This window comes from Paenibacillus konkukensis (genome assembly GCF_023523925.1).
GTDB lineage: Bacteria > Bacillota > Bacilli > Paenibacillales > NBRC-103111 > Paenibacillus_S > Paenibacillus_S doosanensis.
Map to the genome: position 1 here is coordinate 6,368,599 of NZ_CP027059.1, position 57,671 is coordinate 6,426,269.

General features: G+C 54.5%; 44 protein-coding genes and 4 pseudogenes (2 of these 48 only partly in view). 40 read left to right on the forward strand and 8 right to left on the reverse strand.

Going from position 1 to position 57,671, the window contains the following annotated elements; genetic code table 11:
• Positions 1-856, forward strand: the 3' portion of a protein-coding gene (locus SK3146_RS27720) for a diguanylate cyclase (RefSeq protein ID WP_249861806.1). 227 nt of this gene lie to the left of the window's left edge; 856 of the gene's 1,083 nt are visible here — the last part of the coding sequence; the start codon falls outside the window, past its left edge; the stop codon is at positions 854-856.
• Positions 857-1,019: 163 nt separating this feature from the next.
• On the opposite strand, the gene SK3146_RS27725 is transcribed toward SK3146_RS27720, so the two are convergent.
• The 7 genes from SK3146_RS27725 to SK3146_RS27755 all read right to left on the reverse strand — a co-directional run bounded on the left by SK3146_RS27725 (position 1,020) and on the right by SK3146_RS27755 (position 9,725).
• A complete protein-coding gene (locus SK3146_RS27725; RefSeq protein ID WP_249861807.1) occupies positions 1,020-1,238 on the reverse strand; it encodes a hypothetical protein in 219 nt (72 codons plus the stop codon).
• Positions 1,239-1,421: 183 nt separating this feature from the next.
• On the reverse strand, positions 1,422-3,122 hold the full coding sequence (locus tag SK3146_RS27730; RefSeq protein ID WP_249861808.1) for a phospho-sugar mutase: 1,701 nt from the start codon (positions 3,120-3,122) through the stop codon (positions 1,422-1,424).
• A 29-nt stretch (positions 3,123-3,151) separates the two neighbouring features.
• Entirely contained in the window at positions 3,152-5,155 is a 2,004-nt protein-coding gene (locus tag SK3146_RS27735) for a glycoside hydrolase family 15 protein (RefSeq protein WP_249861809.1), read from the reverse strand.
• A 28-nt stretch (positions 5,156-5,183) separates the two neighbouring features.
• Positions 5,184-6,302: a glucose-1-phosphate adenylyltransferase subunit GlgD gene (gene glgD, locus SK3146_RS27740; RefSeq protein ID WP_375295475.1), complete on the reverse strand. Its 1,119-nt coding sequence runs from the start codon at positions 6,300-6,302 to the stop codon at positions 5,184-5,186.
• Positions 6,290-7,459, reverse strand: coding sequence for a glucose-1-phosphate adenylyltransferase (locus SK3146_RS27745; RefSeq protein WP_249861810.1), 1,170 nt, complete (start codon positions 7,457-7,459; stop codon positions 6,290-6,292). The genes glgD and SK3146_RS27745 overlap by 13 nt, the downstream gene beginning before the upstream one ends.
• Before the next feature lie 416 nt (positions 7,460-7,875).
• Positions 7,876-8,682 carry a DUF6492 family protein gene (locus tag SK3146_RS27750; RefSeq protein WP_249861811.1) on the reverse strand — a complete coding sequence of 269 codons (807 nt, stop codon included), beginning with the start codon at positions 8,680-8,682 and terminating at the stop codon, positions 7,876-7,878.
• Between the two features lie 20 nt (positions 8,683-8,702).
• The gene (locus SK3146_RS27755; protein ID WP_249861812.1) at positions 8,703-9,725 is read right to left on the reverse strand and encodes a mannose-1-phosphate guanylyltransferase; all 1,023 of its coding nucleotides are present in this window, start codon (positions 9,723-9,725) and stop codon (positions 8,703-8,705) included.
• 73 nt (positions 9,726-9,798) lie between these two features.
• Here SK3146_RS27755 and SK3146_RS27760 point away from each other — a divergent pair, with 73 nt between their 5' ends.
• From SK3146_RS27760 to SK3146_RS27845, 20 genes and pseudogenes are all read left to right on the forward strand, one after another.
• Complete coding sequence (locus SK3146_RS27760; RefSeq protein WP_249861813.1) at positions 9,799-11,232, forward strand: helix-turn-helix domain-containing protein; 1,434 nt, start codon at positions 9,799-9,801, stop codon at positions 11,230-11,232.
• 101 nt (positions 11,233-11,333) lie between these two features.
• Positions 11,334-13,607 (forward strand): beta-glucosidase, encoded by a 2,274-nt coding sequence (locus SK3146_RS27765; RefSeq protein ID WP_249861814.1) that lies wholly within the window; start codon positions 11,334-11,336, stop codon positions 13,605-13,607.
• 198 nt (positions 13,608-13,805) lie between these two features.
• Positions 13,806-14,267: a hypothetical protein gene (locus tag SK3146_RS27770; protein WP_249861815.1), complete on the forward strand. Its 462-nt coding sequence runs from the start codon at positions 13,806-13,808 to the stop codon at positions 14,265-14,267.
• Positions 14,268-14,499: 232 nt separating this feature from the next.
• Entirely contained in the window at positions 14,500-16,440 is a 1,941-nt protein-coding gene (locus tag SK3146_RS27775; protein ID WP_249861816.1) for a heavy metal translocating P-type ATPase, read from the forward strand.
• Between the two features lie 365 nt (positions 16,441-16,805).
• On the forward strand, positions 16,806-16,973 hold the full coding sequence (locus SK3146_RS27780) for a hypothetical protein (RefSeq protein WP_249861817.1): 168 nt from the start codon (positions 16,806-16,808) through the stop codon (positions 16,971-16,973).
• Between the two features lie 161 nt (positions 16,974-17,134).
• Entirely contained in the window at positions 17,135-19,516 is a 2,382-nt protein-coding gene (locus SK3146_RS27785; RefSeq protein WP_249861818.1) for a helix-turn-helix domain-containing protein, read from the forward strand.
• A 2-nt stretch (positions 19,517-19,518) separates the two neighbouring features.
• The gene (locus SK3146_RS27790) at positions 19,519-21,063 is read left to right on the forward strand and encodes an extracellular solute-binding protein (protein ID WP_249861819.1); all 1,545 of its coding nucleotides are present in this window, start codon (positions 19,519-19,521) and stop codon (positions 21,061-21,063) included.
• A gap of 3,129 nt (positions 21,064-24,192) precedes the next feature.
• Positions 24,193-25,632, forward strand: a pseudogene (locus SK3146_RS35170) (pectinesterase family protein); the annotation flags it as partial.
• Positions 25,633-25,701: 69 nt separating this feature from the next.
• Positions 25,702-26,943 (forward strand): annotated as a pseudogene (locus tag SK3146_RS35175) (pectate lyase family protein); the annotation flags it as partial.
• 99 nt (positions 26,944-27,042) lie between these two features.
• Positions 27,043-28,953: pseudogene (locus SK3146_RS35350) on the forward strand (fibronectin type III domain-containing protein); the annotation flags it as partial.
• Positions 28,954-28,959: 6 nt separating this feature from the next.
• On the forward strand, positions 28,960-29,436 hold the full coding sequence (locus SK3146_RS35185) for an S-layer homology domain-containing protein (RefSeq protein ID WP_434006915.1): 477 nt from the start codon (positions 28,960-28,962) through the stop codon (positions 29,434-29,436).
• Between the two features lie 189 nt (positions 29,437-29,625).
• Positions 29,626-29,877: a hypothetical protein gene (locus tag SK3146_RS27810; protein WP_249861820.1), complete on the forward strand. Its 252-nt coding sequence runs from the start codon at positions 29,626-29,628 to the stop codon at positions 29,875-29,877.
• A 10-nt stretch (positions 29,878-29,887) separates the two neighbouring features.
• Positions 29,888-30,250, forward strand: a complete 363-nt coding sequence (locus SK3146_RS27815; RefSeq protein WP_249861821.1) for a phage holin family protein — start codon at positions 29,888-29,890, stop codon at positions 30,248-30,250.
• 384 nt (positions 30,251-30,634) lie between these two features.
• A complete protein-coding gene (locus SK3146_RS27820; protein ID WP_249861822.1) occupies positions 30,635-32,428 on the forward strand; it encodes a cache domain-containing sensor histidine kinase in 1,794 nt (597 codons plus the stop codon).
• Positions 32,429-32,443: 15 nt separating this feature from the next.
• A complete protein-coding gene (locus SK3146_RS27825) occupies positions 32,444-33,622 on the forward strand; it encodes a response regulator (RefSeq protein ID WP_249861823.1) in 1,179 nt (392 codons plus the stop codon).
• Positions 33,623-33,931: 309 nt separating this feature from the next.
• Positions 33,932-35,290, forward strand: a complete 1,359-nt coding sequence (locus SK3146_RS27830; protein ID WP_349655167.1) for a DUF5060 domain-containing protein — start codon at positions 33,932-33,934, stop codon at positions 35,288-35,290.
• Complete coding sequence (locus SK3146_RS35190) at positions 35,179-35,409, forward strand: DUF5605 domain-containing protein (RefSeq protein WP_349655168.1); 231 nt, start codon at positions 35,179-35,181, stop codon at positions 35,407-35,409. The genes SK3146_RS27830 and SK3146_RS35190 overlap by 112 nt, the downstream gene beginning before the upstream one ends.
• A gap of 31 nt (positions 35,410-35,440) precedes the next feature.
• Positions 35,441-36,742 carry an ABC transporter substrate-binding protein gene (locus SK3146_RS27835; RefSeq protein WP_249861824.1) on the forward strand — a complete coding sequence of 434 codons (1,302 nt, stop codon included), beginning with the start codon at positions 35,441-35,443 and terminating at the stop codon, positions 36,740-36,742.
• Between the two features lie 59 nt (positions 36,743-36,801).
• Positions 36,802-37,677 carry a carbohydrate ABC transporter permease gene (locus SK3146_RS27840; RefSeq protein WP_249861825.1) on the forward strand — a complete coding sequence of 292 codons (876 nt, stop codon included), beginning with the start codon at positions 36,802-36,804 and terminating at the stop codon, positions 37,675-37,677.
• Positions 37,678-37,705: 28 nt separating this feature from the next.
• Positions 37,706-38,581, forward strand: coding sequence for a carbohydrate ABC transporter permease (locus SK3146_RS27845; RefSeq protein WP_249861826.1), 876 nt, complete (start codon positions 37,706-37,708; stop codon positions 38,579-38,581).
• Positions 38,582-38,729: 148 nt separating this feature from the next.
• On the opposite strand, the pseudogene SK3146_RS35355 reads toward SK3146_RS27845, so the two are convergent.
• Positions 38,730-39,820 (reverse strand): annotated as a pseudogene (locus SK3146_RS35355) (urea transporter).
• A gap of 36 nt (positions 39,821-39,856) precedes the next feature.
• On the opposite strand from SK3146_RS35355, the gene SK3146_RS27855 reads away from it, so the two are divergent.
• The 19 genes from SK3146_RS27855 to SK3146_RS27940 all read left to right on the forward strand — a co-directional run.
• A complete protein-coding gene (locus SK3146_RS27855) occupies positions 39,857-40,072 on the forward strand; it encodes a DUF5342 family protein (protein WP_249861828.1) in 216 nt (71 codons plus the stop codon).
• Between the two features lie 71 nt (positions 40,073-40,143).
• A complete protein-coding gene (locus SK3146_RS27860; protein ID WP_249861829.1) occupies positions 40,144-40,446 on the forward strand; it encodes an urease subunit gamma in 303 nt (100 codons plus the stop codon).
• Between the two features lie 18 nt (positions 40,447-40,464).
• Positions 40,465-40,788, forward strand: a complete 324-nt coding sequence (locus tag SK3146_RS27865) for an urease subunit beta (protein ID WP_249861830.1) — start codon at positions 40,465-40,467, stop codon at positions 40,786-40,788.
• Positions 40,785-42,497, forward strand: a complete 1,713-nt coding sequence (ureC, locus tag SK3146_RS27870; protein WP_283942788.1) for an urease subunit alpha — start codon at positions 40,785-40,787, stop codon at positions 42,495-42,497. Before SK3146_RS27865 ends, ureC begins: the two co-directional genes overlap by 4 nt.
• Positions 42,498-42,508: 11 nt before the next feature.
• Positions 42,509-42,964 (forward strand): urease accessory protein UreE, encoded by a 456-nt coding sequence (gene ureE / locus SK3146_RS27875; RefSeq protein ID WP_249866465.1) that lies wholly within the window; start codon positions 42,509-42,511, stop codon positions 42,962-42,964.
• Positions 42,957-43,646, forward strand: coding sequence for an urease accessory protein UreF (locus tag SK3146_RS27880; RefSeq protein WP_249861831.1), 690 nt, complete (start codon positions 42,957-42,959; stop codon positions 43,644-43,646). Before ureE ends, SK3146_RS27880 begins: the two co-directional genes overlap by 8 nt.
• Before the next feature lie 28 nt (positions 43,647-43,674).
• Positions 43,675-44,286 (forward strand): urease accessory protein UreG, encoded by a 612-nt coding sequence (gene ureG, locus SK3146_RS27885; RefSeq protein ID WP_249861832.1) that lies wholly within the window; start codon positions 43,675-43,677, stop codon positions 44,284-44,286.
• Between the two features lies 1 nt (position 44,287).
• Positions 44,288-45,112: an urease accessory protein UreD gene (locus tag SK3146_RS27890; protein ID WP_249861833.1), complete on the forward strand. Its 825-nt coding sequence runs from the start codon at positions 44,288-44,290 to the stop codon at positions 45,110-45,112.
• Between the two features lie 228 nt (positions 45,113-45,340).
• Positions 45,341-46,660: an ABC transporter substrate-binding protein gene (locus SK3146_RS27895; protein ID WP_249861834.1), complete on the forward strand. Its 1,320-nt coding sequence runs from the start codon at positions 45,341-45,343 to the stop codon at positions 46,658-46,660.
• Positions 46,661-46,669: 9 nt separating this feature from the next.
• Entirely contained in the window at positions 46,670-48,376 is a 1,707-nt protein-coding gene (locus tag SK3146_RS27900; protein ID WP_249861835.1) for a sensor histidine kinase, read from the forward strand.
• A gap of 8 nt (positions 48,377-48,384) precedes the next feature.
• A complete protein-coding gene (locus SK3146_RS27905) occupies positions 48,385-50,025 on the forward strand; it encodes a response regulator (RefSeq protein WP_249861836.1) in 1,641 nt (546 codons plus the stop codon).
• 192 nt (positions 50,026-50,217) lie between these two features.
• Positions 50,218-51,552 carry an ABC transporter substrate-binding protein gene (locus SK3146_RS27910; protein ID WP_249861837.1) on the forward strand — a complete coding sequence of 445 codons (1,335 nt, stop codon included), beginning with the start codon at positions 50,218-50,220 and terminating at the stop codon, positions 51,550-51,552.
• 72 nt (positions 51,553-51,624) lie between these two features.
• Positions 51,625-52,494, forward strand: a complete 870-nt coding sequence (locus SK3146_RS27915) for a carbohydrate ABC transporter permease (protein ID WP_249861838.1) — start codon at positions 51,625-51,627, stop codon at positions 52,492-52,494.
• A gap of 12 nt (positions 52,495-52,506) precedes the next feature.
• Complete coding sequence (locus SK3146_RS27920) at positions 52,507-53,337, forward strand: carbohydrate ABC transporter permease (RefSeq protein ID WP_249861839.1); 831 nt, start codon at positions 52,507-52,509, stop codon at positions 53,335-53,337.
• On the forward strand, positions 53,337-54,308 hold the full coding sequence (locus SK3146_RS27925) for a phosphoglycerate dehydrogenase (RefSeq protein ID WP_249861840.1): 972 nt from the start codon (positions 53,337-53,339) through the stop codon (positions 54,306-54,308). Before SK3146_RS27920 ends, SK3146_RS27925 begins: the two co-directional genes overlap by 1 nt.
• Positions 54,309-54,326: 18 nt before the next feature.
• Complete coding sequence (locus tag SK3146_RS35070) at positions 54,327-54,449, forward strand: hypothetical protein (RefSeq protein WP_283942789.1); 123 nt, start codon at positions 54,327-54,329, stop codon at positions 54,447-54,449.
• Positions 54,450-54,513: 64 nt separating this feature from the next.
• Entirely contained in the window at positions 54,514-55,419 is a 906-nt protein-coding gene (locus SK3146_RS27930; RefSeq protein ID WP_249861841.1) for a dihydrodipicolinate synthase family protein, read from the forward strand.
• A 49-nt stretch (positions 55,420-55,468) separates the two neighbouring features.
• Positions 55,469-57,262: an L-fucose isomerase gene (locus SK3146_RS27935; protein WP_249861842.1), complete on the forward strand. Its 1,794-nt coding sequence runs from the start codon at positions 55,469-55,471 to the stop codon at positions 57,260-57,262.
• A 22-nt stretch (positions 57,263-57,284) separates the two neighbouring features.
• On the forward strand, positions 57,285-57,671 hold the start of the coding sequence (locus SK3146_RS27940; RefSeq protein ID WP_249861843.1) for a ribulokinase. The gene runs 1,311 nt beyond the window's last position; 387 of the gene's 1,698 nt are visible here — the first part of the coding sequence; the start codon lies at positions 57,285-57,287; its stop codon lies off the right edge, out of view.

Here is a 57,671-nt window from a genome sequence, read left to right on the forward strand (position 1 = left end):
ATCCTCGCTGATTACTGGAGTTATGATGTTTGCCGTAAAATTAGTTGCCTTCGGCTCCTTGATCGCACCATCCGAGCCTGCCGCCATAAATATTATTTTCATCGCTGCAGGCGTCGGAATGATTTGCGAAAAAGTTAAAGGCTATTGGCCCAAATGGATATACTCGCTGCTGCTCAGTGTTCTGCTGACAGGTTTTTTTTATAGCGGCAAGCTTGTCGGCAGCAGAAATGATCTTGCCCTTATTTATTTCCCGATGATGGTGTTCGGCGGGGCCGTTACCGCCTACTTCACGGAGCTGCAAATGAAAGTGAAAACGCATGTTCATCGATTGGAACTTGAGTCCAGTGTGGATTTCCTCACGGGGCTGCATAATCATCGTATGTTCGATTCGATCTATCATCAAAAACAAAGACAAGCTGTGGAAAAAGGGGCTAGTTTGTCGATAGCTATCATTGACGTCGACTATTTCAAGAAAGTCAACGATTCATATGGTCATGCGAACGGGGATGCAGTGCTGGTGCAGTTGGGCGCGATTTTGAAAGCATCCTCCCGTTCGGACGATACGATATCAAGGCTGGGCGGAGAAGAGTTTTCCGTATTGATGTACGACACGCCGAACAAGGACGCGCTGCGCATTGCGGAGAGAATAAGAGTTACCGTCAAAAATCATTTGTTTGTGTTAAACGATGGAGAGAAGATCCATATTACGGTTTCGATCGGCGTTGCAACCTATCCGGATACAAGCCATGAGAAGTTGGCCAAGGAAGCGGATAAAGCGCTCTATCGAGCCAAAGAACAGGGTAGAGATAGGGTTTGTTCGAACCTGTCGGAGAGCGGCGAAGTAAACCATGCATAAAATTACGCATAAGCTTAGGCTTAGGCAACAGAAGGCGGATAGTTGGGAGGAGCTGTCCAGGAGATGAAGCCTGTCAGCGGGGAAGATTCATTGCGGCGGCTGCTGCGGCATAGCGGATGACATTCGGTATATCGTCGCAAGGAATGGAATGGAAGCCGGGGTCTTACTGCTGCTTCGAACCGCTTACGGTTCCATTCGGCGTCATGACGACAATCGTCCCGTCGGCGACTTGAATGACTTCCCCGCCGATGTTTCCGGCAATTTGCATGGCAAGGAGATACTCCTGATAAACTTGATACACTATGACGAAGTCGACGCCCTCAACCATATGGACGCCCAGGGCGCAGGGGAGCTCAGCGGCTTTCGTGTAAACGGTTATCATACGCCACCTCCAATATTGACCTCATGTAGAAATAGAGTCATCCTTGAGCAGCGCGTAAACACATCCTACTTAAGTTATGTTCATCGGTGACACCGCAGAACGATCCCTCTGATTCTGATTCAGAGGGGGAACGAGCCTGGCGCGAATGGCCAGGCTCGTTGTTTTGAACGATTCGGAACGGGATTAATCGATTTGTTTCATCACGGCATGGGCAAGCCGGTCGACGGAAGCGGCGGACAATGCGTCCGTCTGACCGCGAACGGCGAAATAAACTTTCAGCTTCGGTTCCGTACCCGAGGGACGAAGGCAGAACCAAGAATCGTCCTCCAATGTATATTTCAGCACATTTTCTGCAGGCAATCCGTACAAGCCTTGCGCAAAATCTTCGATCTTATCGACGCGCAGCCCGTTCAGCCTTTGCGGCGGAGCGGAACGCCAGTCGGTCATGATTCGCCGGATTTGTTCCACTCCGTCTTTCCCCCTCAAAGTACGGGATTCGAGCTTTTCAAGGAAATATCCGTGACGTTCATAAAGCTCCTGCAGCACATCATGCAGCGTTTTGCCTTGATGCTTGTAATAAGCCGCCGCTTCGCATATGAGCATGGACGCGACAACGGCGTCCTTGTCCCGGGCATAGGTGCCGGCCAGGAACCCGTAGCTTTCCTCATACCCGAATAAAAAACGGTCGGTTCCCGAGCGTTCATATTGAGTCATTTTTTCGCCGATGTATTTGAACCCTGTCAGCGTATTGACGACCTTGATGCCGTAAGCTCCGGCGATAGCGGTGCCTAGTTCGCTCGTGACGATGGATTTGACGATAACGCCGTTGCGGGGAAGCTGCCCGCGTTCTTTTAAATTGGATAATAAATAATGGATCATGATGGCGCCGGTCTGGTTTCCGGTAAGGACGCAGTAATCGCCGTTTGCATGTTTCACTACGGCGCCCATACGATCGCAATCGGGATCGGTGCCGATGATGATATCGGCCTCTGCAGCTTCCGCTTTACGAATGGCAAGCGCAAAAGCCTCCTTTTCTTCGGGGTTCGGCGACTTGACCGTTGAGAAGTTGGCATCGGGATGTTCCTGCTCGGGAACGACCTGTACCTGCTCGAAGCCAACGGCGGAAAGGGTGGCCCGCACTAACCGATTTCCGGCGCCGTGCAGAGGGGTGTAAACAATGCGGAAATCTCTGCAGGCGCTTCGGATCAGCTCGGAATGAAGGCTCACGGAGGATACTTCTTGAATATAGGCGCGATCCAGTTCCTGACCGATCCACTCCAGCAGACCGCTTTCTTCCGCATCAAGGCGCGAGCATCTATGGATATCCGAGAACGATCGGACTCCGCGAATTTCTTCAATCACTTGATCCGCTTGATCGGGGACCAGTTGGCCGCCGTCTTGTCCATAGACCTTGTAGCCGTTATATTCCGGCGGATTATGGCTTGCGGTAATCACTACGCCCGCATCGGCATTCAAATGCCGGACGGCGTACGACAGCTCCGGCGTGGGACGAAGGGAATCGAACACATAGGCTTTGATCCCGTTGCCGGCCAAGACGGATGCCGTTTCCAATGCAAACTCGGGCGATTGGTTACGCGAGTCGTAGGCGATGACGGCCGATAGCGGGGGAGTTCCGGATTTCAATAGAAACCGGGCGAGCCCTTGCGTAACGCGCGCCACAGTATAGGCATTCATCCGGTTGGTCCCCGCTCCGACGATTCCGCGAATTCCTCCGGTACCGAACTCCAAATCGCAATAAAAACGATCTTCGATTTCGCCGGGCCGATCGGAAATAGATAGCAGCTCGGAGCGGGTTGCCGCATCCATAGCCGGATCGTTCAACCACAGCTCGAACCTTTCCCGAGCGTTTGTTGGACCGCTCATTCAAACCAGCTCCTTGTACATCGTTATTTTTATATGGCCGTTCCGCCTGAAGCGTATAATGTTTCCTGAACGTGCTGCAGCTGGCGATATTTTTCCGTATATTTGACCACGGTCATCACCAACGTGGAATGAGACCAAGTTAGGGGAGCTACCGAAAGAGGTTCTCCTGATAACGGGTGGATCTGTTCGGGGAGCACGCCGCTCTCCATCGCTTGTTGACAAACCCAAAGCAGCGTTGCTAACGGTTCCCTCAGATCGTGAAGCGACTGCGCCTTGGCGATGTTCCATTCCGCTATCCAAAGCGTGCTGATGAGCCACGGGTTGCCGGGAATTTGCTCAAGATCGTCGGAAATTTTAAAATAATAATCTCCTTCATAACGGGCATATCCGCCCACGTTTGTGCGTACACATAACTTTTGCTGAATCGCCTCCATCGTGCGGATAACTCTCGGGTCGTCGGCGGGAAGCACTCCGAAGGCGAAGAGCGAATACATGCTGCTTTCCACAGTGTAATCTTTTTCTATTTCACCGTTATTCCGTACGTATATTCCCCGCAAAAAGCGTCCGGACGCTTCGTCGTACAAATGGCGCAGCATCGCTTCCTTGATTTGATTGGCCGACGTATGATACCGCGTATAGCGCTTCTCATCTCCGAATAATTTGGCAAAATGGGCCGCCGCCTGCAACCCGGCGAATACGGCTGAACAAGTGAAGGTGAAGATGCCGCAGCGCTCTTCCCATAAATCATAGCTGGGCAAAGGCAGGTTAAGCTCGTGATGAACATATTTTTGCATGAAGCTTGCAGCCGGGCGGATCAAGGAGGCGTACAGCTCCTGGCAGTACTCGATTTGCCCGCTTTTCGTATAAAATTCCCATAACGAATATAAAACAAGGGCGGTTTCATCCTCCTGGATCGGCAGCTGCAGCTCCCCGCTGTAAATAAAAGGATGCCAGCTTGAACCCGTAGAGCCGTCCGGGTTATACTTGTGCAGCAAATACCCGTCTTTGGTTAATACGTCGCTGCAAAATTTGTAGAAGCTGGCTACGGTTCCGTCATAACCGGCCATCGACATGGCCAGAGCGACAAGAGCGCCGTCACGCGGCCACATGTAGCTGTAGTGATCGCGGTTGAACTGCAAAATATCGGTATCGTTGGCGGCGATAATGGCGCCTTGCCGGTCCATTTGCGTTTTGACGATCAGCAAGCTTTTTTTGTACAGGTCGATCACTTCCGATGGAAGATCGGCGAAATCTTGCCGCTCCTTGTTGACCCAGCCTTGCCAGTATACTTCAACCCGCTTCAATAATTGCTCCGCATCGTTCTCTACGACGTAATGGTTCAGCTTGCGTACCTCCGAATACTTCTCGCCCACGCACAGCCAGTAATACATCGTCTGCTCTTCGTCAGGCTGAAGCAGCAGCCGGAAGGAGATCGTGCTATCCACCGACCCTTGAGCAATGGCATTGCCGCCAAGCACTCCATCCTCGGCGTCTCTCCACGTTCCTTCGGCATGGTTGAACCGTTTGATGCCGATGCTGTATTGATAAATTCCTTGTTCGGGCGTTTTACCGTTCGCCAGAATGTATACGTTTCGCTTATAATGGTACACAGCGTTCAGTCTGGGATCGTACACGGCGGTGTCGCCGACTTCCGTTTCATTGATTGTAAAGTCATGATGGAAAAACAGACGGACCTCGCGAGCTTCCGAATGCCGGTTTCGGACGGACACTTTCTTTAAATAAATGTTGTCCCGCTGATGGATGCCGTCTTCGATCCGCACCTCCACCCGCAGCCTGTCGTTGTTGGCAAAAATATCGGTGACCAGAGACTCGGGGCGATAACGCAGCCGGCGCTGCCATACATCTTCGTCCAGCCAGTTAAACAACCCGCTTGCCCATACGCCCATTTTGCAAAAATGACCGCCTACATGATTGAGCTGCCCTACGAACGGGTAATAGAGGTCTCTTAAGCGCAGCTTGTCGTCAAAGTTGATCAAGATTTTTCCGTTGCCGATCACTAATGGTCTGGGCATTTCTCCACGTTCCTTTGCTATATCAAGTTTATATGATGCTCTTTTTTGAGAAAACCGTGGGCGACATCTCATCGCCTTCGAGCCGGTTCCCGCTTGTCACATGCACTTCTTTATCGAGAATGACGTGATCCAAATATGTATGAGGTTCGACGACGCATTTCTGCATCAGGATGCTGTTTTTGACAACCGCTCCTTTGGCGATTTTCACCCCCCGAAATAAAATGCTGTTTTCCACGGTTCCCTCAATGATGCATCCGTTCGCTATCAGCGAATTGGTTGCGGAAGCGTCTGCGGTATAGATGGCCGGCGGTTCGTCCTTGACTTTGGTGTAAATCAATCCCGGCTGGAGAAAAAGCGATTTCCATACTTCCGGTTTCAGCAGTTCCTTGCTGTACTTGTAATAATTTTGCACGGAATTGATAATGGCCAAATACCCTTTGTACTCGTAACCGTAAACTTTTAACGTGTCCAGATTGCGGATGATGACATGACGCACCAGATCGTAGTAATTATGGTGAACGCTTTGTTTGACCAAATCGACGAGAAGGTCTTTTTTGATCACGATCATTCGCATATATACTTTATTGCTTCGAGCCGCCGTTTGGTTCTCCGTCATGCGTTGGACCCGGCCGTCTTCGGCCAAATCCACCGTAATCAGGTTGGTGAAATCCTCGCTGCCCTCATTCATTTCCTTGTAAATGACGGTGATGTCCGCACCGGTCCTTTGATGGCTCTCCACCGCATCGGCATAGTTGATGTTGCAGAGCATATGGCTGCTCGAGACGACGACGAATTCCTCGCTGCTATAGGCAAAATAGTCGAGAGAGCTGTAAAAATTTTGCAAATCGCCGTTAAAACCGGGAAATTGATTGTTGGAAGGCAAAATGAAAAGTCCCCGGTGTCTGCGATCCAAATCCCATTCTTTTCCCGAGCCGAGATGGTCGTTGATAGACCGGTAACTATTGTGGGCGAGAACGGCCACATTGCTAATTCCCGAATTCACCAGGTTCGATAACACAAAATCAATCAGTCGGTATCGGCCTCCGAACGGGACGGTCGCCGTTGCGCGCGAGTAGGTAAGCTCATGCAAGAGAGGCTGATTGATGCTTAGATTGATGACTCCTAACACATTGTTCAATTGAAACACTCCTTCCCCTGGTCTTCATAAGAGGTAACGATCATGTTCTCTCCGATTAAAGTAATAGGGGTCGAATCATCCGGGTCTCCGACATGCGCGCCGTCTTCGATGACGGTGCCCGAGCCGATGATAGATCGATGGATCGTGACATTTTCCCCGATTCGTGTATGGGGCATGATGACCGAGTCTTTGATGCTGCTGCCTTTGCCGACATGAACGCCGTAAAACAGGACGGAATGATCGACATTCCCGTAAACCGTGCAACCTTCATTGACCAAAGTGCGGGTGACTTTGGCGGCGGATGCGATATATTGCGGAGGCTGGTGCGGGTTTTGGGCGTAAATCCGCCACTTGTGATCGTGAAGCGAAAACGGAGCATTTTCCGATAAGAGATCCATATGCGCTTCCCACAGGCTGTTGACGGTTCCGACGTCTTTCCAGTATCCGTTGAACCGGTAGGCGAAAATCCGCAAACCGTCGTCCAGCATCGAAGGGATGATGTCTTTGCCGAAATCGTTATGGGAAGCGGGATTTTGCTCGTCGGAGATTAAGTACTGCTTCAGAACATCCCAGGAAAAAATATATATTCCCATGGAAGCAAGATTGCTTTTCGGCTGTTGAGGCTTTTCCTCAAACTCGGTGATCAGGCCGTTTTCGTCCACTCTCGTGATGCCGAACCGGCTTGCCTCCTTCATCGGCACTTCCAATACCGCAATGGTGGCGTCCGCTTTCGTTTCCTTGTGACGCTGCAGCATCATGGCATAATTCATTTTATAGATGTGATCGCCGGATATGACCAGCACGTACTCGGGATTATATTGCTCGAGAAAATGAATGTTTTGGTAAATGGCATGGGCCGTTCCTTTATACCAGCTGCCGCCTTTTTGCTCCATGAACGGGGGGAGCACGGTGACGCCTCCGTTTTTGCGATCCAAATCCCAGCAGCTTCCGATGCCGATATACGCATTCAGTACTGTCGGCTGATACTGCGTCAGGACTCCAACCGTATCAATCCCTGAGTTGCTGCAATTGCTTAATGAAAAATCGATAATGCGGTACTTGCCGCCGAAGGGAACGGCAGGTTTCGCCAGATTTGTGGTCAGATGACCGAGTCTTTTTCCCTCGCCGCCCGCGAGCAGCATCGCTACGCACTCTTTCTTTGGCATAGGCTCACTCCCTTAAATTTGACATTGCCGATAAGAATTGTTTTATTTATCTGAATTTTCAGTTAATTTAATCGACACTCACCTCCTTTATTGCAGACCATAGGAAATAACCGCATTTGTCAACCAAGCCAGCCGCTGCATTTCCCCTATAACGGGGGCCAAAGGATTAGGTGAAACTTGTATTGAAAACGCATTCATGTCTGTGATGTAAAAACATAATACCTTGGTTAAGCAGCACTGTCAATATTTGTATCGATTTTCAAAACTTTCGAGCCTCCGGCCGTGCAAAGCGACCGGGTACGCTCGTAATGGACGACATGCCTGCGCGGTTGCCGGTATGTAAATAACGGATTTCAATCGTATGTAAGCGAAGCAAGGACCGCTCGGGAGGAAGCGGTCCTTGTCCTGTATGCCCGTTATGAACGCCGTTTCGGCAGCCGCAGCGAATATCCCTTTCGCTTGTGAAACGAAAGCGAGCGGTAGCGGGACGCAAGCCGACCGAGTTTGGCCTTGGAAAGGGCCGAAGGGGAAGAGGACAGGCTTTTGTTCAGCGCGGGCAGCATGCGTACGCGATTCGACTCGTTCGTATAGACGTAGTTGCCGTAGGTCTCGAATTCGGAAAAGCCAAACTGCTTGGTGCGGTCGACGGATTTTAAAATCGCTTTGTACCATGCGGTACCGTGCCTGCTCTGAATGGTATTTTTGAGCGATTGCAGCTTCACTTTATCGAACATCATATAGTGGGCTACGAACGAACGGGGGCGGGGGGCTTTCTTGCCGAGCAGCCTCCGGTAGGAAGCGAAATATTCAGGCTGGCTCCAGCCTCGGCAGTAAAATACGGACTTTCCGCCGACCCGGAACCGATGCGGCCGGATCATGACGGTATCGGCATCGATAACCAGATAGTAGCGCTGCTCCGTCACTGAACTGCTTCCGAGCTTAAGCAGCTGTTGATACAGCCAGCCGGATCTTTCCCAACGTTTGGACCGGTAGGCAATCTGATCTTTTCGCAGCGGCAGTACGCTGTTCTCATGCACGAAGCGGCAGTGTTTGCGCCGGCATACATCCTTGATTCGGGGACTGTCCGGCGAAACGACGAAGATGTTTCCGATGGGATGCTTCACATGCTTGCGGACGCTGTCGATCACATAGGGAAGCGTGGCCAGATCTTTAGGGATGGCGGGAATGACGATGTCTATTTTTATGTCACGGTTTGCGGACAAATAAATGCACTCCTTTGTGTTTATTTACGGGAGGACAACCAGCTCTTCAGCCGAGGCTCCTCGGATTTGGGACATATGAGCAACCCGCTGGAGGTAGAGGCCACGATCAGATCGTTGACCCCGATAATAAGGGCGGGCCCCCCCTCTACGTAGACGATATTGCCGGCCGAGCGGATGAGTTCGGCGTCGCCCCGGATCGCGTTACCGTCGTTGTCAAGCGCCGTATGGCGCGGCAGTGAGGTCCAGGAACCGACATCGTCCCAGCCGCATTCAACCGGAATGCAGTAGATCTTCTCCGCTCGTTCCATCACGGCGTGATCGATGGACAGCTTCGGCATGCCGGCATAAGCGGCAGCAGGATCATGCGGATGGCGGGTCAGACAGTCCCAGATTGCCGGTTCGTGCAGTTCGATGGAGCGCCTCAGCGTCGCAGGGCGAGCGACGATAATCCCGCTGTTCCAGTACACGTTCGGATCGGAGATCAATTCCCGGGCCCGTTCCGCGGAAGGTTTCTCCACAAACCGGGCGACTTGGCGCGTTTCAGCCGGAACTGCATCCGCCGCCGCTGCTGCAGAAGTGAGCAGATAGCCGTAGCTGGTATCGGGTCTGGTCGGCATGATGCCAAGAGTGACGATCGCGTCAAGCGTCAAGGCGGTTTTCTCCGCCGCCGTCAATGACGTTAGCAGCACCTCCTTGTCCCCTACATACTGGTCGGAAGGGATGAAGGCAACGGGTTCGTCGTCTCCGGCTTGTAGAAACCGGAAAGCGGCCAACGCAACGCAGGCGGCGGTATCCTTCTGCTCCGGCTCGACGATCAGCATATGCGGCGGGATGTCCGGAAGCTGCTGCCTGGCTATCGGCAAATAGCGCTGCGGCAGGGCGATAAACAGGCGGGATGAAGGCACAAAGCCGCGGAAACGATCTACGGTTTCTTGGATCAAAGACTGTTCCGACAGGAAAGGCAGAAATTGCTTGGGCAAATCATCCGCGCTGCGCGGCCAAATGCGCGTTCCTTTTCCGCCGGCCATAATGACAATTTTCAATTGAAGTGCACCCCCCGCTTACGTTTACTATCCGATACGGAAACATATGGAATCGAATTGATTTATTTATGCTATGTTATTCGCTAAGGAGAAGCGGGTGTGGACGTATCACCGGCATCATCGGCTCAATAGACATAAGCCTTTAACGAACCGCCAAGCCTCGGGCCGGGGCCGTGTACAGAACGGAGACGCTTATGTTAAAATGCGGGGGAAAGGCCATGACAACGACGGACCGAAGGTCGAGGTAAACCGAATGGAACCGCTATGGGATATGAACAAGCTTTCTAACGTTTGCAGCCTATTGAACGATAATTTCGAGTTTCCCGTTTATTATCTAAGTCCGAGCCCTCGAATCGAGCTCGTTTACGGGCAGGGACAGGCGAATCCGATGTTTCGCGGCAAGCATGAAGAGCTTCTCGGCAGCTTGACCGCCGGCGGAGGCTCGGCGGAAGCGCCTTTACTGCGGGAGACCGGGACGCTGGAGCATTATATCGAAGTCCGGTTGACGGACAAGGACGAATATGCGGGCAGCCTTATGGCCGGGCCGATTCTAACCGCTCCCGTGCCGGAGGATGTCATCAACGGATTGATGCAGGATTACGGCTGGCCGGATGCCGACTCCTTACGGCAGCATTATCGGCGGATTGCCGTGATGAGCAGAATGAAGCTGCTTCATGCGGGAGCGCTTATTTATTATTTCGTGTACGGCCGCAAGGTAGATACCGCCGACATCGTGCGGGTGAATCATGCGCTGCAAATGCGGGCGGCGCTGGCCGGGAACATCGATTTGCATGTGTCGCATCGTTTGTTCAACAGGACGTTTCATCACGACACGATTTTCGAAAAACGGATGCTGCAGTTGATTAAGGACGGCCGCACCGATGAGCTTATGGTTGAATTTTCCAGCATCTTGACCGAGGAAGGGCTCGGCATTTTGGCGAAAAAAAGCTACGTCCGAAACGAGAAAAATTTAAGCATAGCCGCGATTGCGCTTGCTACCCGGGCGGCGATGGAAGGAGGCCTTCAACCGGAGGTCGCCTATACGATGAGCGATTTGTACATTCAGCATATCGAGGAGCTGACGGGCGCCAGGGAAGTTCGGAACGCGCTGCAGGAGGCATTGCTCGATTTCGCCGCCAAAGTGAAGGAGAACCGGGAAGATCATGTCTCAAGCACGATAGCCCGATGCAAGCATTACATCTTTATGCACTTGTACGAGGGCATTTCGCTGCGGGAGCTGTCCCGGTGGGCGGATCGGAGTCCGGGTTATGTGTCGAAGCTGTTTAAACAAGAAACCGGACTGGCCGTGAGCGAATATATTCAAATGAAACGCATTGAGGAAGCCAAAAAGCTGCTGACGTTAACGGAATATTCCTTGTCCGATATTTGTGCGAGGCTCAATTTTAACGATCAGAGCTACTTTACGAAGGTGTTCAAAAAAGTGACAGGGGTTACGCCTCTGCAATTTAGAAAAGACCCGAAGGCCGCAAAAGAAGCTAAGCGATAAAAGTACCAAAAATAACGTTATTGTACAATAAAATCCCGAAACCGCTTTCTATAATGGAACTATGAAAGCGGTTATTTTTTTTGCGGGAGGAGAACGATTGTATGGAACGCGATTGGAAGGAACTTATCGCCCGGATGACGCTGGAGGAGAAAGCCGGCATGTGCTCGGGGCTTGATTTTTGGCACTTGAAGGGCGTGGAGCGCCTCGGCATCCCTTCGATTATGATTACGGACGGCCCGCACGGCCTGCGCAAGCAGCGTGAAGGGGCGGATCATCTCGGGCTGTTGGACAGCGTGCCCGCCACTTGCTTCCCGTCGGCCGCCGGTCTGGCCAGCTCCTGGGATCAAGATTTGGTTCGCCGCGTCGGCGTGGCGCTGGGCGAGGAATGTCAAGCGGAGCAGGTTGCGGTGCTGCTCGGACCCGGGGCCAATATTAAGCGTTCTCCGCTATGCGGCAGAAACTTCGAATATTTCTCCGAGGACCCGTATTTATCGTCGGAGATGGCGGCCGGCCATATTCGAGGCGTGCAGAGCCAAGGCGTCGGCACGTCGCTGAAGCATTTTGCCGTCAACAATCAGGAGCACCGGAGAATGACGACGAACGCGGTGGTCGACGAGCGGACGCTGCGCGAAATTTATTTGGCCAGCTTCGAAGGGGCCGTGAAGAAGGCGCAGCCTTGGACCGTGATGTGCTCGTACAATCAGGTGAACGGCACGTTCGCTTCGGAGAATGTCAAGCTGCTGACGGATATTTTGAAGGACGAGTGGGGGCATGAAGGCTTCGTCGTATCGGATTGGGGCGCGGTCAACCGGCGCGACGATGCGCTGGCTGCCGGTCTGGAGCTGGAAATGCCGGCCAGCAACGGCGTGGGAGAACGCAGGATCGTCGAGGCGGTCGCAAGCGGCAAGCTGTCCGAAGAAGCGCTGGATCGGGCCGTGGAGCGGCTGCTACGGATTATTTTCATGGCTGTCGATCAGCAGAAAGAGAATGCGGCTTACGATCAGGCGGCTCATCATGCCTTGGCCCGAGAAGTGGCGAGCGAGAGCATGGTGCTGCTGAAAAACGACGGGCCTCTGCTGCCGCTGTCCGCATCATCCAGTGTGGCCGTCATCGGGGCGTTCGCGCAGTCGCCGAGATATCAGGGCGGGGGAAGCTCTCACATCGTGCCGACGATGCTCGACAATCCGGTAGAGGAAATGAAGAAGCTCGCCGGTCATCCGTCGCATATATCGTATGCGCAGGGGTACCGTCTGGACAGCGATGCGCTCGACGAGGAGCTGATCGCCGAAGCGCAGCGGGCGGCAAGCGCAGCGCAGGCCGCGGTCGTGTTCGCCGGGCTGCCGGACCGGTATGAATCGGAAGCGTACGACCGCAGTCATCTGAATTTGCCGGAGAACCAGATCAGGCTGATTGAAGCCGTCGCGCAGGTGCAGAGCAATATCGTCGTCGTTCTCCTTAACGGGGCTCCCGTCGTCATGCCTTGGATCGATAAGGTTAAGGCGGTGCTGGAGGGTTATCTCGGCGGGCAAGCGGCCGGCGGCGCTATCGCGGACCTTATATACGGGGTGGCCAACCCTTCCGGCAAATTGGCCGAAACGTTCCCTGTCAAATTAAGCGACAATCCGTCTTATTTGAACTTCCCGGGCGAAGGCGACCGGGTCGAATACCGGGAAGGCATCTTCGTCGGCTACCGTTATTACGACAAAAAACAAATTCAGCCGTTATTCCCGTTCGGCTACGGGCTGAGCTACACTTCGTTCGAATACGGCGAGCTTACGCTCGGCAGCCGAGAGATGAAGGATACGGAGACGCTGGATGTCGCCGTCGCGGTTAGGAATACCGGGAGCCGCCCGGGGAAAGAAATTGTGCAGCTGTATGTCCGGGATGTCGAGAGCACGGTCATTCGCCCCGACAAAGAGCTGAAGGCTTTTGCCAAGATCGAGCTGCAGCCGGGAGAACAAGGAACCGTATCGTTCACGCTGGATAAACGCGCCTTTGCCTATTACAACGTCGAGCTCGGCGATTGGCATGTGGAAAGCGGGCAGTTCATGATATTGATCGGTACATCCTCGCAAAATATCGTTCTGGAAGAGCAGCTTACGGTTCACTCGACCGTGACGCTCAAGAAGACGTATACGCTCAATTCAACCGTAGGAGACCTTATGCAAGATCCGGCAAGCTCGCAGAAGATCGGCGCGCTTCTGCAGCAATTCGGCCAAGCGAGCGGCCTGATGAGCATGGCGCAGGATGAGAGCCATTCGGAAATGCTGATGGCGATGATGAGATATATGCCGCTGAGAAGCTTGCTGGCGTTCGGCGGCGGAGCCGTCGGCGAAGAACAGCTGGAGCGGCTGCTGGCGGACATTAACGGCTGAAGCGGCAGGTGAGCGGTCCAACGTCGAATACAAGCGGGAAAAGCCTGAGCAATCGGGCTTTTTCTTGTTGGCGGCCGAGGCGAAAGCGGATGAGCAAGAGCTCCTTGAGTAACTCAATCAAAGGATCATGCGCTTGCCGGCTCTGCTGTTATCGATTGTTTTCATGAGAAGCTTCATAAAGAAAACTCACATACGGCGATGATCGAACGTTATCCTCTTCCCAAGCAAGGAAGATTTTTGTACGATGTTGAAGGCTTTCATTTTAAAAATTATGAGGAATATGTAGCGTATAACGAGAAGCCCGAGGCGCTGCGTACGCAAATTCTTTGCTCTTTATACGATAAATTTGATTTTCCTATTACTATAGGATATGCGGGAATTAAAGACAGCCAGTTTAAACTGCTTCCTTTTTTTAATCATCTGTTAAATTTTAGTTTTACTGCGCACAGCACTTCTGAGGTTAAGCCTGTTACCGGCCTGATTAAGGGCGTCCCGAAGGAAAAAGCGAAAGATTTTCTTGTCGGTCATCGCGTACGGCAAGATGGAAAGGAACAATACGTTATTCTGACTCCCTTTTTTGGAAATGGGCAAATCAGCAATAATGACCTTAATGTCATAGCGACTTGGGTTGACTTTCTAAGTAAGAAGCTGCAACTGTAATGGAAGCGGTCTGCAGATGAACTGCCAGAACATGACAGGAGCCCATTTACTTTTTTCTCATTGTAGATTATAATAATTCTAAAGAAGAACTTTCCTTACGGCAACTTAATTGAATAAGGTCAAAACGAGAATCATTCTCGATTATACATGCTGCTCCCTAACAAGGAGCAGCATGTGGCATTTTAAGGGAAGTAATAATGGGATTCATTCTCAATGAGAAGGAGTGATAGCAATGATTTCATCCGTACAATCTGCAGAACACGCTAAAGAACAAAAGCTGCAATCACAGCAAGCCCGGCCGACCGGAGAATTAATCGCCTGGATTCAAAGATACGGGGAAGGCATGGCGGCGTTAGCCAGCGGGATTTTTATCGCGGCCGCATGGGGGATCTCGGGTACTTCACATACATGGGAGGTTATTCTTTATTTGACCGCCTTTATCGTCGGCGGCTTCGTCAAAGCGAAGGAAGGGCTGCAAACGCTGATCGAAGAGCGGGATCTCGACGTCAACCTGCTGATGATCGTAGCGGCGATCGGGGCCGCCAGCATCGGTTATTGGGCGGAGGGAGCGGTGCTTATCTTTATATTCTCCCTTAGCGGAGTGCTGGAAAGCTATACGATGGAACGGAGCCGCCGCGACATTTCATCGCTGATGGAGCTGAAGCCTGAGATGGCGGTGCTGTACCATGACGGAGAGGAACGGGCGGTTTCGATCGAGGAGCTGAAGCTCGGAGACATCGTCCTGGTCAAACCGGGGGAACGCATCCCGGCCGACGGCCTCATTACCGAAGGAGCCTCCGCCGTGAACCAAGCTGCAATTACCGGTGAATCGATTCCGGTGGATAAAGCGGCGGGAGACGAAGTGTTCGCCGGAACGCTGAACGGGGAAGGGGCGCTGTTCATTGAGGTGAGCCAGCCGAGCGAATCGACGCTGTTCGCCAAAATCATTCGCCTCGTGCAGGAAGCGCAAAGCGAAAAACCGGCCACGCAGCGGTTCATCGAACGGTTCGAGCGGATTTATGCGAGAGTGATTATTGTGCTGTCGTTTCTGCTGATCGTCGTTCCGCCGTTCCTGCTTGCCTGGACATGGCAGCAGTCGTTTTACAAAGCGATGGTGTTTCTGGTCGTCGCCTCGCCTTGCGCATTGGTCGCTTCGATCATGCCGGCTATGCTATCGGCCGTCTCGAACAGCGCCAGAAAAGGCGTATTGTTCAAAGGCGGCGCGCATTTGGAAAATCTCGCCCGCACCAAAGTCGTAGCCTTCGATAAAACCGGGACGTTGACGACCGGAACTCCGGTTGTAACGGATTTGATCCCGTTTCAAGGATATGATAAGAACGAGATGCTGCAGGCTGCCGCGTCGCTGGAAAGCTTGTCGGAGCATCCGCTGGCCAAAGCGATCGTGCTGCGCGCGCAGGAGGAAGGGCTGACGCTGCAGCGTCCGACGGAATTTACGACCCGCACCGGCTGGGGGGTTCAAGCGCAGTGGAAAGGGGATACTTGGAAGATAGGGAAACCCGCCTTCCTGGAGGAGCAGCTTGCTACGGAACAAGTAACGGAGACTATCGGACGGCTGGAACGCGAAGGCAAAACCGTCACCGTCATTCACAATTCGCGCGGCGCCGTCGGCGTCATCGCGCTGCGGGACCGGCTTCGCCCCGAGGCGGTGCTGACGATTGCCGCGCTGAAGAAGCAGGGCGTCAAGGTCGCCATGCTGACGGGCGATCAGCGGCAAACCGCCGAGACGATCGCCAAGGAAGCGGGAATCGATATCGTGTACGCCGAGCTGCTGCCCGAAGACAAGGTAGCCCGGGTCAAAGAACTTAGAGAAGCCTACGGCTTTGTCGCTATGGTCGGGGACGGAGTGAATGACGCTCCTGCATTGGCTACGGCTACTGTCGGAATCGCGATGGGAACGGCGGGTAGCGATGCGGCGCTCGAAACGGCGAATGTGGTGCTGTTGAGCGACGATATGGAGAAAATTCCGGAGGCGATTTTGCTCGGCAGACGGACGGCGTCCATCGTCAAACAAAATATGATTTTTGCGCTGTCGGTGATTCTGCTGCTGATTACGGCTAATTTTATTCAAGGGATTCCGCTTCCGCTGGGCGTGGTCGGACACGAGGGAAGCACGATTCTTGTTATTGTTAACGGATTGCGTCTATTGAGATAAATGACGAACCAGTGAACCCGGACCCTGCGCTTAAGCGACGGCGGGGTCTGATCATTGGTCCGATCGGTTCGTATAGGACATAGCCGGGCGGGCAAGAGGGCGCAAGGACATGTCTGCTGCTTTCGTCCTATTCCGGATTCTTCGATCATAGTCCATGGAGGTGAAAATGCAGAAGGCTCCGAGCCCTACGAGAAGCAAAGTGGTAACAGGAAGCAGTAAACTCATTGTCGCAACTCCTCGGTCATAATAATGAGAACAATTATCATTATTATAACCGATTTTGGCGAATGAGCAACTCTTTTTCGCAACAAACAAGGAAAGATACATATTCTACTAAAACCTAAAGAAAGCGGAGGTACGAACGTATGGATACGGTGAATCATATTTTGGAAGAGATCGATCGGAGGATCAAGGAGCTGCAAGAGATGGAGGACGAGCATCGAAGAAAGCATAATACGAACGAGCGGATTCACGCCAAGACGAGACGCGAGGAGCTGGAGAGGCTGAGGAGCGTTATTCTCGGCGAGGCATAGACTGCGGACGCCGGGCGGTTGACGCTCTCCGGCAGTCCGCTTTTTTTCGTGCCGTTTCGGTTCGGTGCCTTCCGATCGCCCGGTTTATGTTATAATGTGGGGTACGAAGCGGGAAGCCGCTTTCAAGGCTGCCTGAACAAAGGGTGAACGTAGAGAGCGCGATGAAAACACAACCGAACCGCTATTATGCCAGATGGGTATGGCTGATCTTTATTATGAGCGCGCTGCCGGTTATTTTGCTGGGCCTGTTTTCTTACGGCAAATCGTCCGGCGTCGTCCGGGAGCAGATGAACAAGGAAACGGCGTTAAGCTTGCAGCAAACGCAGATGAACGTAGAGCATTCTCTGAAGGTGGTCGATCAGGCGGCGACTCATTTTCTCGGGTCCAAAATTATTCAAACGGCGCTCAACGAGCCGCTGCGCCCGGATCAGTTCCAGATGTATGCGCAGGTGAAGACCGAGCTTAGCAGCTTGCAGCGTCTCGATACCGGGATTGACGATATTCAGGTATGGAGCAAATCGGGTAATTGGCTGATCAATAATGAAGGGCTGTACCGGCTCGACAGCTGGCTGGCCAGCCATGCGCCGGAGGAGCTGCCCGAGCCTGCCGCCCCTTCCGAATGGGATGCAGGCGCCGTGAAAGCTTCGTCAAGTCCCGCAACAGGCGAGGACCGGGCAATATGGGCCGAGCCTTCGAATGAAAGCGCTGCCTCCGGGACGGCCGACGATTTTTGCGGGATCGACGTTCGTTTGCTGAAACGGCTTCCGCTCACCGCATATCGAGGCTCCGGGGCGGCGCTGATCCGGATTCCGGCCTGCGGCTTAAGCAGGTTAATTTCCGTTAACGCCGACCATGAAGCCGTATTAATGTACGATCGGGAAGGGCGCATGCTGATCAAGAAAGGGGTGGCGCTGGACGATATGGAGCGGTCGCTGCGGCAGTCGGTATTGAAGCTTCCCCGGCAGTCGGGGCAGTACGACACGAGCATGGACCGCCGGTCGTTTACGGTTACCTACCGCCAGTCCGATTATAACGGCTGGACCTACGTATCCGTCGTTCCGCTGGATCAGCTAACGCGTTCCTCCCGCGAAATCGGCTGGTTTACTTTGTATATTTGCGCCGGATTGCTGCTGCTGTCCATTATGGCGTCTCTGCTCTGGTCGAGGCGGCTGTACCGCCCGATCGCCCAAATCTATAAAGAAGTGCTGTCGCAAATCGGCGTGGCGGCGCCCCGGAAGCCGCTGGATGAAATTCAGATGATCGGAGAGCAGGTGCATACGCTGTTCGATGCCAAGAAACGGCTGGAAAGCAGGCTGGAAGGGCAAACCGGGCTGCTGCGCACGTTTGTGATGGTCAAGCTGTTTCTCTTCGGGATGAAGGAGGGGGAGATCGCCGAACGGATGGAGAGCCTCGGGATGCGGCAAAATTTTTCCCGTTTTTGCGTGCTTGCGCTGCAGCTCGGCGCTCTGGACAACACCCGCTTCACCGGGAAGGACATCGACCTTCTGCTGTTTGCCGTAAACAACATGGCCGAGGAGCTTATTGCCGAGGAGCGCAGGCTGCAGCCGATTGTGCTCGGAAGAACGCAGGCTACGGTGCTGACCGGCAACGACGTCTCCGACGAGCGGCTGCTGTCCGACGCTTTCGCTGCGGCTCGGCTTATGCGGCAAACGGCGGCCGAGGTTCTCGGCCTGGAAGTGCATATCGGCATCAGCTTGTCGTATCGGCGACTGCCGGATGTTCCGCGCGCTTATGAAGAAGCGGTCGAGGCGGCCAAAAGACATGCCGTTTTCGGAGAGGAAGGCATCGGCTGCTTTGCGGACTTGGGGGAAAATTTGACGCTGCACTATGCGTATCCGTTCGCGCTGCAATCGGAGCTGTTCGACGCGGTAAAGCTGGCCGACCGGGAGCGGGCTCGCCCGCTTCTTGCCGAAATGCTCCGGCAAATCGAAGAAAGCAGCCCGAACGCCCACGACATGCAGTATCATGCGGTGCGGCTGCTCATGAATGTGCTCGGCCTTGCGAGCGGCGTCGCCAGGCAGGCGATTCCGATGCCGCGGCAGCAGGCGCTGCTTGACGAGCTGTTTCAGCTGAGCTTGCCCGAATCCGGGGAAGCCTGGTTTATGGAGCAGCTCATCGAGCCTGTGATCGCCGGGATCGAAGGGCAGACGGAGGTTCGGCACCGCGTTCTGGTCAAGCAGATGGTCGAGATGGTTCACGCCGAGTTCGATACCGATTTGACCATCGATACGTGCGCGGACCGCCTTCATTATAACGCCAGCTATTTGGGCACGCTGTTTCGCAAGAGCATGGACGTCGCCTTCAGCGTTTATTTGGCCCAGTACCGCCATCATATCGCGCTGGCATGGCTTAAGGAGACGGACATGCCGGTCAAAGAAATCGCCGAGCGGCTGCGCTACAACAACTCGCAAAACTTCATCCGCTCCTTCCGGAAAACGGAGGGCGTCAGCCCCGGGAAATTCCGCGAATCGGCGCGGGAGGCGGATGAACAGACCAGCAGAGAAGCGTCCATAGGGGGATAAACATGCGGAAGAACAGTCATATCGTCCGGGCGATTACGGGGCTTGGCATCGTCTGGCTGCTCGCGGCGGCGTCCGGCTGCGCGTTATCTCCGCCGGGTCAGGCGCAGAGCGGAGAGAGCGGCGAAGCGGAGCCGCCCGCGCCCGAGATCAGCATGATGCTCGTCCTGAATCAGGAGGAGCCCCCGCAGGATACGATCCTGCAACAGCTGCAAGCTATGACGAAGACGAAGCTGTCGATCGCATGGGTGCCGGACAATATTTATACCGACAAAATGGCGGCGGCCATCGCTGCGGGGACGCTGCCCAAGGCGATGCAGGTCAAGGCGGTCGACGTGAAGCATCCGTCCGTCATCAACGGAGTGCGCTCCGGCTTGTTTTGGGAAATCGGGCCGTATTTGAAGGAGTATCCGCTGATCAGCCGGTATATGAACCCGGTCATTGCCGACAATGCGGCGTATTACGGTAAAACGTACGGCATTTACTGGGAGCGCCCGCAATCGAGACAGGGCATTCAATACCGCAAGGACTGGCTGGATCGGCTCGGACTTGCGCCTCCGCGCAGCATCGACGATATATACGAGGTGCTGAAGGCGTTCACGCACCGCGATCCGGACGGCAACGGCCGGCAGGACACGTACGGCCTGATCGACCGCGGAGACCTTGTGTACGGCGCTTTTAAGAACATCGCCTCCTACTTCGGCGCTCCGAACAATTGGGGGCTGACGGACGGCGGCCTGGTCCCGGATTTCATGACGCCCGAATACGCGCAGGCGATGAAATTTATGAAGAAGCTGTACGAGGAAAAGCTGATCAACCCCGATTTTACCGTGACGAGCAAGACGCAGCAGGAAGAGCGCTTCGCTCAAGGAGAGGCAGGCATGATGATCAGCAATGTGGTAGCTTCCTCCATGCAGTACCGGATTCAGAAGCTTAATCCGGAAGCGGTCGTAGACATCGCCAACCGGATTCAAGGGCCGAAGGGCGAGCGGATTTGGGGCGGAGGCGGCTTCGGCGGGTTGTTTCTGTTCCCGAAAGCAAGCATTAAAACCGAGGCCGAGCTTCGCGGTGTGCTCGCATTTTTCAATAACCTGCTGGCCGAGGATGTCAATAATTTGCTCACCTACGGAATCGAAGGCCGCCATTATCAGCTGAACGGCGGCCGCGGAACGGTGAAAATTTTCCCGGATACCCAGACTTTGCGGGAGCGGGAGGTCGAGCCGTACGCCAATGCGCTGCGGACGTTCGATATCCGGTATTTGCAGCTTGAAGAAACCAGCGAGATGCAGAGCAAGATTCAGAGCATGATCCAGGACAACGCCGAGATCGCGGTTCAGGACCCGACGGCGGCTTTATTCTCCGAGACGCAGGCGGAGAAAGGCGCGGAGCTGCAGACGATCATATCGGACGCGACTTATATGTATATTTTAGGAAAAATCGACGAGCAGGGCTTCGCGAAGGAAGTCGAGGCTTGGCGGCGAGGCGGCGGCGACCGGATTATCGCCGAATTGAACGGCGAATATGCTCAATTGAAACAGACGAAGCGATAAAGTTAAATCGATACGATCCCCCCTGAAGGCGAAGCGCCTTAAGGGGGGATTTGTATTTTTCCGGACGGCATATCCGCGGTTGGCGGGAGACGGCGGGGGGAGCGCATCTCCGTCAGGTTGAAATCGGCATATGATCTGTAACGCACCGCGGCGTCGGATAATCATCCATGTTCCTGCGAGATGATTATAGCGGGGAAATGCGAGGGGCCGCATAATGGGAGGCGAAGCGGACAAGTCCGGCCTGTCCCCGTTCTTCTGCGAGGAAAGCGTCCGGAGCCGTTCACTTGCCCCAAATGTCATAAAAGGAGTGGGAATGCGCGAGAGGAAGTTGCTGCAGCAAAAATATCGTTATACTGAAGGAGGCACAAAGACAACATGATCAAAAGCAGAATCTTCAAATCGATGCGGGTGATGCTCTGTCTTTTACTGGCGGCATCGTATATTCCGTTATTGAACTTGCCGGAGGCGGAGGCGGCTTCTCTGCCGGTCGGCTGGAGCAGCTTAAGCTATAACGGGTCGTCGGGAACAGCCGTCTACGATAGCAAGGCGGGCGGCTTTACGGTTACGAGCACCGCGTCCGCCGGCATTACGAATCAGAATGCGGCGGCGGAGCAATTTCAATACGCCTATACTCCCGTCAGCGGAGATTTCACCCTGATCGCCAGGCTGATTTCTTTCCCTTATGTCAGCGGAGCCCAGGCGGGAATTCTCGTCCGCAGCTCGCTGGAGCAGGGCAGCTCGTTTGTGTACAACTACATGTACGGAACGGGCGGCCAGTTCCAGCCCTACGTTTCCGTAAAAGGGGCGTCGTCGTCCAATGCGGCCAGCAACTCGGGGTATAAAATCGACGGCGCCAATGCGACGTACGATACGCCTCCGAGCTACTTGCGGGTCAGCAAGCAATGGGGCGGCACGAAAGCGGACGTTTACTTCGATATCGGCACATCGGACGGAACGACCGTGACGTGGACGAGGGTCAACGGCAAGAGCATCACGGACGCGGCGGCGTCCCAACCGATGTATGTCGGCTTTGCCGTCGGGAAAGCGGCGTCCGCATCGTTCGATAGCGTCACGCTGCTGCCGTCTTATTCCAACGCCCCTACGACGGCAATAGCCGATCTGGCGGGGGCGCTTCCGGCGGGTCTTGACGCTCCTGAGCTCAGCGGCACGGCCGGAGACAATCAGGTTACGCTAAGCTGGAACGCCGTCACGGACGCGGTGTATTACAACGTAGGACGGAGCATGAACAGCGCCGGACCGTATACCCGTTTGAACGCCGCTCCGGTAACCGGACTCGGCTACACGGACTACGCGGTGGCGAAAGGTATGACGTACAATTATGTCGTAACGGCGGCCAATGCCGTTACCGAAAGCGTCTACTCGAACATGGTTTCCGTCACGTTGGCGGACCCGTCGGTGCTGGCCGCGCCGGCCGGTTTGACGGCGACCGCGGGGGACGGCAAAGTGGAGCTTGCCTGGAACGAAGTGACGGGAGCGGCGTCGTATAACGTCAAGCAAAGCGTCAAGGCGGGCGGACCGTATGCGACGATTGCTGCCGTGACCGGCGGTACCGGCTATACGAGCGCCGGCTTAACGAACGGCACGACTTATTATTACGTCGTCAGCGCCGTAGGCAGCGGCGGCGAAAGCGCCGATTCGAGCGAGGTTTCGGAGAAACCGGGCGTGTATTTGATCAACGATCATTTCGAAACGAGCCCGCTCGGAGACACTCCGGCAGGCTACGTCTCCATCGCCAATGCCGGAGATGAGGCGATTAACAACATCACGGTGATCAATAACAGCCATTTGACCAATAAATATTATTCTCCTACTGAAACGGCCCCGGCAAATAACAAGTCGGCCGCGGTTGCGGGGAATTCGACGAATGTGCTGTGGATTAACGATAATGCCAATGCGAGCCGCCGAGGAGGCTTCACGAATTCCTTCGCTCCGGTATCGGGCAAGGGCGGCTTGACGGCGGAGCTCCGCTTCATGCAGCCGAAGGTGATCGGCGATTCGTATCCGCTCGAATTGCTGGATAGTTCCGGCAAAACGGTATTGTCCTTCAGCGTATCGAATTTGAGCGTGCTGGAGACGATTAATCCTTCCGTATGGTACACCTTGAAATTTGTTGCCGATACGGGCGCAAACTCGGCGGACGTCTATGTTAACGGGGTTTATAAAGGCAATTATACATTCAGTCTGACCAATACCGACATCGCCAAAATTCAGGCGAGAACGGCGGGTTCCTCAACCGGCAGCATGTATGTCGACGATGTGCGGGTATACAGACAGAGCACGGTAACGCCGCAGCGGCTGACGGCGGCCGGGGCGAACGAAACGGTCGTCTTGAGCTGGAATGAAGCCAGCGGAGCCGACTCTTACAACGTCTACCGGAGCGCTGCCCCGGGCGGACCTTATACGCGCATTGCGAGCGAGGTAGCGCAAGCTTCCTATAAGGACACGGGCCTTATAAATAAAAAGGAATATTATTACGTGGTGACGGCGCAGAGCGAGAGCGGGGAGAGCGACGCATCCAACGAAGCGCGCGGTTATCCGAATAACGTCCCGGCTCCGGCGCAGGCTCCCGTATTCGGACAAACGGACATTCGGGACAGTCAAATCTCGCTGAACTGGAGCCCGATATCCGTAGTGGATGATACTGGCGTCAAGGTGGATTCTGCGTATACGCTGCTTCGCAGCACGCATCCGGACGGTCCGTTCGTGACGGTAGCCGAGAAGCTGGAGGATACCTCCTATTTGGACAAAAATTTGACGAACGGCACCGACTATTACTATCGTGTCACCGCCTGGAATATGGGAGGCGCGGGCCCGGATTCCGAGCTGCTCAAGGTAGCTCCGGCCGCGCCGCTGGAGGCGCCCGTGCTCATCGGCGCGGCGGCGGGCGACAACAAGGTGGATTTGAGCTGGACTTCCGTGCCGGGAGCGACCCGGTATAGCGTCAAGAGAAGCGCGGCAAACGGGGGGCCGTACACAACGGTGAAGGACGTCGACGGAGTCAGCTTCACCGATACCGGCGCAGCGAACGGCGATGCCTATTATTATGTCGTTACGGCAAGCCGGGACGCCGGAGCGGGCTTGATGCAGGAGAGCCGGATTTCCAATCAGATGAAGGCTGTTCCTTATGCCGCCGAAGCCGGAGCGCCCGCAGTGCCGGCAGGCTTGCAGGCCGTTGCCGGGGAAGGCAGCGTCAGCCTGACATGGGATGCGGCCGGCGGAGCGGAGTCTTATAAGGTGAAGCGGGCGGCGGCCAGCGGCGGTCCGTATACGGAGCTGGGTTCGACCGGCGAAGCCTCGTACCAGGATACGAGCGTGGCGAACGGCACGATCTACTATTACGTCGTATCTGCCGTGAACGCCAACGGAGCGAGTCCGGACACCGATGAAATCGCCGTTCTTCCGGCCAAGGTGCTGACCGTGGACAAGAATGCCGCCGCAGGCGGCGAGGGCTTCGGCATCACATTATTTAACACGATTCAAGACGCCGTCAATGCGGTTCCGGCGAACAATACGGAAAGAATCGTCATCTACATTCAACCCGGCACGTACACCGAGAAGCTTCTCGTGGATCGGCCGTATGTAAGCCTTGTCGGCGCCGGAATGGACGAGACGACCATCGTCTACGGCGATTATGCCGGAACTTCGGCGACGGCCGGCCAGCCCGGCCATACGGGCAACACCTTCTTGAGTCAAACGGTGAAGGTAACGGCCGATAACTTTACGGCGGCCCATCTGACGATAGAGAACAGCGCGGCTCCGCGCTCGGCCGTGGCTCAGGCGGTCGCATTGTCGCTATACAGCGATAAGGCGTCGTTCGAATCGGTCAAGCTGAAAGGGTATCAGGATACGCTGTACGACGGGCTCAATCCGTCCAATCAGGCGCGTCATTATTTCCATAACAGCGTCATTCAGGGCGATGTCGACTTCATCTTCGGAGAAGCTCCGGCTGTCGTCATGGACAACGTCAAGCTGGTTCTTGTCAGCAATTCCGGCGGCGGCGGCCATATTACGGCCGGAGCGCAAAAAAATGTAACCGATAAAGGCTACGTCTTCCTGAATTCGCAAATCGTCGACGATGCTTCGGCGCAGGGAACCTATGATTTGGGACGCGGCTGGAAAGATTATGCGCGAGTCAGCTTCATCAATACGCTGATCGATTCCAAGAAATTCCTTGCCGAAGGATGGAGCAGTTCATGCGCAGGCAGCTGCAAAGTCAGTTATTTTTCGGAGTACAACAGCTACGGACCGGGAGCGAATCCTTCCGCAAGGACTATGGCGACGCAGCTGACGGGGCCGGAAGCCAGCCTGACGATTCCGCAGCTCTTCGACGGGTGGGACCCTTCCGTTCAGGTCATCATGCCGAAGCTGCAGTACGCGCCGACGGTTTCCGCCGCCGCCGCTTCCTTCGATAAAAATGCGGCCAAGCAGGCGGATATTCAAGTGAACGTGCAGTATAACGGGCATGCGCTGAAAGGAATAGCCAACGGACAAACGCTCCTCGGCGCAGCGGATTACTCGGTTGCAGGCAGTGTAGTGACCATCAGCAAAACGTATCTTGCCGGCTTGCCAGAAGGCACGGCGGTGCTCAGCTTTCAATTCGATTCCGTCACGGTTCCTCTGACCGTTACCATTTCGAACTCGGACGCATCCGACATCGGCAAGCGGGTGCTCGGGGTCAACGACGGCTGGGGCTCCTTTACGACCGGAACGACGGGCGGCTCCAAAGCGTCCGCAGCGAATATTTATACGGTCGCCAAACGAAGCGAGCTCATTCGGGCGCTCGGCGGCGATAACAGCAAGAACGCTTCGAATGCGACGCCGAAAATCATTTATATCAAAGGCACTATCGATATGAATGTGGACGAGAACGACAATCCGGTCGGCATCGATGACTACAGAGATCCGGCTTACAGTCTGGAAGCTTATTTGGCCGCTTACGATCCTGCCGTGTGGGGAACCGATTCCGTACCATCAGGACCGCTGGAGACGGCGCGCGCGGCTTCGGAGAAAAAGCAGGGAGACGCGATCAAGATCAATGTCGGCTCCAATACGACGATCGTCGGCTTGCCGGGCTCGAACGCCAAAATTGTGGGCGGCAATCTGATGATCCAGAATGTCGATAACGTCATCGTCCGCAACATCGACTTCCAGAATGCGTTCGATTACTTCCCGCAGTGGGACCCGACCGACGGTGCTTCGGGCAATTGGAACTCGGCATTCGACAATATTACGGTGAAAGGCGCCAAGCATGTATGGATCGACCATAATACGTTCAGCGACGGCGCGAACCGCGACGATTACGGCGTCAGCTATTTCGGCCGCCAATATCAGCAGCATGACGGTTCGCTGGACATTACGAACGGTTCGGATTTGATCACGGTGTCCTATAACTATTTCCATGACCATGACAAAACGACGCTCGTCGGAGGAAGCGACAGCTATACGGATGACCGCGGCAAGGAGCGGATTACGTTCCATCACAACTATTACAAAAATATAACGCAGCGCGCACCGCGGGTTCGTTTCGGTCAAGTTCACGTGTATAACAACTATTACGAAGGAACGGCGAATGACCCGAGCTATCCTTTCCTTTACGCGATAGGCGTAGGCTTCGAGTCGCAAATCGTCGCTCAGAACAACTATTTCTCTCTGGATACGGGGACATCGGCCGCATCGTTAATTCAGGTTTCTCCGGGCGGCACGCTCTTTACGGATACGGGCTCCGTCCTTAACGGGGAAGCTGTGAACATCGCGCAAAGCAAAGGAGGCTTAAGCCCGGCGGGCTGGACGCCTACGTTGTTTACGGCGATGGACGAAACATCCGACGTTCCGAGCATCGTCACGACGCAAGCCGGCGCGGAAAATACGCTGCCGGTCATCCCGGCCGAGCGGCCGAAAGCGCCGGAAGGCTTGACGGTGACGGCAGGCAGCGGTCAAGTCAGCCTGAAGTGGAGCGAAGTCGCGGGAGCGGCATCCTACAACGTGAAGCGCAGCACGACCCAAGGCGGCGCGTACGCCACGATCGCCGAGAACGTTACGGGCACATCGTACACGGATACGGGGTTGATGAACGGAACGACGTATTACTACGTTGTGACGGCCGTCAATGACGGCGGCGAAAGCGCGAATTCGGCGGAAGCCGAAGCAACGCCGACCGAACCGGTCACCCCGGCCGGGCCACTGAAAGCGCCGGAAGGCTTGACGCTGACGGCAAGCAGCGGCCAAGTCAGCCTGAAGTGGAGCGAAGTCGCGGGAGCGGCATCCTACAAGGTGAAGCGCAGCACGACCCAAGGCGGCGCGTACGCCACGATCGCCGAGAATGTTGCGGGCACATCGTACACGGATACGGGGTTGACGAACGGAACGACGTATTACTACGTTGTGACGGCCGTCAATGACGGCGGCGAAAGCGCAAATTCGGCGGAAGCCGAAGCAACGCCGACCGAACCGGTCACCCCGGCCGAGCCACTGAAAGCGCCGGAAGGCTTGACGCTGACGGCAGGCAGCGGCCAAATCAGCCTGAAGTGGAGCGAAGTCGCGGGAGCGGCATCCTACAAGGTGAAGCGCAGCACGACCCAAGGCGGCGCGTACGCCACGATCGCCGAGAACGTTACGGGCACATCGTACACGGATACGGGGTTGATGAACGGAACGACGTATTACTACGTTGTGACGGCCGTCAATGACGGCGGCGAAAGCGCAAATTCGGCGGAAGCCGAAGCAACGCCGACCGAACCGGTCACCCCAAGCGAGCGGCCGAAAGCGCCGGAAGGCTTGACGCTGACGGCAGGCAGCGGTCAGGTCAGCCTGAAGTGGAGCGAAGTCGCGGGAGCGGCATCCTACAAGGTGAAGCGCAGCACGACCCAAGGCGGCGCGTACGCCACGATCGCCGAGAACATTGCGGGCACATCGTACACGGATACGGGTTTGACGAACGGAACGACGTATTACTACGTTGTGACGGCCGTCAATGACGGCGGCGAAAGCGCAAATTCGGCGGAAGCCGAAGCAACGCCGTACTTCATTAAACATCGCAGCAGTTCAAGCGGCGGCAGCGGCGGCGGTTCGGCAGTCACGACGCCGGATGTAACGGCCGAGCCGCAGACAGGCGGCGTGAAGCTGGAACATTTGCCGACGGTCGGCGAAACAACGGCGGACGGCCGGCAAGCGGTCAAAGCCGTGCTGAACGACGAAGCCTTGGCTGAGGCGCTGGAGGCGCTCAAAGCGGCGGTCGGCAGTGGCGATCAGCGGATCGCAATTGCGCTGAAGGGCAATAACGAACCAATCGGCCGGCTGGAGATTGCTCCCGCCGCGCTGGCGGAGCTTGCGGCCCAAGCACCGAATGCCGTTATCTCGGTACAATACGGCACAGCGGCTTATGATTTGCCGCTGAACGCCGTCGATCTCGCCGCACTCGCCAGCAAGCTGGGGGCGGATTCCCAAGAGGTGAAGCTGATCGTTTCGATCGAAACCGTCGGAGGAGAGACGTTAGCTGCGCTGGAAGGTCAAGCGAAGCGCGCGGGGCTCAAGCTCGTCGCTCCGGCCGTAGACTTTACGGTAACGGCGGAGGATCATAACGGGAAGCAGATAACCGTGAACGATTTTGGAACCGTCTATGTATCCCGCACGTTGGAGTTCGCCCATGAGGTGAATCCGCAAACCGCTACGGCGGTATGGTATGATCCTGCATCGGGCGCATTCCGCTTCGTTCCGGCGACGTTCGCCGTCAGCGGCGGCGCGACGAGAGCGACGATCCAACGTCCCGGCAACAGCATCTACACGGTTGTCGAGCATGCCAAGTCGTTCGACGACCTGTCGGGCCACTGGTCCCGCAGCGACGTAGAGCTGCTCGCGTCGAAGCTGGTTATCAACGGTATGACCGACAGCTCCTTCGCGCCTCAGCGGGACATCACGCGCGCTGAATTCGCGGCGCTGCTGGTACGCGCTCTCGGTTTGACGGAGACGGCCTCGGCCAAATTCAGCGATGTGCAGCCGGGCGACTGGTTCGCCGGAGCCGTCGGTGCCGCAAGCCAAGCGGGCTTGGTCGACGGCTTCGAGAACGGCTCCTTCCAGCCGGAGGCGAGCATCACGCGCGAGCAGATGGCCGTCATGATCGCCCGGGCGATGAACGCGGCCGGGAAACGGGCGGACGGCAGCCTTGCGAGCCTGTCCCGCTTCGCGGATGCCCAATCCATTGGCAGCTGGGCCCGGGAAGCCGTTGCGCAAGCGGTCAACGCAGGCATCATTAACGGCGTGACCGCGGACGACTTCGCGCCGTCGGCCGAAGCGAGCCGCGCCGAAGCAGCCGTCATGCTGAAGCGGATGCTGCAGTACGAGCGGTTGATCGACTAACTTATTTTGATCGGATAACGAGCTCCCCTCGAAGCAGTCGGGCTAATCGATTCAGCCTGCCGCAGCGAGGGGGGCTTTTTCCGTATAGCAGAGTGCAGCCGGTAGCCTTATGAACCTAAAATGATGTAACATAGGGGACAGAACGGTGTTTGCCAAGCTAAACCGGAAACAAGAGAGGAGGCGCAGCGGATGTCTTGGTCGCTGGAAAACGCAGAGGCATGTCATAGGGAAGCTCCTTACACATTTTACGTCCCGAGCCGGCAGCTGTTAGGCAGGCTTGCCGCCGGGGGCCGGGTCAAGCTGATTTTCAAGCTGGAGGATGACAGCGTATTGGAATTTTTGGAGGCTGGTGTTCCGTGCGCTTACGAGAGAAGCCGGCAGTCCGGCAAATTCGAGGTCGTCCGCGATTACGATTGGGACGCATACTATTCGGAGGAGTGAGGCTTAAGCTATGAAGAATCTGCTTAATTTATTGATGACCGTCGCCGTATTCTGGATTGGCAACGAGTATTTTCACCAATATTTGTCCATCCAAGACGGCCGCACGCTGATCATCGCTTCCGTGCTGATGTTCGTCATCAGCTTCTTGTTCAGCCTCGCTATGGTGCTGTCGGTCATGCTGATTACGGTCGGCATCGGCTGCTTGACGACACCGGCGCTGATGCTGGCGTCTGTCATTCTGACCCCGATCAAGCTGTGGCTGCTCGATAAGTATTTGGACGGCTTTGCTGTTCACGGATTTTGGACGTATGTGATTTTAACGATCGTTCTCAGCATATTTACGGTGAAGGTCAAATCGGACCGCAAGGATTGAATAGCTCGCTGCGCGCAAGCCGCGAACCTATTGCCGAAGTAAATAAACATTGGATAATTTTCAGTGATAGTTTATTTTCGTTCAGTAGTATTTTACTAAAAAAGCAGCGATTCAACGTTGACACAGCAAATATCCGGTGCTAGGATGTTGTCAAAAGGACGGCGGGATAAACCTACTAAATGGAAGGAATGCCATGTTTACCTTTGTTTAGTCGTTCTGCCGGACCATTTTGCAACCGTTATCACAAGCGACGGCTTATCGGCATCTTCAAGACTGCCCAAGCATGATCTCGGCGGTCTTTTCGCATGAACCCGACTCCGCTCCCTTCACGGCACGGCAGGAAACCGGCAAGAGACATTTTTTCAACGAAGGAGACGGATAATCATGTTCCGATGGAAAAACGTATCCCATCAGGCGAAGCTGCTGGCTGTATTTTTTCTGCTGAGCGGCATTCCCGCGATATTGATCGGGACGATGGCTTACCGCAAATCTTCCGAGATGCTCGTCAGCCAGAAGATGCAGGATCTGGATGTGATCTTAATGCAGCTTAACGCCTCCATCGAGCGCCAAATCAGTGATTTCGACCGTTTCACCATGCTTCCTTACTTTATGCCCGAGGCATTTCAATTCCTGAACCGGCCCTATGTGTCCAAGGAGCAATGGGGATCGGCGGAAATCAACGCCCAGAAGACGATGGTCCGGATGATCAGCGCTTATCCTTCCATCAATTCCTCGATCAGCGGGCTTATGGTATACGGGATGAACGGATCGGTGAACGGTTACCGGACCAGCGGCGATCCGGCGGTTCATCTGGATGACGGCGTGAGAGAGGAAAGCTGGTACAAGAAAGCGATGGCCGAACGCGGCGGCTTCGTCATTACCGGCGTGCGGGAGATCAAGCAGTTTACCGGGGAGCCCTTCCATGCCGTCATCGGCTCGCGTCTGTTAATGGACGACAACAATCATCCGCTGGCGGTCATCGCCATTTTTATTTCCCCCGAATTTATTCAAAAAATATTTCAATCGCTGCAGCTTCACCACGGTCAAATCACCGTGCTGGACAGCGAGCGGCAGGTGATCTACGCCTCGGACGCCAAGCTGGCGGCACGGCTTCTGATTATCGGCAGCGATCAGAAGAAAGGCGTCTGGGATACGCGAATAACGGACGATACCGCTCTTTCCGGCGGCACGGCACCGATTACGTACAACGGCGTTTCTTTGAAAAGCGATTATTTGGGCTGGAAAATGTATTTGGGCGCGAACCGCGATGAAATGCTGGAAGGAAGCCGATCCATCCGCAGCTTTACGCTCGCTACCGTCGTCGCCGTCTGGTTCGCCGCCGCCGCCGTATCCTGGCTGCTCGCCAGAGGATTGTCGAAGCCGATTCATCGGTTAATTCGCTCCATGCGCGAAGTGGAGAAGGGCAAATTTTTCGTGCCGGCCTCGCAAATGCGGGGAGATGAAATCGGCCAGCTTGAAAGCAGCTACGGCAGAATGGTGCAGCGTCTGGACGAGCTGGTGCAGTCGATCGAAGAGAAGGAGCGACAGAAGCGGGATGCCGAGCTGTATGCGCTGCGGGCCCGCATTCATCCTCATTTTCTGTACAATACGTTGAACTCAATCCGGATGCTCGCGATCCTGCAGCAATCTTCGCATATCGCCAAGCTGATTCAATCGCTGAACAAGCTGCTGCATGCCAATATGAAATGGGATAGCGAGCTGGTTACGCTGGAGGACGAGATTGCGCTGCTCAAAGAATATGCGGTCTTGATGGATTTGCGGTATACGAATGTATTTGAGATCGAATGGCATGTGCCGCAGCGGCTGCATGATGCGCTCGTGCCCCCGATGCTGCTTCAGCCGCTGCTGGAGAATGCGATATTCCACGGCGCCAAGGGGTTGGAGCGCAAGCTGAACATCGCCGTAGAGGCGCGGAGCGAGGAGCAAGACCGGTCGTTAATTGTGGAAATACGGGATGACGGCTCCGGTTTTCAAGACGCGGCCTTGCCCGATCTGCTCCGCAGCGATCAAGACGCCGAAGGCGCGGGCATCGGCCTGCGCAACGTCCGGGACCGGATTCAGCTGCGCTTCGGCAGCGGGTATGGGCTAACGGCGTCCTGTAGCGGAGGAACGACCCGGATTGTGCTCAGAATGCCTTATCGGGTGCGAAATAATTAAAGGGAGGTTGCCGCTTTGTGGAATTTGCTGGTAGTCGAGGATGAGACGATCGTACGGATCGGGCTTCGTTACATGATCGACTGGGAAAGCCGCGGGGTTCGCTGGAAAGCGGAAGCATCGAGCGGGGAAGAGGCTCTGCGCATCGTGGAGACGGAAGAGATTCATATCGTAATTACGGATATCCGGATTCCGGGGATGGACGGCCTGGAGCTGGCCAAACGGATCAAGAGCGCTTATCCCGGAGTTCAAATCGTCTTCATAAGCAGCTACGACAACTTCGCATACGCCAAGGAGGCGCTTCGGCTGGGAGCGGTCGATTACTTGCATAAACCGACGATGGACGACGAGGAAGTGGCGGGGACGCTGGACAAGGTCGTCGCTCTGCTCGAAGAGACGCGGGGGGATAAGCGCCGGACAGCGGAGGGGGACCGAAGCGGATATTTATTGTCGCTGCTGGACAAGTATACGTTCCCTGCCGATCCGTTTCTCGCAGAATTCGAGACGGAAGCCTTCGCCTCCGGTTATTGGCTGACGGTGTTTCGCATGCGGGACGATGCGGTACCAAGCCGGACGGACCCGGATTCGCTGCGCTTTTTGTCCGTTCAATATTTGATCGACGAGTATGTATCCAGGGACTGGGGAGGGCCGGTATTTCACCGGAATCACCGCGAGATGATCTGGATTGCTCCGGCAAAGGCAAGGCGGGGAGCGGTCGATCCGGCGGAACGAAGCAAGTATCTGGAGCATTTGCGCCACAAAGTGCTGGAGCTGCTGAATGCAGCCGTCATTTATTCGGCGAGTTCTTCCTATTCCCGCCTTAACGAGCTTCCGGACGCTTACATGGAGGCTTTGCTGCAATTTCCCGTCAACCAGCAGAGCGATAATTTTATCGTTCGCAAAGCCAAGGAGTACGTAGACGAGCATTTGCTGGAGGATGTCACCTTAACGAAGGTTGCGGCGGAAATTCATGTGAGTCCGGGCTATTTGAGCCGGGTGTTTCTGAAGGAAATCGGCGAAAATTTCAGCGACTACGTCATCCGCAACAAGCTTGAACTCGCGCAAAAGCTGCTCCGCGGTACGACCAAGAAAGTATATGAAATCGCCGCGGAGATCGGGTATACGAACCCCCATTATTTCAGCAAGCTGTTCAAGGATAGAATGGGCCTTGCTCCTCTCGATTACCGCAATCAATAGACGGCGATCGGATGCGCGGGCATACGTCAAAAAGTCCCTTTCGGTTGCTTGCGCTGCGGCGCGGGCCGGAGGGATTTTTTTGTATACATAGACTTTGCGGATATATTTTGAGCACTTTAGGAACGTCATGCGGACAGAGAGTCAAAAAAAGATACGAAATAGCAAAAACGGTCTATTTTCGCTTCGCGCCCGTTATTTTGCGGCGGCAATCCGTCATATTTCAAAACAAAAGTGCAGTTTCCGCTACTACCACGGCATCCCGCGCCTCTTTACAATAATAACTATAACGAGGAAGGGAAGGAATCGACGATGGCGCATGAAGAAGAAGCAAGGCTGGAGACCGAACGATGGGAGATATTCGAATACCGTCTTCAAGGGCCGCAGACGGGCAATCCTTATACGGACATTCAGTTTAAGGCCCGTTTCGCCTATGGTCACCGCACAGTAGAGGCGGAAGGCTTCTATGACGGTGACGGCGATTACGTCATCCGGTTTATGCCGGATACGCCGGGAACCTGGACGTTCGAAACCGTAAGCAATGCCGCGGAGCTAAGCGGAAGGCGCGGAACGCTGCAGTGTGTGGAGTCATCTCCGGGAAACCGCGGGCCTGTCCGGGTGGATAAGACGTTTCATTTCGCCTATGCGGACGGCACGCCTTTTTATCCGGTGGGAACGACCTGTTACGTGTGGAATCATCAAGGACGGGAGCTGGAGGAGCGGACGCTGGACAGCTTAAGCCGCGCCCCGTTTAACAAGCTTCGCATGTGCGTGTTTCCGAAGCATTACGATTATAACGACAATGAACCGGAGTTGTATCCGTTCGAGGGCACCCCGGGCGCTTGGGATTTCTCCAGATTTAACCCGCTATACTGGAGACATCTGGAGCGGCGCATTCGCAATTTGCAGCAGCTCGGGATCGAAGCCGATCTTATCTTATTCCATCCTTACGACCGGTGGGGCTTCGCCCGAATGAGCCTGGAGACGGATCATCGGTACTTGCGTTACGCCTTGGCGCGGTTATCTTCGTTTCGCAATATATGGTGGTCTTTGGCCAACGAATACGATCTGATGCACGATAAATCGATGCGGGATTGGGACGATTTTTTCCGCCTTATTCAGGAGTATGACCCCTATCAGCACCTGCGCTCGATTCATAACTGGCATAACCCGGAGATCCATTACCGCAGCAGCGGTCATTGGTACGATCACGGGAAGCCGTGGGTCACGCATGCGAGCATACAGCATCACGATCTGTACCTTGTGCCGGAATGGCGCGAGCAGTACGGCAAGCCGGTCATTGTGGACGAATGCCGTTACGAGGGCAATTTGAATCACGGCTGGGGCAATATTACGGCGGAGAGAATGGCGGAATGCTTCTGGGAAGGCATGTGCCGGGGAGGCTATGTGACGCACGGGGAAACGTATATGCATCCGGAGCAGATCATCTGGTGGTCCCACGGCGGAGAGCTTCACGGCCAGAGCCCGGACAGAATCCGCTTTCTGCGCGACATCATGGAGGCGGGGCCGCAGCTCGGTACCCCGTTCCTCCCGATCAAATGGGATGCCGCCGCCGGGGGGACGGACCGCAATATTGCATCGTCTATTTTGGCGCGAGCCGTCCCTCCTTCCGCGATCTGCAGCTTCCGCAAGGAATCCGCTTCACCGTAGAGAGGATCGATACTTGGGAGATGACGGTGACGCCGCTCGACGGATATTATGAAGGGACATGCCGGATCGCGCTGCCGGGCAAGCCTTATCAGGCTTTGCGGATCAAGCGGGCGCAGTAACGGGAATCGACTTATACAGGGGGAATCGAATATGAAACGAATGGTATCGGCGCTAATGGGGATTACGCTGCTCGGCGCAGCGGCCGTCGGCTGCAGCTCGGGCGGCGACATGGGCAAGGAAACGGCTTCGGGAAGCCAGGACGCGAAGGACGCCGGCCAGAAGGTCACCGTCTCGCTGTGGACGCTGGACACCGGCTGGGAATGGATCGATCAGGCAGCCGAAGACTTCAAGAAGGACAATCCGAATATCGACGTGCAAATCAGCAAATATTCCGTCGATCCGATCAAGGAAGCCTTGAAGGTCGCGGCCAACTCCAAGACGCTGCCGGATATGTGGTTTACTTGGGGAGGCTCGCTCGGCTCGTTCTATCCGGAGAACGGATTGACGATGGATTTGACGCAAATCGCAAGCGATCACAAATGGTCGGAAATCTATAATAAAGCCGCCATCGATAAGTCCACCTACGGCGGGAAGGTGTCCGGCATCCCCGTTCACTTGAACGTGCTCGGCATATGGTATCCGAAGAGCGTCTACGAGAAAGCGAAGCTGAAGCCGCCGGCCACCTTCGCCGAATTCGAATCGCAATTGCAGACGCTGAAGGACAGCGGGGTGACGCCGCTATCGTTCGGCAGCAAAGGCGGGTGGCATACGATGCGCTTGACGGAGCAGCTGCTGGAGCATTTCGCGGGACCGGAGCTGCACGATAAGCTGAGCGGGCTGACGGCGTCCTGGAACGACCCGGCGGTCGTCAAGACCTTCGAGAAGCTGAAGGAATATACGGATAAAGGCTATTTTCCGAAAGGCTACGTATCCCTGGACCCGACCGAAGCCGAGGCGCTCTTTTACCAGCAAAAGGCCGGTCTGATTAACGAAGGCACCTGGTTCGACAGAAATATCAACAGCAACGGCTTTGACGCGAACAATTACGATGAATTCGCTTTTCCGAACGACCATAAGCCGGCAAGACCTTCCGTGTTCGCCGAAATGCTGCAAATCAACGGCAAATCGGACAAGGCGAAGCAGGATGCCGCAGTCAAGCTGGGCGAATATTTGACGAGCGTGAGCGTAGTGAACAAATACATAGAAGGCTACGGCTCGCCGGCCACGCTGGGCGTCAAGCTATCGGACAAAACGCCGCATCTTAAGCAGCTGCTCGACAGCGCAAGCGAAGGGTCGTTCCTGATTACGGACCAGGCTCTGCCGCAGCAGGTGGTGCAGAAGCTGTTCGAGGCGCAGGATAAAGTGGCGCTCGGCGAATGGACTCCGCAGCAGGCCGCCGTAGAGATGGATAAGGCGGTTAACGACTACAAGAGCAAAAATAAACAGAACTGACGGAACGGGCGGCCGGTTATCGGCCGCTCGCATCCCGGCCGCAAGGAGGAGGATTCGGCTTGAGAATCGGGGCGGTGAAGCCGTGGCTTTTTTTGACGCCTGCGCTGTTGATTTATTTGACGGTTATTTTCGTACCTTCCTTATACACGCTCTATCTCAGCTTGTTCAGCTGGAACGGGGTGGCCCCGCATAAAGAGTTCGTCGGCTTGCAAAATTATGCGGATTTGCTCCTGAACGACTCGGTCTTTCCGCGGGCGATCCGCAACAACCTGCAATGGATGGTCGGCTCGCTGGTGCTCACGCTCGGACTTGGTCTTAGCCTGGCGCTGCTGCTGAACAAAAAGTGGAGAGGGCGGACGTTTTTTCGCGGCGTGTTTTATTTTCCTTACGTGCTGTCGGGCGTTGTCGTCGCTACCGTATGGTCCTGGATGTACAACCCGACGCAAGGATTTATCAACAAAGTGCTGGAGACGGCGGGATTGGAGCATTGGACGCACGCCTGGCTGGCCGAACCTAAGCTGGCGTTGTACGCGGTCTTTGCGGCGGCGCTGTGGCAGGGCGTCGGGCAGCCGATGGTGCTGTTCCTCGCCGGACTGTCGACGATTCCCAAAGACCCGTACGAGGCGGCGGTCATTGACGGAGCAAAGCCGATCCAGTCGTTCTGGTACATTACGATCCCGCTGCTGCAGGAAACGTTCGTGATCGTCATTGCGACGACCATGATCGCCTCCATGAAGGTATACGATATCATCTATGCGATGACCGGAGGGGGCCCGGCCGAAAGCACGCAGGTGCTGTCCTCGTACATGTATTACCAGACCTTCAAGTTCGCCAATATCGGCATCGGCTCGGCCATATCCTGGTTTCTGGTCTTTATCGCGATGATCGTCATTATTCCGTACGTATATTACACGACCAAGAAATCGCATTTGTAAGCTAGCATACTAGAGAGGGGGCTGTACCATGACCGGACTCCGGGCCCAATCCCTTGTCCACAGACGCTCCGCCGCTTCTCCCCGCCTCTTGGGCGCCCGAATCGCGAGATATGCCATCTTGACCGTTCTCGCGGTGCTGTTCCTCATTCCCGTTGTGTTCATCGCCTTTACGGCGCTGAAGTCGAACGCGGATTTGATGAGCCATCCGTTCTATTCCTTGCCGCAGAAGCTGCAGTGGAGCAATTTTCAGAAGGCGTGGGATCAAGGCAAGCTGAGCATGTATATGAAAAATACGGTGATCATTTCCGTCATCAAAGTTCCCTTGGGCATCCTGGTGGAGTCGCTGGCCGCCTTTGCCTTAACCCGGCTTGATTTCAAATGGAGCAACCCGATGTTCGCCCTGTTTCTGGTAGGAATGATGGTGCCGATGCAGGCGACGCTCGTTCCGCTGAATATTTTTCTGAACAAAACGCATCTGGTCAGCACGTACCCCGGGATTATCCTGGTCTATATCGGGTTCGGCATTCCGTTCGGCATCCTGATTATGCGCGGATTTTTCCGGACCATTCCGAAGGAATTGGACGAGGCGGCGCTGATCGACGGCTGCGGAACGATGGGCAAGTTTATCCGGATTATTGTGCCTCTGTCGATGCCGGCGGTCGCGACGCTCGTCATTTTCGATTTTATGGCGACGTGGAACGAGTTTCTGCTCGCGCAAATTTTTATCACGAAGGATACGATGAAGACGATCACGACGGGCTTGCTTTCGTTCAAAGGCGAGCATTCCACGGACTATACCTTAATGAACGCAGCCGTGCTTATGTCCATCATTCCGGTGCTGGCCGTGTACCTGATCTTTCAGAAGCATTTCGTTAACGGCATGTCCGGCTCGGTAAAAGGATAAGATGCCCGCTCTTTCTGATTTGGGCCGCAATCGCAAGACGTGACTGGGGACTGATCGCTGTGAACGATCAGTCCCCAATCTACATCCTTTTCTTCTTCTAATGCCTGTTAAACGTCCGAAGGACCAATTGCTTGTCGTTTCCGCAGCTTTACCCGTTTTTCCAATTAACGAAAATGTTTCTGGCGCTAAGCATGAGCCAAGTGCTCAACACGAACGGCATTGTTAAAGCAGGGAGGCCGTAAGGCAATAACCAAGTATCTACACTGGCCGTTATCGGAACCGAGAGGACGGCTCCCAAGACTCCGGTCAATACAGCCCAGCGGGTGTCTTTGCCGCAATAAGTGATAACCCCAACAATGGTCAATACGGCATTGTACCCAAACAGTCCCATATTGAGCAGCTCCACTTCCGCACCTAACCCCGAGCGGTAACCCAGGCCACCATGTTCCCCAAGATAGCGTAAAGGCCCATTCTCCAACTCGCCCAAAATACGGCAATTAATATAAGAACTCCGCTCCAAAAATGGTCTTGAAAATATACTTGTCCGATTCCGCGAAGCAAGCCATCCTTCCAATCGACAATATCTGTCTCGCTAAACTTCCAGGTCGCCAGATTTTGCGGGACGAGGGATGGATTCAACGTCACATTTTCCAGCTTGTAAGGAGAAAGCAGAACGAACCAGGTAAGGATGATATAGGGAAAGGTCAATACCGGTAGTCTGGAATTTCTCAGCACATCCATCGCAGCGGCCGTACAGACGGAGGCGACGGCTGAGCCAACCAGGGCGATAATCCAGCGGGGCCCGCCACTCAAATTAAGCATTAACGCAATCCCGGCGAGCACCGAGTTGAAGCCGAATATTCCTTGCTTCACCTTCGTTTCATCAGCGCCGCTTGCCTTGGCGATCCAAGTTCCTATGAGGGACGATGCCAGTGTAATGAGGCCTAGTCCCAAAGACGAGATCGTGATGGCCGCCCATATGATGAATCCGGTAATAGCGTTTTCGATAAGGATGACTTGGGAAATGCCTTTGAAAGAGGACGTAATCAACGATAACCAATCGTTCTTTATTCCCGCAGCTGACTTCCCTTGATTAAGTATGGTAACACCCCTTTTCAAGCTTTTTCCTATTTTTTGTATTATTTGCGTTGGTGTTTTGGTTTTATACCTGCAAGTGATGAGGAATACTTCTAAAAGAAATTGTGGATAAATAATACGGAAATGGGTAAAGTTAGTCAAAGCTCAAAAGGGATAACTACAATAGGAGGGATTATTATGTTTGAAGAGTTTGAAGTGAAGCCGTTGTTTGAAGATCAAATTCACGAGCGATACCAGTTTTCTCTGAACCATGAAGGCAACGATTATAACGGCGTCTATCATCAAGGGGAAATTTCCTGGTTTCATCCGCTCCCGCAAAACACGCTGCACGACGAGCTTCTTGAGGAGATGGAGGCCCAGGTTCATCAAAAGATGCAGGATCACTTATCTTAGAACCCGATGCGAGCATGTTTATTCGTTCCTATTTATGGAAAATATAATCCTATTGGAAGGGGGGATCGAAGATGTATTTGCAACCACGCGAGCAAGAAAAGCTGATGATTGTCGTCGCTGCGGACCTCGCCAAAAGAAGGAAAGAAAGAGGAGTGAAGCTGAATTATCCCGAATCGGTTTCGCTTATTACCTATGAGATTCTTGAAGGAGCGCGCGATGGAAAAACCGTTGCAGAGCTCATGCAATACGGTACGAAAATTTTGACTCGGGACGATGTGATGGAAGGTATAGCGGAGATTATAGATGATATTCAAGTGGAAGCCACATTCCCGGACGGAACGAAGCTGGTAACCGTTCATAATCCCATTCGATAGTACGGAAGGAAGTCGACTATGCAGCCTGGAGAGTTAATACTTAAAGACGAAGCGATTGTGTGCAATGCAGGCCGAGCAACGAAGAAAATCACGGTACTTAACACCGGCGACCGACCTGTTCAAGTGGGCTCCCATTTTCATTTTTTTGAAGTGAACGAGTCGCTTTCCTTTCAACGTCAAGATGCGTTCGGACAAAGGCTGAACATTCCTGCCGGAGCAGCCGTCCGTTTCGAACCCGGGGACGAGAAAGAAGTAGAGTTGGTTTGCTTTGCCGGAGAACGCCAAGTCTATGGACTGAATAATCTTACCGACGGTTCGGTAGAAAGAGGGTGTGCTCAGTGAGTTTTCGCATGTCGCGCAAGCAGTACGCCCAAATGTACGGGCCTACCACGGGCGATGCCATTCGCTTGGCGGATACGGATTTGTATATTGAAATTGAAAAAGACCTCACTACCTACGGCGATGAATTGGTATTCGGCGGCGGCAAAGTAGCTCGCGACGGAATGGGACAGCATCCGCTGGTCACCCGTGGCGGCGACATTCCCGATGTTGTGATCACCAACGTGGTTATACTCGATTACACCGGTATCTATAAAGCGGATATCGGGATCCGGGACGGGAAAATCTCGGGAATAGGCAAGAGCGGCAACCCGTTGACGATGCAGGGTGTGGATATCGTTGTTGGAGCCGCTACGGAGATCATTGCCGGAGAAGGAATGATCGTTACCGCCGGAGGAATCGATACTCACGTTCATTTTATTAATCCCGCTCAGGTCGAAACGGCGCTGACCTCCGGAATAACTACTTTAATCGGCGGAGGAACTGGGCCTACGGCTGGTTCGAGAGCGACTACCTGCACACCGGGGGAATGGAATATTCACCGTATGCTGGAGGCCGCAGAAGGGCTGCCCATCAACGTCGGTTTTACGGGTAAAGGACATGCGGCGGCGATAGAGCCGTTGGCGGAGCAAATACGGGCCGGTGCCATCGGGCTCAAAGTGCATGAAGATTGGGGAGCTACTACATCGGCTATCGATTACTCGCTGCGGGTAGCGGATCAATACGATGTTCAAGTTGCGCTCCACTCCGATACGCTCAATGAATGCGGCTTTTTGGAAAATACGGCCAAAGCGATTAAAGATCGGGTGATTCATACATATCATACCGAAGGGGCAGGCGGCGGGCACGCGCCGGACATGATTAAGATGGCCAGCTACGCCCATGTGCTTCCTTCGTCCACCAATCCAACTCTGCCCTACACGATTAACACGCTGGAAGAGCATCTGGATATGTTAATGGTATGCCATCACCTTAATCCGGCGGTTCCGGAAGATATCGCTTTTGCAGATTCTCGTATTCGCAAAGAAACGATTGCAGCGGAAGATATTTTACAGGACATGGGCGTATTCAGCATGACCAGCTCGGATGCCCAGGCTATGGGCCGAGTGGGTGAAGTTGTGCTGCGTACATGGCAAGTGGCGGATAAAATGAAGAAGCAGCGGGGGAAATTGCCGGGGGATCAAGGCATCGGCGACAATAACCGGGCTAGACGTTATATCGCCAAATATACGATCAATCCCGCAATAACTCATGGAGTCGCCGATTATATCGGTTCGGTTGAGGTAGGGAAAATCGCGGACCTTGTTCTTTGGAATCCGGCATTTTTTGGCGTGAAACCCGAGTTGATCCTCAAAAATGGCTTCATCGTAAATAGCTTGATGGGAGATGCCAATGCTTCGATTCCGACGCCACAGCCTATTATTTATCGGCCGATGTATGCATCATACGGTAAAGCATTGTCGAAGAGCTCGATCACTTTCGTATCTCAAGCAGCGGTCGACGCGTGTATCCCGGATAAGCTGAGACTGGAAAAGAAGGTATTGCCGGTTCACGGTATTCGCCATTTATCCAAGAAAGATATGAAATTAAATGGGGAAACGCCCGAGATCACGGTAGACCCGCAAACTTACGAAGTAAGAGTAAACGGCGAGTTGATTACGTGCGAGCCATCTGACTTATTGCCAATGGCCCAGCGATACTTTTTATTTTGAGGTGAATGGCAATGCTTATTGAAGAAGTGTTAAACAACATTAACGAGATGGCAGCGGAAGAGCTGCGGAATCGGCATATGGAAAAGGTATATCTCGAGAGCTCCCATCTGGTCAAACGAATTCAAAGAGTGACGACGGATCACGGCAGGGAAATCGGCATCCGCTTAAAAAACGGACGCGATCTCGTGGCGGGAGATATTCTCTACATCGATGATGACAATTTGATCGTAATCGACGTCATTGCCGACGATTTGCTCGTAATTAGTCCGCGTCACATGAAGGAAATGGGAGTGATTGCCCACCAGCTCGGCAATCGCCATCTTCCTGCTCAATTCGAAGACAACGAGATGCTTGTCCAGTACGATTATCTTGTGGAGCAAATGCTCGAGGAAATGCAAATTCCCTACAGGCGCGAGGATAAAAAAGTAAAGCATGCTTTCCGTCACATCGGACACAGTCATGACTAATCAGCAGGAGCTGGCATTGCTGCAGCTATGCGATACGAACTTTCCGACCGGGGCATTCAGTCATTCCTTCGGTCTGGAAACCTACATCCAGGAAGAAAAGATCACGAATAAAGAGAGTCTTGCGCAGTGGCTCAAAGCATACTTACAAGAACAGCTTGTCTACGCGGACGGGCTTGCATGCCGTTTAGCCTACGAAGCTCTTGAAGCCGGCGAGCTGGACGCCGTTTGGGAACTGGACCGAAGATTGACCGTTCAAATATTGCCCCGCGAAACGAGAGAAGGCACCTATCGGATGGGGGAGCGGATGGTGGAAACCTTAAAGTCATTATACGATGACTCGAACCTTTCTGCCTACCAGCGTCGAATCGCTGCAAAAGAAGCCTTTGGCCACCCGGCCATTGCTTTTGTCATAATAGCCCACTATTTAAGGGTCAGCCGTTCGACAGCCATGCTGTATTACTTGTATTCCTCTCTCTCGAGTCTTGTTCAAAATGCCGTAAGAGGCATTCCTTTAGGCCAGACTGCGGGACAAAAATTGTTGTATGAGATCCAGCCCTTGTTGTATGAAGCTGTAAAACGCATCGAGGATTTATCCGAGGATGATTTCGGTGCTGTCGCACCGGGCATTGAAATGTCACAGTTACATCATGAGCGGCTGCATATCCGGATATTTATGTCTTGAATGATACGTTGTGAAGGAAGTGTGCGTAGTGGAACCTGTGAAAATTGGAGTCGGCGGCCCTGTCGGCGCCGGAAAAACATTGCTGATCGAGAAGCTGACCCGTCATCTCAACGATGAGATCAGCATGGCCGTAGTGACGAATGATATTTATACGAAGGAAGACGCGAAATTTCTGATCGCGAACGGCGTGCTGCCCGCCGAACGGATTATTGGCGTCGAAACCGGGGGCTGCCCGCATACCGCGATCAGGGAAGACATCTCGATGAATGCGGCGGCGATCAATGATTTGACCCGATTGCATCCGGATGTGGAGCTTATTTTCGTAGAAAGCGGCGGTGATAATCTGGCAGCTACCTTTAGCCCCGAATTGGTCGATTTCTCCATCTATATTATCGATGTCGCCCAAGGTGAAAAAATCCCGCGCAAGGGCGGCCAAGGAATGATCAAATCGGATTTATTTATCATCAATAAAACCGATTTGGCGCCGCATGTGGGAGCTAATCTGGACATCATGGAATCCGATTCCAAGGTGTTCCGCGGCGATAAGCCCTTTGTGTTTACGAATTTGAAAGAAAACGCGGGTCTTGACCGGGTTGTCGAGTGGATCAACCAGAATGCGCTGCTAACGGGCCTGGATTAATATGGACCATTGGACGGGAACATTGCGGCTAGTTACGGAGCAAAAACGAGGCCGGACTCTAGCCAAGGATGTCTATTATGACGGCGCGCTGAAGGTAACTCGCCCAACGTACCATGACGATACGGGACAAGCTTGTTATTACATCATGAATCCCGGCGGAGGCTACTTGGACGGGGATCGCTACAGGATGGACATTGTGTTGGAAGAGCAAGCGGATTTGCTACTAACGACGCAGGCCGCAACGAAGGTATACAAAACGCCGAGCGAACCGGTTATCCAGGAAACGGAAATGGTATTAAAAGCAGGGAGTATTCTCGAGTACCTCCCGGACCCTCTGATCGCTTACAAGGATGCGGAGTACAAGCAAAAAAATGTGATCCGTATGGAGGCGGGGGCGACCTATATCGGCGCAGATATTTTGACCCCCGGCTGGTCTCCGGATGGAGCGGCCTTTAGCTATCGGCTGCTGCAGTTAAAAACAGAGATTTACATAAACAACCGATTAGCGGTGTTCGATCATCTACGGCTCGTACCCGGCCTGCAAAATCTGCGAGAGATCGGATATATGGAAGGCTTCAGCCATTTGGGCTCCATGATTGCGGTCATGGAACAGGCCGATATCGAATTTATCGACAGCCTATACCTCAAAATCGCAGATAAGGCCGAGGGATGCAGGATCGGTCTTTCCCAGCTTCCCGTTCCCGGTTTTATATTACGGGTATTCGGAACGTCTACGCAGAAGATCGAACGCATTTTTTCGGAATGTCAGACGATCCTGCGGCAACAATGGCTTGGAAAAGAGGCTGTATTTTTGCGGAAATATTAAGGAGAATTCATAACGTTGTGAAACGCAAGTCCTCTGATGCCGTCAGAGGCTTTTTCCCGTGCATGGAACTGAAGTCTCACCGCGCTTCGATGCATCCGGCCGGATGTTAAATTATTACCCTTAGGCTAAAAATATTCCATTTTCATTCCGGCCGAGGAGTGTGTAAAATGAGAGTACCAAGAATTGAATGGACTACACAGAAGTCAGCTTACCGGGATGTGACAACGTATGAAGTTTACTATAATCCGCCGGTTGACCGCGCTTGTTTGCTCTGTTAGTTTGCTCGGTCTGCTTTGCGCTTGCGCGGGCGCCAATGACAGCGCTTCCCGAAACGGAGCGGGCAAGGGAGGCTTCGCGGACCGCACGCTATCGGTATTTATGGGCAGAGGGCCTGCGGCGGATGTCATTAAAGCTTCTTTGCCCGAATTCGAGTCCGAGACGGGTCTCAGGGTCGACCTGCAAATTTTCTCCAATGAGCAGTTAAGCACGAAATTGACCGTTCAGCTGGATGCCGACAGTTCAAGCCCGGATGTTTTCATGCTTAGGCCCTTGGAGGAGTTAAAGCTGTTTCACAAAAACGGCTGGCTGCTGCCTTTGGACGATTACGTCCGCAGGGATGCCGATTACGAGTTCGGCGATTTCTCCCCGTCCGCCATCGATTCCACGACGGATAACGGGCAGCTTTTATCTATCCCGCTGTCCACGGAACAGCAAATTTTATACTACCGCAAAGATTTGCTGCAAAAAGCCGGGATTCCCGTACCCCGAACGTTAGACGAGCTGGAGGAGGCGGCGGCGAAGCTGCATGATCCGCAGAACGGCGTATACGGTTTTGTGGCGAGAGGGCAGAAGAACGCGCTGGTGACGCAGCTGTCTTCGTTTATTTTCTCCGAAGGCGGGGACTTTCAGACAGGCGGGCGGGCGTCGCTGAATTCCCCGGACACGGTCAAGGGCATGACCCGGTACGTCAATCTGCTCAAGCGTTACGGGCCTCCCGGCGTCATGAATATGGGGTGGCCGCAGGCCATGGGCATATTCGCTCAAGGCAAAGCCGCGTTCTATACCGATGCCAGCGCCATCTACAGCTCGGCCGCCGACCCGGACAAATCGGCGGTTGCCGATAAGGTGGGCTACGCCTTGTTTCCCGCCGGACAAGCGGGAGCGAAGCCCTTCAACATCACGGCCTGGGGCATGGCCATCAACGCCGCTTCCGCCAAGAAGGAAGCCGCTTGGACCTTCTTGCGCTGGGCGACGAGCAAGGATCTGGTCATGCGGTCGCAGCAAAAGGGAAATCCCGGCGCGCGCAGCTCCGTCTGGAACGATCCCCAGGGAGTAAGCGGCTTCCCGAAGGAATATATCGCCGTCGTTAACGAATCGATTCGATCGGGCGTAGGCCACGACCGGCCGCAGGTGATTAGCGTCGGCGATGCCCGCGATGTGGTCGGCGATATTGTGATCAAAGGGCTGCTGGGAGAAGATGTTCAAGAATCGGCGGATAAGGCCAACATCGAATTTCAGCTCATCATGGACAGAGACAACCAAAAATGAGGTACGCGTATGCGCATAAATATGAACACCTTCGGAAAAGTGATTACGCTCATTGTCAGCCTGCTTGTTCCCATCATCGTATTATACGGATACTCCCATCAAGTCAGTGTCGACGTCGTAAAGCAGACGGTGGAGGACGGAAACCGCAACCGTCTTTCTTTTTTTATGAGCCAGATGGAATCGATGATCGAGCAGCTGAGCCGGTATTCCGTCGTCGCCAGCAAAGATTACAGCATAACGGAATACTTGAACGGCCGCAGCCACAGTTCCCCGATCGTTCAGGTGCAGAGGCAGCAGCGGATTTCGGAGATGCTCAATATGCAGATCGCTACCAGCAGCTGGAACAATCAGCTGATTCTATACATGACCGATTCCCGCGAAATCATCTCGACCGACTATTCCGTGGCGTATAGCGAATCCTACCTTCGAGGCTCGGAGTTCAGGAAGTGGTCGCATCGCGCGCTGGACAACCAGACCTTCTTCTCCCGAATCAGCGAATCGGACAAGCCGAATTTACTCGTTGAAGTTCGCTTTGCCGACGACAATATCGAAAACATGCTGAACCTGCTCAAGCAAGGGGGAGACACCGATCCTTTTCTGTACCAGAGGGGGCAGGAGCCGCTCACTAGCCGATCGGCCAATCTGCCGCTGGTCAAGGGCGTCATCGACCAATTGGAGCGGACGCCGCTGGAGAAAGCGGCCAGCCGAACGATTACTCTAAACGGCGAGCAATATGTCGTCAATTATATCCGCTCGGAGAGCTTGGGCTGGTATCTCGTCGATTACGTCCCGCTGGAGAAAATATATTCGCCTATTACAGTCAGCCGCAATTTATTTTACGTGATCGCCGGACTGCTGCTGCTGCTGAGCATTCTGGTTACGCTGCTGCTCTACCGCCATGTGCAAATCCCGATCCGGCTGCTTATACGCGGCGTGCAAAGAATTAAAGACGGTCAATATTCCGCGAGGCTGAAGAAGCAGCCGAACAATGAATTCGACTTCCTGTTCAACAGCTTTAACGAGATGGCGGAGCAGATTCAAGACTTGATTGAAAAGGTGTATAAAGAAACGCTTCGTTCCAAGGAGGCGACCTTGAAGCAGCTGCAAGCGCAAATTAATCCTCATTTTTTGTATAATTGCTTATTCTATATAAAAAGCATGGCGAATCTCGGCGAGAAGGAGGCCGTAGCCGCCATGGCTTTGAATTTAGGCGAGTATTACCGTTATGCGACCCGCACGGAGAAGCAGATGACCAAGCTCAGGGAAGAGCTGAAGCTGGTCGAAAATTATTTGATCATCCAAAACCTGCGCATGGAGCGGTTCCACTACGAAATCGACATACCGGAAGCTATGCTGGATTTGACCATTCCGAGGCTCGTGCTGCAGCCTCTTGTCGAGAATGCGATCGTGCACGGAATCGAGAATAGTCCGGCGTTCGGACTGATTGCCATTTCCGGAGAGAGCCGGGACGGGCTCCACCGCATCATCGTGGACGACAACGGATCGGGGATTACCGAGGAAGGCATGTGCCGGCTGCAGAAGGAAATGACGATGCCGATGGGCGAAGATACCGGGTGCGGTCTGTGGAATATACACCAGAGGCTGTCCCAAATGTACGAAGGGCGTTCGGGCCTGAGCTTCTCCCCGTCACCAATGGACGGATTCCGTGTCGTTATGGCATGGGAGGACCGGCAAAATACGCATAAGGAAAGGTGAGAGGCGGCATGTTCCAATTATTAATCGTTGACGACGAGTCCGCGGTTGTGGACAGTCTGTCCGATACGCTGCCGTGGCAGACGGTAGGGGTGACCTCCGTGTTCAAGGCGTATTCCGGCTATGAAGCGCTGGAAATATTGAAGACCAATACGATCGATATACTGATCACCGATATTCATATGCCCGGCATGAGCGGCCTGGAGCTGCTCGCTAAGGCGCATCGCAGCTGGAAAAAAATCAAATGCATCCTGCTGTCGGGACATGCGGAGTTCGACTACGCCCGGCAGGCGATCCGCCATAATACCTATGAGTATTTGCTCAAGCCGGTCAGCGACGAAATGATCCTCGGCAAAGTGAAGGCCCTTGCGGAGCTGCTGCAAAAAGAGCGGGAGGAGCTGCTCACCTACCAGCTTGTCGCGCAGGCGTTCGAAGAAAGCCTTCCGAAGCTGAGAGGCGAGCTGTTGAACGAGCTGCTTCAAGGGCTTGAGCTCGCTCCGCGCCGTCTGCAGGAGAAGATGGAGCTGCTGAAGGTGAACATGCGCCTCGGCGCGGAATTCGCCCTCATGCTCGTACGCATGGAAGGCAAGCTGTCGGAGCTTGATTTGTATAATTTATCCCTGATGGAATATGCTGTCGTCAACATGGCTGGGGAAATATTCGAGGACGGTTTCCGGCTGTGGCCTTGCAAGGATATTCACGGTTTCCTCGTGTTTCTGGTGACGTTGAAGGAAGGCAAGATCGAGGAAGCGGCCGACTCGGAAAACGCCGACCAGCAGCTGCAGCAGCTCGCCTCCCAGCTGCAGCTGAGCGTCAATCATTACTTGAAAGGAACGGTATCGGTATTGATCGGCAAGTGGGGGCGGTTCCCGCAGGATGTTCCCAAGCTGTACCAAGACAGTCTGTACTCGCTCCGCAGGCGCATCGGCAGCCAAAGCGGCCTGCTGATCTATGTATCCGAGGCGCTGGAGCAGCAGCCCGTTCATTCGCTGCTAAGGCTCTACGAGCCGCCTTTGCTCGTTCATTTGCTCGAATCGGCCAGCTGGACGCTCGCCGAGGAGAAGCTGCAGTCCGTATTCCAGGAATTGCGCGCGAAGTGGGCCGACTCATCCGAGCATCTGGTCGAGGTCTTCTTCTCCATTTATGCATCGTTCAGTTCACTCGCCCATAAGAACGGGCGCGAATTGGCCGGTATGATCGGCCCGGGTCTATCCGACGTAGCCGGTCTCGCGGCATGCCGATCCCTCAAAGCGTTGGAGGAATGGACCTTCCAGGCGTTCCGGCTCATGAAGCAGAGCATGGAAAACGAAACGAAAAACGATCGCGAGCATACCGTCGAGAAAATCAAGCAATATATCCGCAGGCATTTGACCGAGGATGTGTCGCTGCAAGCTGTGGCCGATTACATGTATATGCATCCGGTACATATTTCCAGAATTTACAAACTGGAAACCGGCGAAAATTTGAGCGACTATATTTTGCGGTTAAAAATGGAAATGGCCGCCGTCATGCTGGCCGACCGCTCGGTCAAAAACTATGAAATCGCGCTGAAGCTGGGCTACCAGAATCCGAATTATTTTAACAAAGTATTTAAAAAATATTACTCGCTTACACCGCAGGAATATCGGTCCAAGCTTGATGAAGACGGTTGACAAGCGATCGAATCTCGCAGCTCGCCCTATAAGGCGGGCTGTATTTTTTTGGTTTTTTTGCCGGCAGCGGGCCGGAGAACTTGTTAAGATTGTATCCCTTAAGTTAAAACCTTCTCATATCAAGAGGCTCCCCGATTCCTTACAATAAATAGTGTAAGAGATAACTTGACAAGCTTCAGGGAGGTCTAACGAATGAACAAATGGGTATCGAAAACGGCGGCAATGCTGCTGCTGGCATCTGTGGCTGCCGGGTGCAGCAGCGGGGGAAGCACGAACGGGGATGCCAAGGAAAGCGGGGCATCCGGTGCGAAGCCGAAGGAAACGTTAACGTTCTGGATGAAAAAACAGCTGTTCGACGATCAGAATAAGCTGATTCAAGAGCGCGCCAAGCAGTTTGGCACGGAGAATAACGTCAATGTGAATATCGAGCTGATCGCCTATGAAGATTTTTACCCGAAATGGTCGGCGGCGATCGAGTCGTCCACGACGCCGGACGTATCGTTCTTCGGTTATCAGGAAGTCGGCCAGTTTTATGCGAAAAACGTGCTGGAGGACGTAAGCGATTTAGTGAAAACCGTCGAAGGCGGCAACAGCGAAATCCAGGAGAGCATGAAGAAAGCGATCACGTTCCAGGGCAAGCAGTATGCGGTTCCGTTTTGGACGGAAACGCAGGTGCTGTACTACCGCAAAGATATGCTGCAAAAAGCCGGCTTCGATCATCCTCCCAAAACATGGGACGAGTTCAGAACGATGGCCAAGGCGCTGACCGATGCGAGCAAAGGAATATACGGAGCGGGCCTGGGCTACGGCAAAGGCAACTCGGACGCGGAGTTTCTGACGCGCGGCATCATCTGGTCCTATGGCGGATCGCTCGATACGAAGGACGGCAAGACGGTCATCGCCAATTCGCCGGAAACGGTGGAAGCGACGAAGTTTATCCGCGACCTGTTCCTGACGGACAAGAGTACGCCGCCGAGCTCGGTCGGCTGGGATGACAGCGGCAATAACAAGTCCTACCTGAGCGGTCAATCGGCCATGATCTTCAACGTCGGAAGCTTGCTCGGTACGATCAAGAACGATAATCCGGAGCTGTACGCCAATACGGGGATCGCCCCTTATCCGGCGGGACCGAAAGGAACGTTCATTCCCGGCATCAGCAATAACCTAGGCATTTTCAAAGATTCCAAGAACAAAGAACTGGCCAAAAAGTTCGTTGCTTACATGCTGGCGACCGACTGGTACAAGACCTGGATCGAAAAAGGAGCTCCGCTCACCGGGCCGGTTTACAGCAAGCTGATGAGCGAGCCGGTGTGGCAGGACGAGAAGAACAAAGCGTTCGTCGAATCGGTCAAAGGCTTCTACTTCCTCGGTTATCCCGGCGAATATAACCCGAAGGCGGGCGAAGTGTTCAACCTCCGTCTGGTCAACGACGCGTTCCAGAAGCTGCTGCTCGAATCCGGCTACACCCCGGAAGCGGCGGTCAAAGATTTGCAGGCGAAGATCGAAGAAACGTACAACAAAAAATAATAAACAGACTTCGGTGCGGCCGCAGCGGGCCGCCGGCCGTACCGAGGCTCCATAAGTAAGGCGGGATGCGGATTGAAAACGAACGAGGACAACAGGCTTGCCTACGCGCTCATGAGCCCGGTGCTGATTTATCTGCTGGCCGTCATGGTTCTTCCTTTCGGCTGGGCGGTATATTTAAGCTTCACCAACAAAACCGTCGGCGTTCCGGCGGCATTCATCGGATTGAAAAACTATACGGATCTGCTTCAGGAATCTATATTTTGGAAGGCTGTTTGGAACACTGTGGTGTTTACGGTCGTCGCGGTGATCGGCAAAACCGTATTCGGCATGGCGATGGCTTTGGTGCTGAACGAAAAGATCGTATTCCGCAACGTGTTCCGGGTTCTGCTGTTTCTGCCCTGGACGATTCCGACGATCGTGTCGGTGTTTACGTGGCAGTGGATTTATTCGGACGTAGGCGGAGTGCTTAACTTTATATTGATGAAGACCGGCTTGATTGGCGGCCCGGTGGGATGGCTCGCAGCCCCCGACCTCGCGATGTTCTCCGTCATATTGGTTAACGTATGGAGAGGAATTCCGTTTATGGGCATCGCCATTCTGGCGGGTCTGCAGACGGTATCGAAGGAAATGTACGAGGCGGCCATGCTGGACGGCGCCGGTGCGGTCAAGCGATTTATTTATATGACGCTGCCTTCGGTCAAAGAGGTTACGGTGCTGGCGGCCGTCATGACGACGATCTGGACGCTGAACGACTTTGAAATCATCTGGCTGTTGACGCGAGGCGGTCCTTCCAACGGCACGCAGGTATTGTCCACGCTCAGCTATACGATCGGTTTCTTGAATATGAACCTGGGCAAGGCCATTGCGATTGCGATCCTGACGATGCCTCCTCTCATTATGCTCATTAATATCGTCACGAAGCGCTCGCTATCGAAAGAGTAGGTGAATGGTTGCATGGAAAAGACATCCGTTAGCAAGCAGATTATTGTCTATGCCGTATTGCTCGTCCTGCTGATCTTCGCGTTATTTCCGCTCTACTGGATGCTGAATACGTCGTTTAAATCGCAGGCTGAAATTTATAATATGACGCCGTCGTTTTGGCCGAAGCATTTCGGCTGGAGCGCTTATGAGAAGCTGGTGTCCGAGAAAAACTTTCTCGCCAATGTGAAAAACAGCTTTTGGGTGTCGCTGATCGTCTCCTTGCTGTCCATCGCAGTCAGCATGCTGGCCGCTTATGCGATCTCGAAGCTGCGTTTTCGGGGGAGAGGCATCGTATCCAAAGGCATTTTGTACGCTTATTTGATGCCACGGGCGGTATTGTTTATTCCGCTGTATATGCTCGTCTCGGGGATCGGCCTCAACGATTCCATCTACGGCTTGATGCTCATTTATCCGACGATCACGATTCCGTACGCCACCTGGATGCTGATTTCGTATTTCAAATCGATTCCGGTGGAGATCGAAGAAGCGGCGATGATCGACGGCTGCACCCGGCTTCGGACGATGCTGAGCATTATTTTTCCTTTATCGGCGCCGGGGATAGCGGCTACGTTTATATTTGCCTTCACGCTGTGCTGGAGCGAATACCTGTATGCGCTGGTCGTTGTGACCAAAAGCGCCGACAAGACGATCACGCTTGGGTTATCCGATATGATCGTGGGGGACGTATTCGCCTGGGGGCCGCTGATGGGCGGTTCTATACTGGCATCGATCCCCGTAATTATTATGTACCTGTTTACATCCAAATTTATGGTCAGCGGGATGACGGTTGGAGGAGTTAAATAATGTTCACAGGAAAAAAAGTGCTCGTTACGGCAACCAATTACTCGGCGCTCTGCTCGGAAGCGAAGCAGCTGCTGGAAAGCCACGGCGTCGAAGTGATAGAAAACGACAAGGGACGCCCGTTTACCTTTGAAGAGCTGAAGGAGGTCGTGCATGAGATCGACGGCGTTGTGGCTGGCGTGGATACGTGGAATGAGGACGTATTCCGGCTCGCGCCCCGGCTGCAAGCGATAGCCCGGTTTGGCGTTGGGGTCGACAACATCGATCTGGCCGGGGCGCAGCGCTGCGGGATCAAAGTGACGAATGTGCCGGCCGGAAACGCCAACGCCGTAGCGGAGCTGACGGCAGGGCTGATTCTCTCCGTCATGAGGAATATTCCTTCGCTGCATCAGTCGGCCCGGCGCGGGTTCTGGGACCGGTTCGTCGGCGCGGAACTGATCGGCAAAACCGTCGGTCTGCTCGGTTTCGGCAATATTGCGCAGATGGTCGCCCGCAAGCTGCAAGGCTTCGACGTGCGGCTTATCGCTTACGACAAATATCCGAATGCGGATAAAGCGCGCGAGCTCGGCGTGGAGCTCGTTCACAGCGATGAAGTGCTGAGGACAAGCGATATTGTCAGCATGCATCTTCCTAGCTTGCCGGAAACGCATCATATGATGAGCGACGAGCAGTTCGCCATGATGAAGCCCAGCGCTTACTTCATCAATACGGCGAGAGGGGCGCTTGTCGATGAAACGGCGCTGTATCGGGCCTTGTCCGGCCGCGTCATTGCGGGAGCGGCCATCGACGTATACGAGAAGGAACCGGTATCCGCCGATAATCCGCTGTTCCAATTGGATAATCTGGTATCGACACCGCACACGGCGGCGGAAACGTTCGAAACGTATCATAAAGTAGGCTTGGTCACGGCGCAGGCGATCCTGGATGTGTTTGCCGGCAAGGAGCCGCTTCATCTGCTGAAGGTCAAAGTCTGAGAAGAAGAGGAAGATCGGATGAATCCCAAAGTCATCTTAGTAGGCAGTATCAACATGGATGTAGTCGCGCAGGTCGATGCGCTTCCGGTCGAGGGGGAGGCGCTGCTGACGCATAAGGTGTCGGAGGTGCCGGGAGAGTAGAAACTTCTATCGACCGCAGGACACGACGAAATTACCACACTTCTTAAGGAGATGGACTAATTCAATGAAACACTTGTATGGAGTTACGACAGCAATGGTTACCCCGTTCGACGAGGCGGGAGGAGTAAGGCTCGATCTGGTAGCGAATTTGACGGAATTTCTCATTTCCAAAGGGGTTCACTGCCTATACCCGCTCGGTACGACAGGGGAAATGCTCCGCTTGTCCGTCGAGGAACGGAAGGCGGTGGCCGAAACGGTCGTTAAGCAGGCTGCAGGCCGCGTGACCGTATATATCCATGCAGGTTCGATGAGCGAAGAGGATACGATTGCTTTGGCCCAGCATGCCTATGACATCGGCGCGGATGGAATCGGCGTCGTCACGCCGGTCTTCTTCGGCGCGAACGACCGCGAGCTGGAAGCTTATTACGTGAAGGTAGCGCGCAGCGTACCGGAGAGCTTCCCGGTGTATCTGTACAGCATACCGCAATGCGCCGCCAACGATATATCGCCGCAGCTTGCGCAAAGCATCGCCCGTCAATGCGGCAATGTGATCGGCCTCAAATACAGCTTCCCCGATTTTTTGCGGGTTAACGAATATTTGACGGTGAATGAGGGAGAGTTCTCGGTCGTGCCGGGAGCCGACCGTCTCTTCTTGCCGGCGCTGGCCATGGGCTGCGAGGGGGTCGTCTCCGGCGTTTCCTGCGTCTATCCGGAGCCTTTCGTTGCGGTGTACGAAGCTTTCCGGAATAACGACATAGAGAAAGCGAGAAAGCTGCAAAGGCTCGCTACCCAATACTGCGAAGCGCTCAAGAGCGGCGCCAATATGTCCTATTTCAAAGAAGCGCTTCGCATAAGAGGAATCGACGCGGGCGTGATGAAAGCCCCTCAGCTGGATATTCCGGCGGACGAAATCAACCGGCTGCGGGAAGTGTTAAGCGAGCTTGACCGGCAAGCGCAAACGCTGTTATAGAAAGCATCATTCACGATTACAAAGCAGATCATCCAGCGGGAGGACGAAGATGGAACAATCGGTTAGAGCAAATAGTTGGCAGGGCTCCTTGCCCAAGATCGGAATACGGCCTATTATCGACGGCCGCCGGGGAGGAATCCGCGAGTCGCTTGAAGAGCCGACGATGAAGATGGCGCAGGCATGCGCGCAATTGTTAAGCGGGCGTCTGCGTCATCCGAACGGCATGCCGGTGGAATGCGTCATCGCCGAAACGACGATCGGAGGCGCCGCCGAGGCGGCGAGAACGGCGGAGCATTTCCGCAGGGAAGGGGTCGGCGTGACGATTTCAGTTACCCCGTCGTGGTGCTATCCGCTGGAAACGATCGATACCGATCCGCATATGCCGAAGGCGATTTGGGGCTTCAACGGCACGGAGCGTCCCGGCGCTGTCTACCTGGCCGCGGCCTTGGCGGCCCATAACCAGAAAGGGCTGCCGGCATTCGGTATTTACGGCAAGGACGTTCAGGATATGGGAGATGGCTCCATTCCTTCCGACGTGCAGGAGAAGCTGCTGCAGTTCGCCCAAGCGGGGCTGGCCGTAGCCGCCATGCGGGGGAAATCGTATTTGTCCCTCGGCGGCGTGTCGATGGGAATCGCCGGCTGCATCGTCGATGAAGCGTTCTTCCAAAATTATTTGGGCATGCGCAATGAATATGTAGACATGACGGAGTTCGTCCGCCGTATGGAGCGGGGGATTTACGATCGGGACGAGTATGCGCGCGCGCTTGCCTGGGTGAAGGAACACTGCCGGACCGGCGAGGACGTCAACCCTCCGAGCCTGCGGCGGACGGCGGAGCAGAAGGAGAAGGATTGGGAATCGGTCGTGAAGATGGCTTTGATCGGGCGCGATCTGATGATCGGCAATCCGAAGCTGGCCGAGATGGGCTACGAAGAGGAAGCGCTCGGACATAATGCCATCGCCGCAGGCTTTCAGGGACAGCGCGCCTGGACGGATCACTTTCCGACCGGCGACTTCATGGAGGCCATTCTGTCAAGCTCCTTCGATTGGAACGGTACCCGAGAGCCGCTGATCATGGCGACGGAGAACGACAATCTGAACGCCGTAACGATGCTGCTTGGCCATTTGCTGACGAACAGCGCGCAAATTTTCGCCGACGTGCGGACGTATTGGAGCCCGGAAGCCGTGAAACGTGCGACCGGCCAAGAGCTGAGCGGCGCCGCTTCCGGCGGCGTCATCCACCTGATCAATTCCGGCCCCGCAGCGCTCGACGGCACCGGCGAGCAGACGATCGGCGGCAAGCCGGCGATGAAGCCGTTCTGGGAAATTACGGATGAGGAAGTAAGCCGCTGTCTGGCCGCGACGCAGTGGCGTCCGGCGATCGACTTTTTCCGCGGAGGGGGCTATTCGACGGACTTTACGACCCGCGGAGGAATGCCGGTAACGATGGCCAGAGTGAATCTGATCAAAGGCATCGGGCCTGTGCTGCAGCTGGCCGAAGGCTCTACGGTCGAGCTGCCGGTGGACATTCACCGGGTGCTGGACGAGCGTTCCGACCCGACCTGGCCGACCACCTGGTTCGTGCCCAGATTGACCGGCAGCGGCGCCTTCAAAGACGTGTATTCCGTCATGAATCATTGGGGCTCGAACCATTGTGCGGTCAGCTACGGTCATATCGGCAGCGAGCTGATTACGCTCGCCTCGATGCTGCGCATTCCGGTCGGCATGCATAACGTCGACGAAGACCGGCTGCTTCGGCCGAGCGTATGGCCGGCCTTCGGCGCGAACGACCCGACCGGTGCCGATTATCGCGCCTGCCAAGCCTTCGGTCCTTTGTACCGTTAAGCCGGAAGGGGAGATGAGGCGCATGGATAAGCGATACGCGTTAGGCATTGATTTCGGAACCGAGTCGGGGCGCGCCGTTCTGGTCGACATTCATAACGGCGAAGAGCTGGCCTCCCATATTACGCCGTATCCCCATGGGGTCATGGATGAAAGGCTGCCCGGGTCGGGCAGAGCTTTGGGGGCCAACTGGGCGCTGCAGCATCCTGAAGACTACATGGCGGTTCTAAGAAAATCGGTTCCGGCCGTTATGGAAATATCTGGAATACACCCTGCCCGCGTCATTGGGATCGGCATTGATTTTACGGCATGCACGATGCTTCCGATCGATCGCAACGGCGTCCCTCTATGTTATCATGACGCTTTCCGCGATGAGCCGCATGCCTACGTCAAGCTATGGAAGCATCATGCC

What these genes read in the sequence shown, in the direction of transcription:
- SK3146_RS27725 (WP_249861807.1), bottom strand. Translation starts at nt 1,238, where the DNA reads ATGATAACCGTTTACACGAAAGCCGCTGAGCTCCCCTGCGCCCTGGGC.
- SK3146_RS27730 (WP_249861808.1), bottom strand. Translation starts at nt 3,122, where the DNA reads ATGAGCGGTCCAACAAACGCTCGGGAAAGGTTCGAGCTGTGGTTGAAC.
- SK3146_RS27735 (WP_249861809.1), bottom strand. Translation starts at nt 5,155, where the DNA reads ATGCCCAGACCATTAGTGATCGGCAACGGAAAAATCTTGATCAACTTT.
- SK3146_RS27745 (WP_249861810.1), bottom strand. Translation starts at nt 7,459, where the DNA reads ATGCCAAAGAAAGAGTGCGTAGCGATGCTGCTCGCGGGCGGCGAGGGA.
- SK3146_RS27760 (WP_249861813.1), top strand. Translation starts at nt 9,799, where the DNA reads ATGTTATTCGCTAAGGAGAAGCGGGTGTGGACGTATCACCGGCATCAT.
- SK3146_RS27765 (WP_249861814.1), top strand. Translation starts at nt 11,334, where the DNA reads ATGGAACGCGATTGGAAGGAACTTATCGCCCGGATGACGCTGGAGGAG.
- SK3146_RS27770 (WP_249861815.1), top strand. Translation starts at nt 13,806, where the DNA reads ATGATCGAACGTTATCCTCTTCCCAAGCAAGGAAGATTTTTGTACGAT.
- SK3146_RS27775 (WP_249861816.1), top strand. Translation starts at nt 14,500, where the DNA reads ATGATTTCATCCGTACAATCTGCAGAACACGCTAAAGAACAAAAGCTG.
- SK3146_RS27780 (WP_249861817.1), top strand. Translation starts at nt 16,806, where the DNA reads ATGGATACGGTGAATCATATTTTGGAAGAGATCGATCGGAGGATCAAG.
- SK3146_RS27785 (WP_249861818.1), top strand. Translation starts at nt 17,135, where the DNA reads ATGAAAACACAACCGAACCGCTATTATGCCAGATGGGTATGGCTGATC.
- SK3146_RS27790 (WP_249861819.1), top strand. Translation starts at nt 19,519, where the DNA reads ATGCGGAAGAACAGTCATATCGTCCGGGCGATTACGGGGCTTGGCATC.
- SK3146_RS35185 (WP_434006915.1), top strand. Translation starts at nt 28,960, where the DNA reads ATGACCGACAGCTCCTTCGCGCCTCAGCGGGACATCACGCGCGCTGAA.
- SK3146_RS27810 (WP_249861820.1), top strand. Translation starts at nt 29,626, where the DNA reads ATGTCTTGGTCGCTGGAAAACGCAGAGGCATGTCATAGGGAAGCTCCT.
- SK3146_RS27815 (WP_249861821.1), top strand. Translation starts at nt 29,888, where the DNA reads ATGAAGAATCTGCTTAATTTATTGATGACCGTCGCCGTATTCTGGATT.
- SK3146_RS27820 (WP_249861822.1), top strand. Translation starts at nt 30,635, where the DNA reads ATGTTCCGATGGAAAAACGTATCCCATCAGGCGAAGCTGCTGGCTGTA.
- SK3146_RS27830 (WP_349655167.1), top strand. Translation starts at nt 33,932, where the DNA reads ATGGCGCATGAAGAAGAAGCAAGGCTGGAGACCGAACGATGGGAGATA.
- SK3146_RS35190 (WP_349655168.1), top strand. Translation starts at nt 35,179, where the DNA reads ATGGGATGCCGCCGCCGGGGGGACGGACCGCAATATTGCATCGTCTAT.
- SK3146_RS27835 (WP_249861824.1), top strand. Translation starts at nt 35,441, where the DNA reads ATGAAACGAATGGTATCGGCGCTAATGGGGATTACGCTGCTCGGCGCA.
- SK3146_RS27845 (WP_249861826.1), top strand. Translation starts at nt 37,706, where the DNA reads ATGACCGGACTCCGGGCCCAATCCCTTGTCCACAGACGCTCCGCCGCT.
- SK3146_RS27855 (WP_249861828.1), top strand. Translation starts at nt 39,857, where the DNA reads ATGTTTGAAGAGTTTGAAGTGAAGCCGTTGTTTGAAGATCAAATTCAC.
- SK3146_RS27860 (WP_249861829.1), top strand. Translation starts at nt 40,144, where the DNA reads ATGTATTTGCAACCACGCGAGCAAGAAAAGCTGATGATTGTCGTCGCT.
- SK3146_RS27865 (WP_249861830.1), top strand. Translation starts at nt 40,465, where the DNA reads ATGCAGCCTGGAGAGTTAATACTTAAAGACGAAGCGATTGTGTGCAAT.
- ureE (WP_249866465.1), top strand. Translation starts at nt 42,509, where the DNA reads ATGCTTATTGAAGAAGTGTTAAACAACATTAACGAGATGGCAGCGGAA.
- SK3146_RS27880 (WP_249861831.1), top strand. Translation starts at nt 42,957, where the DNA reads ATGACTAATCAGCAGGAGCTGGCATTGCTGCAGCTATGCGATACGAAC.
- SK3146_RS27890 (WP_249861833.1), top strand. Translation starts at nt 44,288, where the DNA reads ATGGACCATTGGACGGGAACATTGCGGCTAGTTACGGAGCAAAAACGA.
- SK3146_RS27895 (WP_249861834.1), top strand. Translation starts at nt 45,341, where the DNA reads ATGAAGTTTACTATAATCCGCCGGTTGACCGCGCTTGTTTGCTCTGTT.
- SK3146_RS27900 (WP_249861835.1), top strand. Translation starts at nt 46,670, where the DNA reads ATGCGCATAAATATGAACACCTTCGGAAAAGTGATTACGCTCATTGTC.
- SK3146_RS27905 (WP_249861836.1), top strand. Translation starts at nt 48,385, where the DNA reads ATGTTCCAATTATTAATCGTTGACGACGAGTCCGCGGTTGTGGACAGT.
- SK3146_RS27910 (WP_249861837.1), top strand. Translation starts at nt 50,218, where the DNA reads ATGAACAAATGGGTATCGAAAACGGCGGCAATGCTGCTGCTGGCATCT.
- SK3146_RS27920 (WP_249861839.1), top strand. Translation starts at nt 52,507, where the DNA reads ATGGAAAAGACATCCGTTAGCAAGCAGATTATTGTCTATGCCGTATTG.
- SK3146_RS27925 (WP_249861840.1), top strand. Translation starts at nt 53,337, where the DNA reads ATGTTCACAGGAAAAAAAGTGCTCGTTACGGCAACCAATTACTCGGCG.
- SK3146_RS35070 (WP_283942789.1), top strand. Translation starts at nt 54,327, where the DNA reads ATGAATCCCAAAGTCATCTTAGTAGGCAGTATCAACATGGATGTAGTC.
- SK3146_RS27930 (WP_249861841.1), top strand. Translation starts at nt 54,514, where the DNA reads ATGAAACACTTGTATGGAGTTACGACAGCAATGGTTACCCCGTTCGAC.
- SK3146_RS27935 (WP_249861842.1), top strand. Translation starts at nt 55,469, where the DNA reads ATGGAACAATCGGTTAGAGCAAATAGTTGGCAGGGCTCCTTGCCCAAG.